Annotated in this window: 52 protein-coding genes, 1 tRNA gene and 3 pseudogenes (2 of these 56 running past the window's edge); 39 read left to right on the forward strand and 17 right to left on the reverse strand. The window is 67.0% G+C overall.

Annotated features, from left to right (window positions below; translation table 11 throughout):
• The 10 genes from GNX95_RS33190 to GNX95_RS33235 form a co-directional block, all read left to right on the forward strand.
• Positions 1-152, forward strand: partial view of a hypothetical protein gene (locus GNX95_RS33190; protein ID WP_163511599.1) — the 3' portion only. It extends 37 nt beyond the left edge of the window; only the last 152 of its 189 coding nucleotides appear in the window; the start codon falls outside the window, past its left edge; its stop codon occupies positions 150-152.
• A 237-nt stretch (positions 153-389) separates the two neighbouring features.
• On the forward strand, positions 390-653 hold the full coding sequence (locus GNX95_RS33195; protein ID WP_163511600.1) for a hypothetical protein: 264 nt from the start codon (positions 390-392) through the stop codon (positions 651-653).
• Positions 650-1,033, forward strand: coding sequence for a hypothetical protein (locus GNX95_RS33200; protein ID WP_163511601.1), 384 nt, complete (start codon positions 650-652; stop codon positions 1,031-1,033). Before GNX95_RS33195 ends, GNX95_RS33200 begins: the two co-directional genes overlap by 4 nt.
• Positions 1,026-1,361 (forward strand): hypothetical protein, encoded by a 336-nt coding sequence (locus tag GNX95_RS33205; protein WP_163511602.1) that lies wholly within the window; start codon positions 1,026-1,028, stop codon positions 1,359-1,361. Before GNX95_RS33200 ends, GNX95_RS33205 begins: the two co-directional genes overlap by 8 nt.
• Before the next feature lie 160 nt (positions 1,362-1,521).
• Positions 1,522-1,659 carry a hypothetical protein gene (locus tag GNX95_RS33210; protein ID WP_163511603.1) on the forward strand — a complete coding sequence of 46 codons (138 nt, stop codon included), beginning with the start codon at positions 1,522-1,524 and terminating at the stop codon, positions 1,657-1,659.
• Positions 1,637-2,104 (forward strand): hypothetical protein, encoded by a 468-nt coding sequence (locus GNX95_RS33215; protein ID WP_163511604.1) that lies wholly within the window; start codon positions 1,637-1,639, stop codon positions 2,102-2,104. The genes GNX95_RS33210 and GNX95_RS33215 overlap by 23 nt, the downstream gene beginning before the upstream one ends.
• Positions 2,097-2,504, forward strand: a complete 408-nt coding sequence (locus GNX95_RS33220; RefSeq protein WP_163511605.1) for a hypothetical protein — start codon at positions 2,097-2,099, stop codon at positions 2,502-2,504. The genes GNX95_RS33215 and GNX95_RS33220 overlap by 8 nt, the downstream gene beginning before the upstream one ends.
• A gap of 230 nt (positions 2,505-2,734) precedes the next feature.
• Entirely contained in the window at positions 2,735-3,844 is a 1,110-nt protein-coding gene (locus GNX95_RS33225) for a radical SAM protein (RefSeq protein ID WP_163511606.1), read from the forward strand.
• Entirely contained in the window at positions 3,834-4,451 is a 618-nt protein-coding gene (gene tmk, locus GNX95_RS33230) for a dTMP kinase (protein ID WP_163511607.1), read from the forward strand. The genes GNX95_RS33225 and tmk overlap by 11 nt, the downstream gene beginning before the upstream one ends.
• Before the next feature lie 18 nt (positions 4,452-4,469).
• Entirely contained in the window at positions 4,470-5,273 is an 804-nt protein-coding gene (locus GNX95_RS33235; protein ID WP_163511608.1) for an endonuclease/exonuclease/phosphatase family protein, read from the forward strand.
• On the opposite strand, the gene GNX95_RS33240 is transcribed toward GNX95_RS33235, so the two are convergent.
• Complete coding sequence (locus tag GNX95_RS33240; RefSeq protein ID WP_163511609.1) at positions 5,270-5,824, reverse strand: class IV adenylate cyclase; 555 nt, start codon at positions 5,822-5,824, stop codon at positions 5,270-5,272. The genes GNX95_RS33235 and GNX95_RS33240 overlap by 4 nt on opposite strands.
• 471 nt (positions 5,825-6,295) lie before the next feature.
• On the opposite strand from GNX95_RS33240, the gene GNX95_RS33245 reads away from it, so the two are divergent.
• Positions 6,296-7,795 carry a DUF6119 family protein gene (locus GNX95_RS33245; protein WP_163511610.1) on the forward strand — a complete coding sequence of 500 codons (1,500 nt, stop codon included), beginning with the start codon at positions 6,296-6,298 and terminating at the stop codon, positions 7,793-7,795.
• A 55-nt stretch (positions 7,796-7,850) separates the two neighbouring features.
• Here the strand turns inward: GNX95_RS33245 and GNX95_RS33250 are convergent, their stop codons facing one another.
• Both GNX95_RS33250 and GNX95_RS33255 read right to left on the reverse strand, forming a co-directional pair.
• Positions 7,851-8,129 (reverse strand): hypothetical protein, encoded by a 279-nt coding sequence (locus GNX95_RS33250; protein WP_163511611.1) that lies wholly within the window; start codon positions 8,127-8,129, stop codon positions 7,851-7,853.
• A gap of 361 nt (positions 8,130-8,490) precedes the next feature.
• Positions 8,491-8,904 carry a hypothetical protein gene (locus GNX95_RS33255; RefSeq protein WP_163511612.1) on the reverse strand — a complete coding sequence of 138 codons (414 nt, stop codon included), beginning with the start codon at positions 8,902-8,904 and terminating at the stop codon, positions 8,491-8,493.
• A 217-nt stretch (positions 8,905-9,121) separates the two neighbouring features.
• On the opposite strand from GNX95_RS33255, the gene GNX95_RS33260 reads away from it, so the two are divergent.
• Both GNX95_RS33260 and GNX95_RS33265 read left to right on the forward strand, forming a co-directional pair.
• Entirely contained in the window at positions 9,122-10,663 is a 1,542-nt protein-coding gene (locus GNX95_RS33260; protein ID WP_163511613.1) for a hypothetical protein, read from the forward strand.
• A gap of 239 nt (positions 10,664-10,902) precedes the next feature.
• Positions 10,903-11,394: a DUF3846 domain-containing protein gene (locus tag GNX95_RS33265; RefSeq protein ID WP_163511614.1), complete on the forward strand. Its 492-nt coding sequence runs from the start codon at positions 10,903-10,905 to the stop codon at positions 11,392-11,394.
• 728 nt (positions 11,395-12,122) lie between these two features.
• Here the strand turns inward: GNX95_RS33265 and GNX95_RS33270 are convergent.
• Positions 12,123-13,979, reverse strand: coding sequence for an AAA family ATPase (locus GNX95_RS33270; protein ID WP_163511615.1), 1,857 nt, complete (start codon positions 13,977-13,979; stop codon positions 12,123-12,125).
• Between the two features lie 321 nt (positions 13,980-14,300).
• Here GNX95_RS33270 and GNX95_RS33275 point away from each other — a divergent pair, with 321 nt between their 5' ends.
• The 11 genes and pseudogenes from GNX95_RS33275 to GNX95_RS44520 form a co-directional block, all read left to right on the forward strand.
• Entirely contained in the window at positions 14,301-14,588 is a 288-nt protein-coding gene (locus GNX95_RS33275) for a hypothetical protein (protein WP_163511616.1), read from the forward strand.
• Between the two features lie 3 nt (positions 14,589-14,591).
• Entirely contained in the window at positions 14,592-14,894 is a 303-nt protein-coding gene (locus tag GNX95_RS33280; protein WP_163511617.1) for a hypothetical protein, read from the forward strand.
• Positions 14,895-15,354: 460 nt separating this feature from the next.
• Positions 15,355-15,591 (forward strand): hypothetical protein, encoded by a 237-nt coding sequence (locus tag GNX95_RS33285; protein WP_163511618.1) that lies wholly within the window; start codon positions 15,355-15,357, stop codon positions 15,589-15,591.
• The gene (locus tag GNX95_RS33290) at positions 15,588-16,298 is read left to right on the forward strand and encodes a hypothetical protein (protein WP_222854102.1); all 711 of its coding nucleotides are present in this window, start codon (positions 15,588-15,590) and stop codon (positions 16,296-16,298) included. The genes GNX95_RS33285 and GNX95_RS33290 overlap by 4 nt, the downstream gene beginning before the upstream one ends.
• Before the next feature lie 79 nt (positions 16,299-16,377).
• Positions 16,378-16,623, forward strand: coding sequence for a hypothetical protein (locus tag GNX95_RS33295; protein WP_163511619.1), 246 nt, complete (start codon positions 16,378-16,380; stop codon positions 16,621-16,623).
• 2 nt (positions 16,624-16,625) lie between these two features.
• The gene (locus GNX95_RS33300; protein WP_163511620.1) at positions 16,626-16,814 is read left to right on the forward strand and encodes a hypothetical protein; all 189 of its coding nucleotides are present in this window, start codon (positions 16,626-16,628) and stop codon (positions 16,812-16,814) included.
• Complete coding sequence (locus tag GNX95_RS33305; protein ID WP_222854103.1) at positions 16,801-17,442, forward strand: hypothetical protein; 642 nt, start codon at positions 16,801-16,803, stop codon at positions 17,440-17,442. Before GNX95_RS33300 ends, GNX95_RS33305 begins: the two co-directional genes overlap by 14 nt.
• A 143-nt stretch (positions 17,443-17,585) precedes the next feature.
• Positions 17,586-17,747, forward strand: a complete 162-nt coding sequence (locus GNX95_RS33310) for a hypothetical protein (RefSeq protein WP_163511621.1) — start codon at positions 17,586-17,588, stop codon at positions 17,745-17,747.
• A complete protein-coding gene (locus tag GNX95_RS33315; RefSeq protein ID WP_163511622.1) occupies positions 17,744-20,041 on the forward strand; it encodes a type IV secretory system conjugative DNA transfer family protein in 2,298 nt (765 codons plus the stop codon). The genes GNX95_RS33310 and GNX95_RS33315 overlap by 4 nt, the downstream gene beginning before the upstream one ends.
• A 127-nt stretch (positions 20,042-20,168) precedes the next feature.
• The gene (locus tag GNX95_RS33320) at positions 20,169-20,996 is read left to right on the forward strand and encodes a replication-relaxation family protein (RefSeq protein WP_163511623.1); all 828 of its coding nucleotides are present in this window, start codon (positions 20,169-20,171) and stop codon (positions 20,994-20,996) included.
• Positions 20,997-21,183: 187 nt separating this feature from the next.
• Positions 21,184-21,903: pseudogene (locus tag GNX95_RS44520) on the forward strand (recombinase family protein); the annotation flags it as partial.
• 36 nt (positions 21,904-21,939) lie between these two features.
• On the opposite strand, the gene GNX95_RS33330 reads toward GNX95_RS44520, so the two are convergent.
• The 3 genes and pseudogenes from GNX95_RS33330 to GNX95_RS33340 form a co-directional block, all read right to left on the reverse strand.
• Positions 21,940-22,653, reverse strand: coding sequence for a hypothetical protein (locus GNX95_RS33330; protein WP_163511624.1), 714 nt, complete (start codon positions 22,651-22,653; stop codon positions 21,940-21,942).
• Positions 22,654-22,795: 142 nt separating this feature from the next.
• Positions 22,796-22,872, reverse strand: a tRNA-Ala gene (locus GNX95_RS33335).
• A 32-nt stretch (positions 22,873-22,904) separates the two neighbouring features.
• Positions 22,905-23,738 (reverse strand): annotated as a pseudogene (locus GNX95_RS33340) (helix-turn-helix transcriptional regulator).
• Between the two features lie 274 nt (positions 23,739-24,012).
• Here GNX95_RS33340 and GNX95_RS33345 point away from each other — a divergent pair.
• The 8 genes and pseudogenes from GNX95_RS33345 (at position 24,013) to GNX95_RS33380 (ending at position 36,074) form a co-directional block, all read left to right on the forward strand.
• On the forward strand, positions 24,013-25,035 hold the full coding sequence (locus GNX95_RS33345; protein WP_163512084.1) for a zinc-dependent alcohol dehydrogenase family protein: 1,023 nt from the start codon (positions 24,013-24,015) through the stop codon (positions 25,033-25,035).
• 133 nt (positions 25,036-25,168) lie between these two features.
• Complete coding sequence (locus GNX95_RS33350; RefSeq protein WP_163511625.1) at positions 25,169-25,726, forward strand: hypothetical protein; 558 nt, start codon at positions 25,169-25,171, stop codon at positions 25,724-25,726.
• Positions 25,723-26,613 (forward strand): copper resistance D family protein, encoded by an 891-nt coding sequence (locus GNX95_RS33355; protein WP_222854104.1) that lies wholly within the window; start codon positions 25,723-25,725, stop codon positions 26,611-26,613. Before GNX95_RS33350 ends, GNX95_RS33355 begins: the two co-directional genes overlap by 4 nt.
• Before the next feature lie 136 nt (positions 26,614-26,749).
• Entirely contained in the window at positions 26,750-27,643 is an 894-nt protein-coding gene (locus GNX95_RS33360; protein WP_163511626.1) for a cupredoxin domain-containing protein, read from the forward strand.
• Positions 27,644-27,723: 80 nt separating this feature from the next.
• On the forward strand, positions 27,724-28,323 hold the full coding sequence (locus GNX95_RS33365; protein ID WP_163511627.1) for a cupredoxin domain-containing protein: 600 nt from the start codon (positions 27,724-27,726) through the stop codon (positions 28,321-28,323).
• Positions 28,324-28,442: 119 nt separating this feature from the next.
• Positions 28,443-29,841 (forward strand): annotated as a pseudogene (locus GNX95_RS33370) (IS1380 family transposase).
• Positions 29,842-30,193: 352 nt separating this feature from the next.
• On the forward strand, positions 30,194-32,179 hold the full coding sequence (locus GNX95_RS33375) for a DUF8189 domain-containing protein (protein ID WP_163511628.1): 1,986 nt from the start codon (positions 30,194-30,196) through the stop codon (positions 32,177-32,179).
• A 106-nt stretch (positions 32,180-32,285) separates the two neighbouring features.
• Complete coding sequence (locus GNX95_RS33380) at positions 32,286-36,074, forward strand: trypsin-like peptidase domain-containing protein (protein ID WP_163511629.1); 3,789 nt, start codon at positions 32,286-32,288, stop codon at positions 36,072-36,074.
• Here the strand turns inward: GNX95_RS33380 and GNX95_RS33385 are convergent.
• From GNX95_RS33385 to GNX95_RS33420, 8 genes are all read right to left on the reverse strand, one after another.
• The gene (locus GNX95_RS33385) at positions 36,046-38,046 is read right to left on the reverse strand and encodes a serine/threonine-protein kinase (protein WP_163511630.1); all 2,001 of its coding nucleotides are present in this window, start codon (positions 38,044-38,046) and stop codon (positions 36,046-36,048) included. The two genes, GNX95_RS33380 and GNX95_RS33385, sit on opposite strands and share 29 nt — an antisense overlap.
• Complete coding sequence (locus GNX95_RS33390) at positions 38,046-40,106, reverse strand: serine/threonine-protein kinase (protein ID WP_281356981.1); 2,061 nt, start codon at positions 40,104-40,106, stop codon at positions 38,046-38,048. The genes GNX95_RS33385 and GNX95_RS33390 overlap by 1 nt, the downstream gene beginning before the upstream one ends.
• A 74-nt stretch (positions 40,107-40,180) precedes the next feature.
• Positions 40,181-41,257, reverse strand: a complete 1,077-nt coding sequence (locus GNX95_RS33395) for a hypothetical protein (RefSeq protein WP_163511632.1) — start codon at positions 41,255-41,257, stop codon at positions 40,181-40,183.
• A gap of 146 nt (positions 41,258-41,403) precedes the next feature.
• A complete protein-coding gene (locus tag GNX95_RS33400) occupies positions 41,404-43,131 on the reverse strand; it encodes an ABC transporter ATP-binding protein (RefSeq protein ID WP_163511633.1) in 1,728 nt (575 codons plus the stop codon).
• A gap of 503 nt (positions 43,132-43,634) precedes the next feature.
• The gene (locus GNX95_RS33405; protein ID WP_246281842.1) at positions 43,635-44,204 is read right to left on the reverse strand and encodes a GNAT family N-acetyltransferase; all 570 of its coding nucleotides are present in this window, start codon (positions 44,202-44,204) and stop codon (positions 43,635-43,637) included.
• Positions 44,205-44,255: 51 nt separating this feature from the next.
• On the reverse strand, positions 44,256-45,497 hold the full coding sequence (locus GNX95_RS33410) for a molybdopterin molybdotransferase MoeA (RefSeq protein ID WP_163511635.1): 1,242 nt from the start codon (positions 45,495-45,497) through the stop codon (positions 44,256-44,258).
• Between the two features lie 29 nt (positions 45,498-45,526).
• Positions 45,527-46,462, reverse strand: a complete 936-nt coding sequence (locus GNX95_RS33415; RefSeq protein ID WP_163511636.1) for a UTP--glucose-1-phosphate uridylyltransferase — start codon at positions 46,460-46,462, stop codon at positions 45,527-45,529.
• A 467-nt stretch (positions 46,463-46,929) separates the two neighbouring features.
• Positions 46,930-48,972 (reverse strand): diguanylate cyclase, encoded by a 2,043-nt coding sequence (locus tag GNX95_RS33420; RefSeq protein ID WP_246281882.1) that lies wholly within the window; start codon positions 48,970-48,972, stop codon positions 46,930-46,932.
• 84 nt (positions 48,973-49,056) lie between these two features.
• Between GNX95_RS33420 and GNX95_RS33425 the strand changes: the two genes are divergently transcribed.
• The 4 genes from GNX95_RS33425 (at position 49,057) to mscL (ending at position 51,046) form a co-directional block, all read left to right on the forward strand.
• Positions 49,057-49,659 carry a 5-formyltetrahydrofolate cyclo-ligase gene (locus tag GNX95_RS33425; RefSeq protein WP_163511638.1) on the forward strand — a complete coding sequence of 201 codons (603 nt, stop codon included), beginning with the start codon at positions 49,057-49,059 and terminating at the stop codon, positions 49,657-49,659.
• A gap of 89 nt (positions 49,660-49,748) precedes the next feature.
• Positions 49,749-50,066: an FmdB family zinc ribbon protein gene (locus GNX95_RS33430; protein ID WP_163511639.1), complete on the forward strand. Its 318-nt coding sequence runs from the start codon at positions 49,749-49,751 to the stop codon at positions 50,064-50,066.
• A gap of 114 nt (positions 50,067-50,180) precedes the next feature.
• Positions 50,181-50,621, forward strand: coding sequence for a hypothetical protein (locus GNX95_RS33435; protein WP_163511640.1), 441 nt, complete (start codon positions 50,181-50,183; stop codon positions 50,619-50,621).
• A 26-nt stretch (positions 50,622-50,647) separates the two neighbouring features.
• Positions 50,648-51,046 carry a large conductance mechanosensitive channel protein MscL gene (gene mscL / locus GNX95_RS33440; RefSeq protein ID WP_163511641.1) on the forward strand — a complete coding sequence of 133 codons (399 nt, stop codon included), beginning with the start codon at positions 50,648-50,650 and terminating at the stop codon, positions 51,044-51,046.
• A 71-nt stretch (positions 51,047-51,117) separates the two neighbouring features.
• On the opposite strand, the gene GNX95_RS33445 is transcribed toward mscL, so the two are convergent.
• A complete protein-coding gene (locus GNX95_RS33445; RefSeq protein ID WP_163511642.1) occupies positions 51,118-51,276 on the reverse strand; it encodes a hypothetical protein in 159 nt (52 codons plus the stop codon).
• 148 nt (positions 51,277-51,424) lie between these two features.
• Between GNX95_RS33445 and GNX95_RS33450 the strand changes: the two genes are divergently transcribed.
• Complete coding sequence (locus GNX95_RS33450; protein WP_163511643.1) at positions 51,425-51,625, forward strand: antitoxin; 201 nt, start codon at positions 51,425-51,427, stop codon at positions 51,623-51,625.
• Positions 51,626-51,667: 42 nt separating this feature from the next.
• Here GNX95_RS33450 and GNX95_RS33455 read toward each other — a convergent pair whose 3' ends face one another.
• On the reverse strand, positions 51,668-54,142 hold the full coding sequence (locus GNX95_RS33455) for a penicillin acylase family protein (RefSeq protein WP_163511644.1): 2,475 nt from the start codon (positions 54,140-54,142) through the stop codon (positions 51,668-51,670).
• A 258-nt stretch (positions 54,143-54,400) separates the two neighbouring features.
• On the opposite strand from GNX95_RS33455, the gene GNX95_RS33460 reads away from it, so the two are divergent.
• The gene (locus GNX95_RS33460; protein WP_163511645.1) at positions 54,401-56,122 is read left to right on the forward strand and encodes a prenyltransferase/squalene oxidase repeat-containing protein; all 1,722 of its coding nucleotides are present in this window, start codon (positions 54,401-54,403) and stop codon (positions 56,120-56,122) included.
• Positions 56,123-56,179: 57 nt separating this feature from the next.
• On the forward strand, positions 56,180-57,671 hold the 5' portion of the coding sequence (locus tag GNX95_RS33465) for a cation-translocating P-type ATPase (RefSeq protein WP_163511646.1). It continues 887 nt past the right edge of the window; only the first 1,492 of its 2,379 coding nucleotides appear in the window; its start codon is at positions 56,180-56,182; the stop codon falls past the right edge of the window.

Consider the following 57,671-nt stretch of genomic DNA (forward strand, 5'->3'; position numbering starts at 1 on the left):
GGGTCGGCGATGTGCATGTCGAACTCATCGGGGCCAGGTGCCAGTGCTGCGGCGCCAATTTGCTGGGCCTGGGCCAGCGCGAGGCGCCGGAACGCATCGGTGAATGGCAGGCCATGTCCAACGTGCTGCAGTGCGGCCGGACGGAGATCTGACTGCATGCGTTGCCGCCACGGCCACCACCAGCCGTACGACCGCTACGTCCCCGGCGTCGGTCTCCAGCTCTGGGTGCCGGCGGACACGAAGGTCTTTCTGGTGGCGGCTCGGTGCTGGTTCTGCCAGTGCTTGCTTGGCGGGCTGAGCGACCGCGCCGGGTCCGAGAACTTTGCACCACTCATTGAACTTTTCGGGCGGCCGGATGAGCCGCATTCCCATTCGTTGAACGTGAAGGGATGAGCCGCGTGCAGATTTGTGAGCGGCACGAGGTGGTGACGCCGAGCCGCATTGACGCGGTGCCGGTCGTCGAAGGCCATGTCGAGCTATTGGGTGGCTGCTGTGGTGATTGCGGCCAGACGGTTATGGCCTTGGACGTCGGCCACGGCGTACGCCAGTGGCACACCGTGTCATCGGTGGTGACGCGGCTACGGCGGTATGAGCGACAGCGCGTGGCGGAGCAGCTGCTCGGTACGTCGTTGCAGGCGGGGATGCCGGCGTGATCGCCCCTCGTCGCCGAACGGTCGTCCCGTTCTGGCACCGGCGTCGGTTCCGCGACCGCGTCGGGGCTGCTGAGCGCTACCTCGTGCATTCAGACGAGCTAGAAGCGGTCGTCGTGGCCAAGGCCGCGGTCATTAACCGCGTCGGACAGCGCGACGGCAACTGGCTGGCGTTATCTCGTGAACTGAGCGGGCTTCTGAAACGCGAAGCCAGAATTTGCCAACGCTTGAGCCGATTCCGGGCGGATGAAGGCGACCTGTGCGCGGCCTTTCTGGCAGACGCCTGGGCCGGCCACCTGCGAACAGTGAACGCGCAGCAATACGTCGAGCAGACCTGGCTGGACTTGGCAGAGGATTCGCTTGGTGGTGGCCAGCGTGACTGAGCGCAAGTCGTCCACCTTGGCGCGACGCGTCTACGCCGCACTGTCCAACCAGCTCCTGGATGTCCTTGACGACAAGGACGCCGTACGCGCTCGCGTCGGCGAAGGCATCAGCCTGCCGACCTTGGCCGCCCAACTGCACCAGCTGGTGCAGCGTGAAGCCAAGATCTGCCAACAACTCGGTGAACTACGGGCTCGCGACGACGATGTCCCGGCCGCGTACGTGCACTGGAGCTGGGCGGCACACCTGCGGCAGTTCGATGCCCAGCGGTACGTCGAGCAGCTGTGGCTGGCGCAGTACGAAACCGACGCTTTGGACGAACCGTCGTGAACGAACCACCAGCCGCTTCGCTGCCGGCCGTACCGCAACGGCGGCAGCTAGCCCCCAACGCCAGCACGGAGACGGCGAGCAGTGGCCTGCTTTGCCTAGCCGGCCACGGTATTCGTGCTGGCGTTGGTACCTCTCATTCCTCCAGTGTCAAGGACGACTCATGGATGCGTTCTTCTTTCTGCTGCTCGGCTTTATGGCTGGAATCTTCGTCACGAACAACGCCTCGATGCGGACGTGCCTTGGCTGCCGGAAGCTGCTGGATGGCGAGCTGCCCGATGGCGATGACGACCATGCCTAAATTCTTGGTGTCGGTTGGGCCGGTGGCACAGCGGCATTTGCACGCCAGGTTCGGCAGTCCGGTGGCCCGGTGGCGCTGGCAGGTGGCGGAATGGATTCGCGGCCGGCCGGATGTGCTGGTCGACGGGCACGGCTTTCTGCGCCGCCGCTGGTGTGAGCTGCTGGCAGTGCATGTCGAGCAGAACGAACTCCTGGCCAGCATTCGGGATGGCGGAGACCGCTCGACGACCGCCACCGACCAGCTGCACGCGATGATGCAGCGCGAGCGCGCCATCTACCTGGCCGTGGCTCGGCACTACGCCGCGTACGGCGAAGACCTGGCGGCGCACGCCTGCCAGAGCTGGGCCTCGTACCTCCTGCAGTTGGACACGGCGACATTCATTGCGTCGTACGGAAAAAACAACCTGGACGACGACGCCTCATTGGTGGATGGTTGCCGTGACTGACGAGCCGCCGGCCGAGGAACGGCCCCTGCTGACGGCGACGCCGCAGCTAGTCAAGACGGCGATTGAGCAGCTGCAACAGCACCAGCCGATTTCGCGCAAGGGCAAGAGCATTTGTCGGCGGTGCTGCCAGCCATGGACGTGTGAGATCCACCAGCACGCCGAAGAAGTCATCGTGGCGGCCGGCTTGCGGCTGGCCGACTTCGACTCGTGCGCAGCTGCCAAGCCGAAGTCCGACACGGGCTTGGTTGTGCTCGACACCAGCCAGCCGCGGCCGCGCAGCCACCGGCAGTCGCCCCAGCCGAAGCCACGGGTGCAGCTGCGCGACGACGGCTCGATGACGGTCACGGTGACGCCGGTCGGGACGGCCACCATGCGGTTGCCGCGCATCCGGCCGGATTAGCTGGCCGGCGAAAGTCTCATCTGCCGGCTGGGTGGGGATGTTCGCTGCTTTTGAACCCCACGGGCAGCGGATCTGGTCGGCGGATGAGCTGGGGAGGCCTCCGGTGCTGGTGCCGCTTTGTCGCGGGGTGGCATGAGCCCGGAGGTTCTTCCGCAAGCTCAGGCGCTGGCATTTCGAGCATCCATCTCGATTTGCGAGAACTCCTGTCGGAGTTCGGAAAGGTACGCACCATGAAGCGATCCCTGCTGATCGACACGCACGCCAGTTCCTGCTATTTCCGTACGTCGGTCGCCGGCGACGGCCGTAAGGCGCTGGTGCAGATCACCGAGCGCTGCAACCTGCACTGCGCGCATTGCTTTGTATCGTCAGGAAACTGGGGTGAGCACCTGGCGCTCGACGACTTTGCCGGCAAGGTGCTGCCTCGGTTGCAGGCGGCGCGCGTGGAGCGCATCACCTTGACCGGCGGCGAGCCCTTTGTCCATCCGCAGCTGCGCGAGATCTGCACGGCCGTGACGGATTCGGGGCTGCCGCTCGGCATCTGCACCAACGCCACACAGACCAGCGATGACGACATTTCGTTTTTGGAGCAATTAGGCAACGTGCATGTCAACGTCAGCTTCGACGGCTTCCGGCAGGAAAGCCATGGGAAGTTCCGCGGGAACCAGGCCTCGTTCGAGACGACCGTAGACACGACACGGAAATTCGCAGCAGCTGGATTGCTGCAAGGGTTGTTGTCGACGCCGAACGCCTTGACCGCCGTGGACGAGTTCGCCGCGCTGTGTGAGTTCGCGGTCGAGGTCGGCGCCGAGTACGTGCTCATGAATCCGCTGTCCTCATTTGGGCGAGGCGTCAAGAGTCAAGGCCGGCTGGCGGCCAACGCCGACAAGATGCGCGCCATCCGTACGGTGACGGAGCGCTTCGCCGAGCGCGGTCTCGACCTGGTGCATATCCGGTTTCCCAACGAGGACAAGCCACTGGCCGGCTGCGACGCCGGTAAGCTGATCTACGTCTTCGCCGACGGCGCCACCGCGATCTGTCCCTACTTGGTCTTTGCGGCACGGACACCGCAGTCGCCGTACGCCGACAGTGAGTTTCTGGTCGGCAACATTCTCAATGAAGAAGTCGCGCATGCGCTCGACCAATATGACTTGGCGAGCCGTCTGCGGATGGGAACGAACGCTACCTGCACCGCGTGTGGCCTGAATAGCGCATGTGGCAAGGGATGTCCAGCCGCACTCATCTCACGCGGGCTGCGTATCGGCGAAGTTGACACCGAGCAGTGTCCGCTGCCAAACAGACAACCGTTGCTGCAAATTGGGCGGAGACCAAGTGACCAGTAAGACCGATGTGCGCGGCTTGTTCGTGGCCATCGAGGGACCGAACGGCGTCGGCAAGACCACCGTCTGCGCCGAGCTGGCCGCGCAGCTCCGGGAGCGCGGCCTGTCCGTCCATCCGACGACGGAACCGTCCGCTACGCCGCTGGGGCGATTGCTGCGCTCGGGTGAAGCCACGCTGCAGGGCCGCGCGCTGGCGCTCGGTGTCGCCGCCGACCGGTACGCGCATCTGGAGGGAGAGGTTGGCCCCGCCGTTGACGCCGGCCAGTACGTGCTGTCAGACCGCTATGTGCAGTCGTCGCTGGTGCTGCAACGCCTCGATGGCATGTCCGTGGCCGAGATCTGGAGCTACAACCGCTACGTTCGGCGGCCGGACCTGTCGGTGTACCTCAGCGAGAGCCCCGAACGGATTGCCGTACGACTGGCTGAGCGGCGGCAGCGGTCGCGCCTGGAAACGGCCGGCTCGCCAGAACGAGAATTGCGGCTCTACCGCGAGGCGTACGAGTTCCTGCAGGCGCATGGCTGGACGCAAATCATCGTGAAGTGCCGGGGTCAAACGCCAGCGCGGATTGCGCACCGTATCGTCACACATCTTCACCTGCTCACGAAGTAGCTCGCCGGAGGAGCGACAATGCTGTCGATCTTGACCGTCAACATCGGGGCTGCCGCGCGACAGCGGGCCGAAGCGCTGCTGGGGTGGCTGGCGGCGCGGCCGGAGGATGTCTTCGTCCTGACTGAGACCAGCGGCGGGCCGGGAACGGCGTACCTGCTGGAGCAGTTTCGTGCTGCGGGCTTCGCGGTGGCGTACGCAGCCGACAGCAGCGGCGACCGCGGCACGGCGGTGGTCAGCCGGGTCAAGGTGGAACGGACACTGGATGAGCTGACCAGCGGCGTCAGCTTGCCGGGGCGGGTGGCCGGCGTCGAGCTGGCCACCACGCCGCGTACGGCGGTGCTCGGGGTGTACGTGCCGAGCCGGGACCGCAGCGTAGACAAGATCGAGAAGAAGGAGCGGTTCATTAGCTCGCTGCTGGCGGGGTTGGACAAACTGCCGGACGAGCTACGCGAGCGGTTGGTGGTCGGCGGGGACTACAACGTCATCGCGCGGGACCACCAACCGTTGCACGCGGGGTTTCTGCCGTTCGAGTTCGGACTGCTGGAGACGCTGGAGAGCCACGGGTTCGTCGACGCGTACGCGCGGTGCTCACCGGGTGAGCAGGCGTACAGCTGGATTGGTCGGACGAACGACGGCTACCGGTACGACTACTTCCACGTCGGTGCCAAGCTCGGCGGCAGCATCGCCGGCTGTGCGTACCTGCACGAGACCCGCGAACAGCGGCTGACAGACCACGCTGCGGTGACGCTCAGCTTGGAGATCGCCAAGGTGGAGCGACTGGAGACCAGCGACCCGACTGCCGCCGGCGACGGGCTGTTTTAGGCCGAGACCAACGCGGCACGGACCAGCGAGTCGTAGGTGTCGGTGGTGCGCTCCACGTCGAGGTTCAGCGAGCGTACGAAGCGGTCGAGCTCGGCTTGGACTTCGAGACCGGGCCGGCCCGGCGGTACGACGGTTTCGGCTTCCAGGAACGAGCCGGCGTGCTCGACTTCATCCAGGCACAGCGACAAGTCGCCGCGGGCCGCGGTGCGGCGCGACTTCACGATGCGGACGGTTGGCCGGAAGCCCATGGCCAGCAGCGCGGCGTGCATCTCATCGCGGTCAGCGACCTCAGTTTCGTGCTCCAGGCAGGCCATCTCGTTGTCTTGGGGCTTCTTCAGGGTGAAGAGGTGGCGGCCCAGCTGCGTACGAAGTCGCGCGAAGGCCACGCCGAGCTTGGGCTGGCCGTAGTCCCAGCCAGGCTCGGCGTACGCCTGGTCGTCCTGGTGAACCGGTGGCGAGAGGTGGAAGCCGTGGCCGGCAAGCTGGTCGACAGCGGCCGCGGTGTCGTGGAGGCGGTACTTGACCTCGATCTCACGCCGCTGGATGGGCATTGGCTCCCCACAAGATCGCCGGCACGTTTGCGTCAGGTTAGCCAAGCCGGAAGCGGGGGTGTGGGACGGGGAGCCGGACACGCTCCGGAAGGCTGAGTGTGGCAATGAGGCGGGATGGGCGCGGCGTCGATGGTGCCTACACATGTGGGCTAAGAGTCCGACCACGGCTCGACGGACTGAAGGCGTGTCACGTTTTTTTCGCGAAGTCCTCACGGCGCCCACCGGTTCTCCGTTGCTGGTGGGGAGGCGTCGCGCGCTCCGATAGGGCCGTTGCCGCTGGAGCCGGCTGTCAATTAGTGGCCAATGTTTAGCGATGAGTAAAAGATGTTGTCGAGCGGGCCAGCCTTCCGGCTACAAGATGCTTGAACATTCAGTCAACTGTCTGCAAGTGACCGTTGACGGAGCGCACACTTCGCTTACGACTTCGTTGGTCGATACGTCTTGACGCAAGACAGATGAAGGTGCACAGCTATGAAACTGAACCTTTTCAGAATTCCAGAGCCTGCCGTGAAGGCGCTTAGGAAGAAGTTCATGGACAGCGGCATGGTCGTCACCAAACGCGAGTCCCAGGCCGGCTGGCGCGGAGCCTTCTATTACTCGGCTGGCCCAGCGCGCAAGGTCAGCTGGGCCGAGACGTTTCGTGACTACCTTGAAGGCCAGCAGTTGCCCTTAAATCGCAACGCCTTCGCGGCGTTCATCTTCACCCGAAAAGAAGACTGCTTTGTACTGAGTTTCGGCAAGACGCACTTCTTTATCCGTCCGTACTGTGACTATGACTTCGGCATCGAGCTCGCGAAACGAATAGCGGACGAAAACGACAGTCGGCAAACAGCGTCGCGCCGATACCAGACGCGCCGTAAGAAGGACATCAAGAGTTATGCGACGGACACGCCGTTGGACGTGGAAAGCGGCGAGGCCGTCGAGTACCTCCAGATGGGCATCGTTACGTCCAAGCGTGAACGCTTTGGGGTGGCGGGCAAGTTCGGTACGTCGGCCCTGCTCCAACCCGACATTGAGACCAGCGAGATTGGTAAGCTCTTGACTGATCTCGTTGATGTGCTCGCCGAGCCAGAGCAGTTTCCGCTGCCGCGGACAACCACGATCAAGGACGAGGACGAGATCGCACACTTCGATGAGCTGCTGCTTGATGAGCTGACAAGTGACGCCGCGACATCCGAGCTTACCCACAACTCTTATGACCTCTACGGTGTGGACTTCATCTTCAACGAAGATGGCAAATTTGTCGTGAGCTGTCGCGGTGGCGGGCCACGAACCACCTACGACCATCTGACGATTCAGGATCTCCGCACCTACATCCAGGTCAACAAAATTAGCCGCGATTCCATCTTGAATATTCGGATTCATCACGAGCCCGACGACGCTACGCCGTACACCAAGCCACTCAAAGAGTCCATCGACTTCATTGCCGATGACGAGCAGGTCCTTCTAACTGGCGGCCAGTGGACGAAATTCAACCAGGATTACCTGAAGTTCCTCGACCAAAGCATCGCCGCCATCGACATGGAGCCCGTCGAAGCTGAGTTCGCCAAGATCGTTGGCGGTGAGCCGGCATTCAACATCTCCGCCGCAGTTAAGCGTGCCGGGTACGCCGTCGCCGACAAGGACTTCTCGATATTCAAGACCCGATCGAGCACGCCAGTGGAGGCGTGGGATCTCAGCCGCGATGGCTGCGTCTATGCGGTTAAGTTTGGCACCCCGCAGAAACTCGGTTATGTCTGCGACCAGGCGCTCAACGTCCTGGAACTGATTCGCAACCGCGCCAACGTCAACGACATCCCGGACTTTACAAGCTACTGCCTCTGGTTTGGTTACGAAGCGAAGAGACCACTGACGGACCTGCGCGCTAGCGGCTCGATCATCTTGAAGCAGAAGATTGACAACTGGGCGCGGAAGGCGCGCGACCTCGGTATTCGGCCGGTCATCAAGTTGAGCCATCGGCCCAAGAGCTAGGCTGAACGCCAGCGTCAGCGTCAGGCTCATGCAGCGTGCGCGAAACCAATGCTTGTCAATCCGGCAACGTCACAACGGTAACGGTGTGCGGCTGCGTATCGAAGTTCCATATCCACGCTACTAGGGTGTACTGCTGGCCTTTCGTGACGCGCTCGACGCTCGTACTGATGGCAGTTTTCGGCGTGTCGTCGCTGAGCCGGAACACCAGGTCTGGTGGGGTGACCGCTAAGCCGAAGGGGCCAACCGGGACCGTCGTGTGCTTGCCAGGTTCGACGGTAGCGTCGCCAATGATTGTTGCTTGGGTGTCTTCAGGGGTGTTGGGGGTGGTAGGCATTGCCTGTACCTCGTTTAGGGTTTGCTTGGCGGTAGGGTGTGCCTCCCCACGTCCCCGCACTTGCCTGCTAGGGCGTTGACCGTCCGACGTTTGCCAAGCAACAGAAAAGCCAGCGTCGAAGCGCAACCCTTCCGCAAATCTGCGGGGGGGGCGATGCCGGCTTGGTGGCCGCGGTGGCGGTCGAACAGTGCACCTGATTTATTGTTGCCCGGATCCCGGGCCCTACCAGGAAAAATTATGCGCCCTCTTGCTAGCAGGGTCAACAAAACAGCGGCGCGCCCGCTGATCCCCCAGCCACAGGACACGCCGCCGGCTCATTGCTGACGCCGATGTGCCACCGACGCCGCCCTCTGGCCTTGCGTCACTGACACTGCGATAACCCGATTGTCGGCCGTCCATTCACCGGTGCCGGCGTACTGAGCCAGTGGTCGGCTACCCAGAAACCGCGGTTGCCGTACGAGATGTTCCACCAGACGCGGTTACCGTTGGAGCCGACCGGGTCGCCGTACGGGTAGTAGCAGTACAACGTCAGCCAAGCGCCCTCGGGCGCGCCGTAGCCTTCGCCAGGTCCCCACGGGACGGAGCGGTACGCAACCCCGATGCCACCGGTACCCACGACTTGGTATTGCGGAAAGTTGTCGGCTTGGGCTGCCGTGGAGGCGCCGAAGGTGACGGCCATGAGCATGGCCAGGAATACCAGCGTCGAGCGCCAGAATGGCAGTCGCCTGGCCGACTCCTGGTCGAGGCCCAGCGATACACCGCGTTTGGTCAGCATGTTTCCTCCTTGCTGTAAGGAATGAGAGATTTTCACGGGTGACCTTGCTGTCGCCCGCCAAAAAGACGATATGAACCTGTAGCCGGCCGTGGTGTACTGCTTGCATTCGCCGCCGCTGCGTGCAAGAAGTCACGGGGATGACCGCCACATGGCACCAGCTAAGAAATCCTCGTCTCGCCAGGGACGACCAACTGAGATCGGCCGGGCGAGCCATGCCTTGGCCGCCGGTTCGGAGGATGCCTTAGCCGGCTGGCTGCTCCGCATCAACCGGATGGCTGGTGTGAATCCGTCATACCGGCAGGCGACGCGCTTTATCGCCGACTTTCCCGGTGGTTGCTGGCAAGCCGGCGCGGATAGCTACAAGGTCTCGCGCTGGGAAACAGGTGCTATTCGCGTACCGTACCTGGCCGTCCGCCGCTACGAAGAACTGCTGCGGTTGGAGTCCAATCAGCTGGTCAGCGTCATTGACGCCGTCAACCGCTACCTGGCTCCGTCGATCGTGGCCATGCCGCGGCTGGAGCGCCGCGTCGTGGTCGAGCAGCCGGCTGACCATGAACGCCTCGCGGTCATCGTCGACCGCGTGTACGGCGATGATCCTGTTTCCGGTGATAGCTGGGACAGCCTGTCAGCCTTTCTGGCCAGCAACCCCGGCACGGTGATACTGCGTAGTAACGGCGTCTGGAGCGCGATCGCGGAACGGCTCTTGGCCGAGCTCGTCATCGCTACGGGACGCGCCTGGACGCAGCGCTACGAGGCGTTCAGTCGACTGTTGGCCCACCCCATTGCTCAAGCCGCGGCCGTAGACGCCTGCGCACAGCTGGGACGAGATCCGACCAACCAGGTGTTCATCGACACGCTGTCCGTCCTGGACGCTAGTCCCCATCCGGCGGCCGGCCACGAGCTGGTCCGCCAGATTGCCAACGCCGTCAACGACCGCGCTCGCTATGGCGCCCTGCTCGGCAGCGAGCGCAAGCTGCGGCTTGGGCACTTCGCACCGGCCGACCGAGCGGTGCTGGAGCGTCTACTGCGCGACCTGGCCACCTCGACCACCTGCGGAGACGCACACGGCGACTTTGCTCGCCATTTGCTGCAGCAGGTCCAGCCGGATCGGACCAGCGCAGCGCACAATCTTGATCAGGCACCTGCGGCTGATGCGGTCGTAGCGAGGTTGGTGCTCAAGCTCGCTGGCGACGAACGGCTCGGCGAGGCCGCCACACGCGATGCACTCCTGCCGACGCTCCTGCATGAAGGTCTCTACAGCCCGAGCGCTGACACGCAGCTGTACGCCGCACTCCTGCTCAGGGCATCGCCCTACCGACACCCGCTGGCCAGGGCTGTCGGTAATGAACTTCGTGCATCGCGGCTCACCGCCACTGTCGGCACGGCGATCGCGCTGGTGAATCTGTTCTGCCTCGTCGGTGGGCCGGCGGATGGCTCTGTGCTAATCGAGCTTTTGACCCGACGCGATGTGCCGTTGTCCGTGAAGGAGGCGGCGGCCCTGCGTATCGGCCACGTCGTGCAAGGCGCCCCGGGGTCGGCTATCGGGACACTTCTCGACTTCTACCTTGCGCAGTGGCAGCGGCAGCGCGCGTCGAGTGTGGCGACCATCATTGGGGATCTTGGCTACAGCATTGGCGTGGCGGGCGATGAGCAGGCGCTGCATCGGCTGGCCGCTGCGGAGGCACCGGCTGAAAGTAGGCGTGCCGCGCGCTGGTACCGAGATATTCCGCGTGCCGTACGCATCAGCGCACAGACTTGAGGTCAGCGTACGGCGACGGAGCACCGATGGAACCACGGCAATGCCTGTAAATTGCGTCAGGCTTCCATGCTCGGATTCGCTATACTGAAGAGGCGGCTGTGTGCTCTCCGGCCGCTGTTTTCGTGTCTCTGCCCTGAATATTCATGATCAGGCCGTTGCGCGCTATGTGCGTGGCGGCCTGGTGGTGAAGGACCGCCCATCAGGCGACGTGAATAGCGGTCTCGTTAGGTGTGTGGTCGGTGATCACCGCAATCTACCTACCGGCGGACGACGAACAGCCTCTGCGCAAGCAACGGATTGTCTCCGGAGACGTTGAGACATACCGGGCTGCGGTCGAGGGCAATCTGCAAGTCGTGACGCTGGAACGGCCAAGCGCTTCGTTGTACGTCAATGAGGACGGCAAACGGAACTACCAACCGCTCAACCAGCGGGCAACTGTCCTGCTGTGGGTACACAACGGTGCGTTCTGCGGCCGGGACCCGATCTGTGGCGATGCGCTGCTGGTGGGGCCACCAGACCAGCACTGTGACGACACGAACGTGCCGGAGGAGTACGTCAGGCTGTTGTTCAACGGCGGCCGGTATCGGGTCGAGGTGCAAGTGCACGGCGAGGACGCCTGGTATCACAACCGGGTGGTCTTCGATGACTGGTTCAGTGCGTACGTACGCGCGGTTGATCTGGCGCAGTGGTGGACGCTGGTAGCTAATGTGCGGGTGGTTGCGGCACCCTAACGGCTTCGCCCCGGTCAACAGCAGCCAGCGTTGATCGGGGTCTTACTACAGTAGGTCGATGCTGTGGAATTAACCTGCGGCCTTGTAACTCAAGAATTTGATTTGTTACGCAATGTATGCTTTAATATTTCAGTTAACGGTATGTGCTAATGAACCACAATCTTGAATCAAAGTCTGATGAGCAATTCCAAGAATCTGGATCGCGGACCCTTCTATTTACTGGGGACAGTATCAATGCTCTGACTTCTAGTCAACTCGAGATGCTCGGGCAGGTAGCTCTTGCGTTCGGGGCGGAAATGCGCGTAGTTGAAGACTGTGAATTACCCGAGAGCTCACGAGTCAAAGAAGCAGGCGGTGAGTCTTGTACATGGATTGCAAAAGAAGACCTGCTGGAGTGGGGTCGATGTCAAGTAAATACCAGCGGAGGTCGCTTGGCGAGCGTCTGGACTGCCATCATGGAGACGGGATCTAATCCAAATCGTGAGCGCGACCCTAAGCCTGATTTACGGTACGACGAATCGACAGGAACGGTTGAACTAGAGAGTGTGTATGAGCGTTTGGCGCGTACTGGTATGTCGAGATACGCATGGATTGGTCGAGGCGGGACGGGAGTTGCAGCATCCGAAACGATATATTGCCTCGTTAGATACGTGAACGATCGATTGAATCGAGGCGGCCTCGACCCTCGCAGGATGCAGCATCATCCGTATCCGTGGCGAGCCCAATGACTAAGTTTTGACTATCTCAATGGTGGTTTCAAATACTGCAAAGCCATCGGCTCTTAAGGTTTCGATATCTTGACGGTACTTTTGTTCGGAAGGGTCTTCTTTGAGGGCATAGGTGGTCATTTTGTCGTCAAATGCCGCAACGATTTCGCCGTTGATCCACACCTCATTATTTGTCCGACCGTCCTCGTAGTTGAAGACGAGCACGAACCTTGAGCTGCCAGCGATCTCGGAGATGTGCGGTAAGAATGAACGGTATCGAGCCACGGCTGCAGTTATTGTGCCTCGCTCCATATCCTTATCCCAGAGTAGTCGGGACAGCTCCGTCCCTCCTTCTCTGGACCTTATGAGTGCTGCTTCGAGCTTGGGGTCAGGCTCTCTTAGCTTTATCGGTCGATTTCTGCGTTTCGAGGCGAACCTTTCGTAGCCCATCGCAAGCACCATGATGGCTTCTGCGTGAGAGCCCAGCGGACGCAGTTCTTCCGTCAGCAGCGCGCTGTACATCCGTTCAATCCCGTCGAGCACCAGTGCTGCGGCTGGGCTAAGTAGCTCGTAAAGCAATTCTCCTGTATAAGGATGCCCTTCATAGTTTGAGAAGTGATACCGAGTAAAGAAAGGATCGATAAGAGCATAAGAGTCCAATAACTCCATGGCCTGAGCGTATGAATGAGCACCGCGATATGCGGGATGCTCTCTCGCGTAGGCCTGAAGAATGGGCGGGGCCGTGGTTGGTGGTCCCTTAGAGGCTATGGTCAAGTATGCCAGCAATTCGTACGCCAGAGAGTCTCGACCGCGAACTTCATCGAGCACATAAGATAGAACGACGGTCAGCGTTCTACCTTCTGGTAACATTATTCGTTCAGCGAGTCCGACCGCGTCTGCTCGAATATCTCTACAGAATGACGCCATGTTTCTTGCCAAGTGCCGATACAGTCTGGCGGCGTGATGGATTAGGAGAGGATAGCCGCTGCAGCCTTCGGCCAGCAGCGCCGCGTCTCGCTCGCCAATCCCAGGAAGCTTCTGCTGCGCGAGCGCTTCAGCCTCATCTGGCTGCATATTTCCGACATTTATGAAATGGCAGTAATCTGGCGGTGAATTACCTCTGGTGCGGCACGTAGCTATAACAATGGGACATGGATTTTCGTGAAGAAGCAAGTTGTGTAGCTCTCCCGCACTCTCAAGGTTGTCTAGGATAATACACGGTGCGGTCGGCGAATCGCTGAGCAACCTGCCAAAGAGCGCCAGTTGGTTATCGTCGGCAGTTCCTTGGTAACTAAGCCATCGATTCAGCACGCGATACAAGTGGTTTGGTACTAAGGCGCCGCCACTGACCTTCAGTAAGACCTCGCTCGCATCGCCTGGAAGGACCTCGGCAGCAAGGGCCTTTGCGAGACTAGTCTTTCCCATCCCGGGCGGGCCAACCAATACGATCACCTTTGCGCCGGAATTGAGAACTTCTCGGAACTCGGCGTGATATTGGTCGCGCTTGATGTATGTCGTACGCCGTTGGTCGTGAGTTAATTCACGTATAGCGCGAGCCAACCTAGCCAATGCGGCGCGATTTCGTGTATATGTCGTCTTGGGGTCGAGATCGGTCTCACTGAACGTCTCGCGTATTTTGGTTCTTAAGTCGCGCGCAGTGTAGTGCTCAAGTCCGCGCTGAAGTCCGAACAGGATTTCAAGGCGTTTTCGCGTGTTTTCTTCCGTAATCGTTGCGCACGCCGCGACAATAAGCCGCTTGAGGCAATCTCCTCGCCTTATGTTCGGTGCGTCTGTGGTGTATCTGCGTCCGATGTCGAGTAAACCCTGAATCTTCGAGTTGTCCAGCGGCCGATAGCTTCCACGGTTTTCGTCGTACATGTCGAACCTTCGACCACTTGCATGAGTGAGCTGCTGAACGAGTGGATCGTTCTCGTTGGGACCTGCCAACTTGGGCCTCGCAGTCGCTCGTCCCTGTCTTCTTGCCACCCGGTTCGTACACGGTACACCCGGTTCGTATCCACAGAAGCCCGGTTCTTCTCCTTGCTCGTCAGATGACTGGCTCCCGAGTTCCTTTCTAGAGTCGCTGATGTCGGCGATCGACGCTGGTGACACAGCCCGCGCTGGCTCGTTCCTTGATCAACTCCACAGCGACACGAAGCCCGATGTACGACTTTGGGCTTCAGAAAGGAGCACACACCTGTGCCCGGAGAACTTAGCCGCTACCGGCGGATGTCCGCCGTGGAGCGGCGCCAAGAAGCTGAACTGCTCGGCATCGACCACGTCACGGAGCTGGCCGAAGCGCAGGTCGAAGGCATCGCCCGCGTCACCAGGCGCGCACTGTTCGAGACCCTGCAGACCAGCATGCTGCGTCAGAAGGCCGAGCAGCTCGCGCCGGACGGGGCCGAGCTGTACGCCATGCTCATGGTGGCCGGCACGATGGAGATGGGCAACGTCATCTCCGGCCTCAGCCGTAAACAGCGGCGGTAGGCCATGCAGCCCTATTGGTTCAACGTGTGCGTGTTCGGCGGAGGAATGTTGCTTGGCGCATTCTTCCTGCTCATCTTCAGTGAATACGTACCGGAGCGCTGGTCGGCTGCTCGCCGTCAGCAGCGGCTCGATCAGCGACGTCACGCCCGACAGGCCGAACGTCAGATCACCTTGCTTGGCCAGCAAATGCGTCTCCTCCTGATGGAAGCTGCCCTGCGACGAGGCACCACCAAGTCGTCGCGTCGCAGCCGCCGTCAAGCAGACGAAATTTGGGAGACGTTCGTAGAGCACGAGCGACCCGAGTAAATCGCCATTTGTCCGATGGTTGGAGCCACGGCTACCGGACAACCCCTCCCTTGTGAAAGGAGCCGAGGACCTATGAATGGGACGCCACGGTAGGAAACGACGGGTCGGTAAGGCCGCAGATCGCGCACAAGAGCGGCGAGCCGAAGAAACGCAAAACCTGGCCGATGAGTTGCACGAACAGTGGCGACGGGAGCCACGAGACGAATGAACCTGCTACTGGCACTCGGCCTCATCTTCCTCGCCTACTGGGTGGGAAGGCTGCATCAATGGATCTTGATCGCTAACGATGTGCTCGGCTCAAGCCGGCGCAACCGAGGTGGCCGCTGCCGCTAGACGGTGAGTCACGGCCACGAATGGAGAGTCAGGAATGGGGCGGCCAAGGTCGTTCCGTTCCTGACTCTTCTAAGAGAAGCCCCGACGACGGCGACAGCCGACCAGTCGGTGGTTCGAATCCCTTTTCATGGAAGGAGCCAAGGACCTCGGAGTGCCGAGGAAAGGCCGAAGCAAGCTTGGTAAGGCCGCGCGACGGGCACAAGCCGAGCGCGCCCGTGATCTGGAAGAACGGTTCGCCGCAGAACTGCGGCGCGATGCTCGGGCACATCGTATTGCGGAGGCGGACCAAGTCGCTGAGAACCCGCTGCTGGCGAGCGAAGCATCTGAAACTGCCGAGCAGGCGGAAGACGGCCGTACGCAGTGAGCGGCGTGGAGCGGGTGTCATTTCTCCACCGTGGTTGTCTCGTCTACCAGCAGGCCCATGACCTGCCTATCTACACCATTCCGTATGAACGAGTGGTCATCGACGACCGACTTGGCCACCGCATCGGAGCTGCCTATCTCGCCGCGCCGATGCGCGAAAAGTCGGCTGAGCAGGCCTACCAAGCGTTCCGCAATGAGACGCTCCGCCAGTTTGACTACCTGACCCGCCCTGTTTCTCGGGGCGGCCTCGGGGTGGATGTCAGTGTCAGCTCCGTTGATCCGTACGCCGATGTCGACGGTCTCGTTGACGACCTCCAATCGCATCGGCGCATCAGGGTCTTCGCTACTTGCGGCTCTGGCAACGAACACCCGTGGTTCAGCAATGCGGACAACGACCGGTTCCGGGCCGTCCATGATGCCTTCGGTCATGCCGGCACGGGCTGCGGGTTCGACCCAGCCGGCGAAGAAGCGGCCTGGGTCAAGCACAGTCAGATGTACACGCCACTCGCTCGACGAGCTTTGGCGAGTGAGACTCGCGGCCAAAGCTGCGCGATGGTGTACGGCTGCCAAGGCGCGTACTTCCCAAGGCAGAAGGCAATCCTGCTGCCGGCGGCCTTCGCTGACCTGAGCACGCTCCGGATCAAGGCGGGGCCGGCTGGCATCAGCGTTCCAGCGGCTGCGGGGTTGGACCAGCACGACAACAACTGAAGTCTGAATGCGTAGGCGGTACGCGCCGAACGGTCGTACTGCCTACGCACTCTCTATCTGGAAGGAGAAGGACAGTGCTGTGAAGGTAACCATCGGGCCGATTCTCGGCCGTAGTCTCGCCGCAGTCGGCGTGCTCTTGTTGGCCGGCCTGTTTATCAAGCTCATCGTCGCTATTTTGCAGCCAGTCTTGCCGGTCTGGTTCATGCTCGGCTTGACGGCGGGCTGGGGAATGCTGTGGGCCGCTATCAGCCCAGCGATTCCGGCCATTGCGGCGGCGGCCATCCTCGTCGCCATAGTCTGGATCATCCTCGGGCGGCGGTGGTAGTCATGAGCCGTCGACGTCGTCGTCCGAGCCTGCTCGGCTATCTGCTGTATTTGCTGTTTCTCGTCCTGGTGTTCGCGGTGACGGTACGCGTCGTCGTGGCGTTGCTGCCCTGGCTTATCGCCGGAGCGCTGTTGCTCATCATCGGACGCCTGGTGATCGGGTGGTTGTGGCGGCGCGGTGACGGTGACTGAGCCGCAGCCGGCCTTCACGGATACCGCGGCCGGCATCATCCGCTGGACCGTCACCGTCGTAGCGGCGGTTATCGCCACGCTGACGTTCTGCTTCGGGTTCGGGAATGTCTGGCATTTGGCGCTCCAGCTCGGCGTTCCCGGCTGGGTCGCGCCGCTGGTAGCGCCAGCGGTCGACCTCTCGGTAGCCGGGTTGCTGGTAGCCCTGCAGTATCTCCGCGCCAAAGGCGTACGGACCCGGTTGTTGGGACCACGTGGCCTGCTGCTGTTCTGCGGCGTGGCCACGCTGGCGCTGAATACCGCCGAACCGATGTTGGCCGGCGCCTACGGTCGCGCGATGTTTGACGCTATTTGCCCACTTTTGTTGCTGGGGTGGTCAGATGTCGGCCCCAGGCTCATCGCCGCCTTGCACAAGACCGTCCCGGACGGTCTGGCCGCTGAAAAGTCGGCACCCGACGAGACCGTGCCCTCGATCGCGCTCGTAGCAGCCGCGCGCGAGCTGGCGGCGATGCACCAGGCCGAGCATGGCCGGCGTATCACGAGGGACGAACTGCGCGCCGGCATGTCGGTCTCCAACGAGATGGCCGGCAAACTGCTGCGGTTGGTGCGGTCGCCGCCTCGTCAGCCGTAGCTGCGAAATGTACAGCACGCTTCACCGGTACGGCTGGCGCTGTGAATTTCACGGCTTGCCAGCCGTGCCGGGTTTTGGCTTAGTAACAGGCCGAAGTTGTCGCTTCGACCATCCACCAACGTAAGGAGCCAAGGAATGCGCTAATGCCATCCGAGTATCACCTACACGTCTATGGCGAACCCCGTCCCGATCGCGACTTGGCATTGCTGGCCCAGGCGCTGGTGTTGTTCAGCCAAGACGAAGCAGCAGCCGCTGCTGACGTAGACCTCCTGCAGTCCGTCCTCGACGAGGAGGACGCGGCATGAGCGTAATTTTCCTGCTGCTACTGGCGCTTGCAGGCCTTGGCGGCATCGTGTACGCCGTCCGGGCGCGTGACGCTGCTACCTGGCGACGGTCGCTTGTTGCGTATCGCCTCGACTGGCCGGCTTCCCTGTCGACCGAGGACGTGGCCCGCTGGTTGACCAGCATTGCCGCGCAGACGCAGCCGATGCGCCTCTCGCTGCTCCGGCCGCCACCGGTTGCTTTGGAAATCACCAGCAACGCGAGCGGCATTACCTACGTCGTCCTAGTCCCGAAGGACGGCCGGGACCGTTTGCTGGCCAGCCTCAAAGGCGCGCTGCCCGGCGTCCGCGCCACCGAGCTGCCGGACTATTTAACGAAGCAGTCGACCTACCGCTTAGCCGCTGAGCTGACCATGACGAGTCAGACACGGCCACTGGCCGCGGAACGGGCCGAAGCCGCTAGCGCCGCCTTCATCGCGGCGTTGCAACCGGCTGGCAGTGCGGAGATCCGCATGCAGTGGTTGCTCGTCAGTGCCGGTACGCCGCCGCCAGTGCCGACAACCCATGCCAGCCGTACGGAATCTCCGGCGTGGGGTTGGGAGAACGCCGTACCCAAGGACGCGGAAGCGGTCCAAGCTGCACGGAAGAAACAGGCACATCCGCTGTTGTGGGCTATCGGACGGCTCGGTGTTACGGCGCCGAACGACGACATCGCCGAGCAAATGCTCGGCAAGATCTGGCCGACATTCCACACCATGAACGCTCAGGGCGTGCGGCTGCGCCGGCGCATGTTGCCGAGTTCGTGGGTAGCCCGACAACTCGCCGCCCGGTCGTACTCCGGTTGGTCGCGGTGGCCGTTGCTTGTCAACAGCGCGGAAGGTGCGGGACTGCTTGGACTGCCCGTGATGGCTACGCCGTTGCCGGGACTATCGCTCGGTACCTCACGGCAGCTACCGCCAGCGCCGGACACGCCGCGGACGGGGTGTGTCATCGGGGAGACGACGTATCCGGGTACGCAACAGCTGCTGGCGATTCACCCAAAAGAGCGCGTTAAACACCTGTATTTGGTAGGTCCGACCGGGACTGGCAAGTCGACCCTGCTGGCGAACTTGGCGTTGCAGGATGCCGTTGCTGGCAAGGGAATGCTCGTCCTGGACCCGAAGGACGACTTGGTTGACGCCGTCCTTGCTCGCCTGCCCGAAAAGCGTCTTGGCGATGTCCGAGTCCTTGACGCTGTCAGTAGCCGACCGCTCGGCCTCAATCCGCTGCACCTGTCGGGCAGTGAGTACGCCCGCGAGCTGGCGGCTGAACAGACTGTGCACATTTTTAAGAGCATTTACAAGGATTTCTGGGGGCCAAGAACGGATGATCTACTCCGTGCCAGCCTGATTTCCTTGACGCAGGTACCCGCGCCGAACGGTCAACACTTCGCCCTGACCGAGGTCGCGGAACTCCTGACCTCGCCGGAACTGCGTACCTATGTCATGCGCTCCTCGCGCCTCGACGAACGCTGGCGTCGCTATTGGCAGGATTATCACGTACGTAGCGAGGCCGACCAGCTGGCGATTATTGGTCCAGTCCTAAATAAACTGCGTGCCGTCACCCATCGAGCCAGCTTGCGCGGCATTCTTGGTCAAAGCGACGGTTTGCAGCTGCGGGACATCTTCACCAAGCGAGCCATCGTGCTGGTGCCGTTGTCGTCTGGGCAAATAGGAACAGAAGCCGCAAATTTGCTCGGCTCTTTGGCTGTCGGCGCGCTCTGGGCTGCCACCTTGCAGCGTACGGCCGTGCCGACCGAACGGCGCAGCGCAGTCAATGCGTACCTGGACGAGTTCCAACAGGTGGTGCGCATCAGCGACGATCTGACGGACATGCTCGGCATGGCGCGTGGACTTGGACTCGGACTTACCCTGGCAAATCAGTACATAAAGCAGCTACCGGAGCCGGTTCGGGCCGCGGTGTTGGGTACGGCCCGGAGCCAGTTGTTTTATCAACTCGACTATGACGACGCCCAGACTGTGGCCAAGCGCTTCAGCCCGCTGTTGACGGCCGATGACTTCATGGGCTTGCCGGCCTACGAGTTTGTCGCCCGCTTAACGGTCAACGGCAGTACCCGACCACCGGTAACGGCCAAAGCCTTCCCACTCCCGCCGCCTAACCGCGACCCGCGCGAGCTGCGGCAGTGGCTAGCCGAACGCGACGGCACTGACCGTGCAGCCGTCGACGCTGACCTGCATGCCCGCAGTCGGCCTCGCCAGCGTCCCGGTGGCTCATCCGGCTTTGGTCGGGTGCCAAGCGGCGACGGCGGGACGTCATGAGCCTGCTTTCATCCTGGCGCCGTCTTGCCATCGACGTTGACTTCGCCGGCTTACTCGGTCGGTGCGTCACCTCGGCAAACGCGCCAATAACGACGCCGAAATACTCCGTCCTTCCAGGAGTCTCCGTATGACGGCCGGGGGCCAGCCGGCCCGCGTGCGTGACGCGCATGTCGCCTGGGTCCGCGCGCGTCTCAGCGACCGTGACTGGCAACTTGTAGAAACGGTAAATCGCCTCGGTCTGATATCTGGCTGGCAGCTTGACCGCTTGCACTTCACCAACTTGACGGGCCGCTCGCGTACGGTGACACGCTCCAGCACGTTGGCGCGGTTGGTGCGGTGGCGTGTCCTGTATCGGTTGCCGCGTCGCATTGGCGGTGCGGCTCGTGGTTCGACGGTTTCGGTGTATGCCGCGGATACGGCCGGTGCACGCCTGCTAGCTGAGCGCGCCAACCTCGGTCAGCTTGATGCCGTTGTCCGGCGGCCGGGCGTGCCCACCGAGCGGTTCGTCGCTCACACGCTCGCGATCTCGGAGTTATTCGTTGAACTGACCGAAGCCGTGCGTACGAGCAACGGCTTGTTGCTGCGGGAGTTCGAGGCGGAACCGGCGGCGTGGTGGCCGGACGGCCGGGGTGGGTGGCTTAAGCCGGATGCCTATCTGGTTGTCAGCGACGGCACAGATGACCACTTGCGGTGGATTGAGGCGGACAACGCCACCGAGAGCCTGCCGACGATTGAGCGCAAGCTGCGGGTCTACCTCGACTTTGTCCGGCGCGGCAACGTCGGGCCGCGCGGCACAATACCGCGCGTGCTGATCTCGGTGCCGAATGAACATCGGCGACAGGCGGTGCAGGCGCGTATTGCCCGGCTACCGGAGCCCGCCAACGAGCTGTTTGTGGTGACGGTAGCCCAAGAGGCTGTGGCGTTCGTGCTCGGCGAATTGCAAGGCGCTGGTTAGTAGCGGCTGTGTGACAATCGGCGCGCGGCTGTATTTTCTGCATATGTAAAAGAAATTGGATAGAATTAAGTGATTTTCCCGTCATTCCAACAAAAAGAAGGGGTGGCTAACCTTGGTATCGAAGGCGTTCCAACGCATCGCCGGCAACGACTACGTGTCCTACCTCCGCGTGTCGTCCAAGTCGCAGGTGGAAACCGACTACGATCCTCAGGGAATTTCTTTGCCGGCGCAGAGGCTGGCCGTCGACGAACGCGGTGCGGAGCTTGGTGCCCGACGGGTGGAAGAGTTCATCGACCCCGGCCGCAGCGGCAAGACGATCGACCAGGGGCCGGACTTCCAGAAGATGATTGCCTACCTCAAGGCGCATCCCAACGTGCGGTACGTCATCGTCTATGCGCTGTCGCGGTTCGCCCGCAACCGGCTTGACGACGCCATCATGATGGCCACCCTGGAAGGCCTTGGCGTACGGCTCATCTCGGCCACCGAGCGCAACATTGACGACAGCCCGGCCGGCCGCATGATGCACGGCATTCTCGCGGTCTTCAACGAATACCAGGTGCTGCAAAGCGGCGAAGACATCCGCTACAAGATGGGTCAGAAGGCAAAGCATGGCGGCACCGTTACGAAAGCGCCGTTCGGCTACCGTAACGTCCGCGTCGAGTACGAAGGCCGCGAAATCCGGACGGTCGTGATTGACGAGGACTACAGCCCCTACGTCAAGATGGCCTTCGAGCTGTACGCCACTGGCCAGTACAGCTTCCCGGATATCCGCGACGCGCTGACCGATGCTGGCCTGCTCATGCCGGGCAACCGCAGGCGCGGCAAGCGGCCGATCTCCATCCACAAGATTGGCGATATGTTGCGTGATAGGTACTACATCGGCTTTGTGCGCTTTGACGGCATCGAGTACGAGGGACGCCACGAGACGTTCATCGACCCGGAGCTATTCGAGCGGGTGCAGCGGGTGCTGTACGTCGAGCGCAATGCCGGGACGCGACAGCGGCATCATGACCACTATCTGAAGGGCTCGCTGTGGTGCCACCGCAGTCGGCACCGCGTCGTGCTGCGGCCGAGCACCGGCAAGTCGGGACGGCAGTACTTCTACTTCATCTGCCGAGGGCTGGTCGTACGGGAATGTGACTTGCCGTCCATACCGGTGGCTGAGGTCGAGCGGGCGGTGGAAGCGCACTACGCGACCATCGGCATCTCGGCGAGCGAGCGGGAAGCCATCGAACGGCTGGCGCTGGCGGCTGTACGAGGCAGTCAGGAGAGCGCGGCCGCGGTTCGTACGCAGTTGACCAAACGGCTGGTGGAGCTGGATGCCGAAGAAGACCGCTACCTGGACTGTCTCGGCGACCCGGCCTGGCCCCAAGCCAAGCTCAAAGCTCGGCTGCAACGCGTGCGGGAAGACATCGCCGGCATCCGTCGCCAACTCGAAGCCGCCAGTAGCGACCTGACCACTGGCCACGAAGTGCTGCTGGCGACCTTGGAGTTGCTGGAGCGGCCGCGCGAGTTGTATCGCCGCGCCAAGCCGCGTGTACGCAAGGTCCTCAACCGCGCGATCTTCGGCCGGCTGTACCTCGACTACACCGACGGGCAGGTCCGCGTACCGCGTGAGGAGCTGCGGCAGCCGTTTGAGGCGATCGTCACGGCGCACAAGCTCCACCTCGGCATACGAACCAGTGCGCCCCTCAAAACCGACAAACGAAACGGCGCCCCCACGAATGGGAGCGCCGATACCTGCCGTATCTCCACCCTGACTCCTGTTTCAGCAGGTCAGGGTGCGAATAACGGCCCTGTGGTGGAGCTGAGGGGATTCGAACCCCTGACCCCCTCGATGCGAACGAGGTGCGCTACCGGACTGCGCCACAGCCCCATGAACCGTGTGCAACGGTAGCACGGTGCCGCCTAGCGCCCACTCACCGGGTCGGCGGCGAGGGAGGCGAGGATTCGGAGGCGGTCGGCGGACGGGGAGCCGGGTTCGGCGGTGTAGATCATCAGGATGAGGCCCGGTTCTGCGGTGATGGCCAGTTCCTCGTACGCGAGGACCAGCTCACCGGCTTCAGGGTGGTGGAAGCGCTTGGTGCCGGCGCCGTGGGTGCGTACGTTATGCGAGCCCCAGAGCGTCCGGAAAGTCACGCTTTGCGTGGAGAGCTCCCCGACCAGGCTCTGCAAGCCGCGGTCGTGCGGGTCGCGGCCGGCTTCGGCGCGCATGATGGCGACGCACATTTCGGCGAAGAGCTCCCAGTCGGGATAGAACTCGCGCGAGGCGGGGTCGAGGAACTGGAAGCGCGCCAGGTTGGGCGTACGGCCGCTGTCGCCGATCAGCGGTGAGTAGAAGACCCGGCCGAGCGCGTTGCTAGCGAGCAGGTCCTGTTGCGGGTTGCGTACGAACGCGACGCCGTCGGTGATCGCCGCCAGGCCCAGTGCAGGCTCGGCCGCGCGGCGCTCTGTCTGGTGGCTCGCCGCCGCGGCCGGCCGGAGGTGGGGATGCCGTCGGCGGCGCGGGCGAGGTCGAAGAGGTGTGCGCGTTCGGTGTCGTCGAGGCGCAGGGCGCGCGCGATCGCGTCGAGTACGGACGCGGAGGCGCCGGCGATCGCGCCGCGTTCGAGTTTGGCGTAGTGCTCGACGCTGACGCCGGCGAGCAGCGCGACCTCGGCTCGTCGCAGGCCGAGTACGCGCTGGTTCGCACCGGCCGGCAGACCGGCCTCGGCCGGTGTGACCTTTGGCCCGGCGCGTCATCAGGAACTCGCGGACCTCGGAGCGGTGTCCATGTCGTGAGGGTAAGCCGGTTCCAGCCGTGTGGGGTTCCCTGCTGGTACACCTCTCGACAGTGACTTCCACGCCAGCGGCGGCCGGCATCTACTCGAGCACGTGCGCAGTACGCTGCTCCTCCTGCTGACGGTGCTCGCCGGTCTTGCGGCGATCGTCGGACCGCTGCTTGGTGGCCAGCTCACGGTGGTAACCGACTGGCGTGGCCTCTCTCTTCCCGGCGGCGATCGGCGTCGAGAAAATCGTGCGCGGTGTCATCATGTACGCACCAGGCGACATCCGTGTCGAGGAACGCGACGATCCGGTGATCGTCGAGCCGACCGACGCGGTGATCCGCATCGCCGCGTCCTGTGTCTGCGGCTCGGACCTGTGGCCCTATCGAGGCGTCGACGAGCTGTCCGGTCCGACGCCGATGGGTCACGAGTACGTCGGCGTCGTCGAGGAAATCGGCGCGGACGTGCGGAAAATCAAGGTTGGCGACTTCGTCGTCGGATCGTTTTTCGCCTCTGACAACACCTGTGAGATCTGCCAGGCCGGCTACCAGAGCCGCTGCGTGCACAACGTGCCGATGGGATCGATTGGTACGCAGGCAGAACGCGCGCGCGTCCCGCTCGCCGACGGCACTCTGGTCGCCACGCCGGCGCCGCCTCCGGCCGACCGGATTCCGAGCCTGCTCGCGGCCTCCGACGTGCTTGGCACCGGTTGGTTCGCGGCCGTCGCCGCCGCGGCCGGTCCCGGCAGGACCGTCGCGGTGGTCGGCGACGGCGCGGTCGGCCTGCTCGCTGTGCTGGCCGCCAGGCGGCTCGGCGCCGAGCGGATCATCGCGATGAGCCGGCACGCGGATCGTCAAGCGCTGGCACGAAAATTCGGCGCCACCGACATCGTCGAGGAGCGTGGCGGCGACGGCGTCGCGGCGGTCAAACGGCTTACCGGAGGGCTCGGCGCGCACAGCGTCGTCGAGGCGGTCGGCACGTACGAGTCGATGACACAGGCCATCCACTCGACCCGTCCCGGTGGTCACGTCGGCTATGTCGGCGTCACGCACGGCGTGCGGTTGGACGGCATGGACCTGTTCTTCTCCGGCGTCCACCTGCACGGCGGTCCCGCTCCGGTCCGGCGGTTCCTGCCGGAGCTGGTCGAGCTGGTCATGGTCAGCGAGATCGATCCCGGTGCGGTGTTCGACCTGACGCTTCCGCTCGACGACGCGGCCGCGGCCTACCAGGCGATGGACGAGCGCCGTGCCAGCAAGGTGTTGTTGACCGTGTAGTTCTCACGGTGTCGAGCGCCATGGCGTGAAGCGATCGACACCGGAGATTTACCCATGCGTGACGAACCGAACCTTTCCCGCGTCCACCATTCTTTCGCAGCAGGCCAAGGCGAAAACGGGAGGACGATCACGGATGGGGTTTCTCGGCGTACGGCTGGCGGATCGCCGCGACGAGGCGGTGGCCGCGGTGCTCGCCGGTGCCGTCGTGGTGATCCTCGGTTTCGCGTCCGGTCTCGGCATTCCGGTGGCCGGCACCGACCAGCCGGCGGCCGCGGGTCCGGCCGCGCCACCGCCAGCCCACCCCGATCCTGGTACGCAGGCGCCGCCCGCCGGTGCCGGCTCGGTCGGCGGCGGAGGCGGTGGTACGCCGTCAGGCGGCGGCGTCGTCACCGGGCCAAAGCCGAGCCCGACGCCATCGACCGGCCCGACCACGCCGGACCAACCGACGCCGAGTCCGAGTCCGCCGGTTTCCTGTCCCCCGGGCCTGATCGGCGGCCTGCCAGTGGTCGGCCCGCTGGTGGCCACCTCGCCGACGCCAGGCCCCGTCCCGTCGTTGCTCGGCGACCTGCCGATCGTCGGTCCCCTTGTCACGCCGGGAAAACCGGGAGTCCTGAGCTGTCCGGTCGGCGTCCTGGTCGGCCCGAGTTGCTGCGCCACCGCGACCACCACCGGAAAGCAGCTCGTCCCGTGACGCGCGACGACACGCTGCACGCGTTTGCGGTGCTGTTGCACGTGACCGGCTATCTCGCGCTGGCCATTCTCGCCGGCGGTCTGTTGTTTGTCTCGGCATTGTGGCCCGCGGGCGCGCGCGATCCGCGTACCCGGCTGATCCTGACGTCGTCGGTCGCGGTCGGCGTCGCGTCCGCGATCGGTACGGTCCTGCTGGCGGCTCAGTACGCGACCAGCGGTCCGGCGATCGAGGACGTACTCACCGCGCCTTTTGGCCGGGTCGCAGCGGCTTCCGGCCTGCTGTGGCTGCTCGCGGCGGTCGTCGTGGTGGCGGTCCTGCAGCGCGGCGAGCGAGCCGTACGGTCACTGCCGTGGCGCGCCGGCGCGCTGGCGGTCGCCTTCGGACTGCTGCGCGCCACCGGAATGTCCGGCCATTCCAACGAAACCGCCGAGGCCGGTCTGAGCATCGTCGCGGATTTCCTGCATCTGGCCGGAGTCAGCGCCTGGCTCGGCGGCCTGACGGTCCTGTCGGTCGGCCTGCTGCCGCGCCGGAGAGCCGACGAGATCGGTGACGTCGCGCCGAAATTCTCCAGGTTCGCGATGGTCTCGGTGCTGGCGATCGTCGCCTCCGGCCTGATCATGGCCTGGCAGATCGTCGGCTCAGTCGGCGCGCTCGTCGGCACCGCATACGGCCACCTGCTGCTGACGAAGCTGGCCGTCTTCGCGCTCGTCCTGCTCGCCGCGATGATGAGCAAGCACTGGGTCGAAAATCGGCTTTCCGCCGTCATCTCGCGACATGCGTCCGCCGCTGTCCGGCCGTTCGTGCTGTCGGTCGGCGCGGAGACCGTGCTGGCCGTCGCCGTGCTGGTGGCGGCGAGTGTCCTCGTCACGGCCAGTCCCGGCCACTGACCCACGTCCAGCGAAAGGAAAAAACTCACCAGTCCCGTTGTTGGTTCCGCGCAAACCAGGTGATCCGGCCGAAAGTCGCAGTCGTCCGGCGCAGCCGCGGTTTGTCAGGGACATCCGGAAAGGAGAAGGCTCACAGATGAGCCGACACGAGAAAATCGCGACGGCCAGGCGGAAACTGCCGGCGGTCGTGGCGGCAGCCGGAGTGCTCGTCGCGGTGCTGTCGCTGCTTGGCCTGCAGGCCGAGGCGGCGCGTACGGACCACTCGCGGCTGTCCGCGAACGGCAGCACCTTGGCCGCGCCCGCAACAAACCCAGCCGCGAACACGGCCGCGCGGCCGAAGGTCAGCCACTCGGTGGAGATCAAGAACTACGCGTTTTCGCCGACGTCGTTGACAGTCGCCGAGGGCGACACGGTGACCTGGACCAACCTGGACACCGCGCCGCACACGGTGACAGTGACCAGCGGACCGGTCACGTTCGACTCGGGCAACCTGCAGAAGGGACAGTCTTTCAGCTATACGTTCGGCAAAGCCGGCACGTACGCGTACTACTGTGCCGTCCATCCGGACATGAAGGCGAGCGTGACGGTCACCGGCGCGACCACTCCGCCGTCATCTCCCCCGCCGACGACCGGTCCGCCAGCCTCAGCGTCGCCGACGCCGAGCATGTCGATGCCGCCGCCGAGCAGCGGTTGCGCCGGCCTCGACGCGGCGGCACACGCCTTTCTGCAGCATTTCTACGCGGCGCATCTGGAGCCGTCGTTGGGCCAGCAGATCGGCGACATCCTCAACGTCGACCAATACGTCAAAACACACACGGTGTTGATCGAAAACATGATCAAACCGTTGGTCGGTGGCTCCGACCAGGCGTTGGCGGTGTTCCTGCAACACGTGTACGCCGCGCATCTGGAGGCCTCGCCAAACCAGCAGGTCAGCGACATCGCCAACCTCGACCAGTATGTCAAGACGCACACGGTGTTGATCGAGAACATGATCAAACCCCTGGTCGGCAGCGATCTGAGCTCCTGCTGATCCCACCTACGCGGGGTCCGGCCGGGTCGCAGCCGGTCGGACCCGGCGACCTCTCGAATGCTTCCGGAGCGCCAAAAAACATGCGAAAGCTGCTCATTCTCGCCGCGGTCTGCTGGCTGGCATTTCCGGTCACTCCGGCGGCCGCCGCGACGCATTCCGTTTCGATGCGGCAATACGCGTACGCGCCGGCCGCGCTGACCATCACGGCCGGCGACACGATCCGGTGGACGAACTACGACACGGCTCAGCATGACGTGACGATCACCAATGGGCCGGTGTCGTTTCACGGTCCGCTCATCGGCAAAGGCCAGTCGTGGACCTACACGTTCGGCACGGCCGGCACCTACTCCTACGTCTGCAGCATCCATCCAGACATGAAGGCGCGGATCGTCGTGCGTCCGAAAGCAGTCGTCAGCAGTGCCACGCCAGCACCGGCGCCAGCGCGGCCGCGGCCGTCCGCCTCAGCGTCACCGGCAGTCGTGGCGCCGAGCGCGTCGATGCCGATGGTGGCCACCCCGGCGCCGGACTCCGCGAGCTTGAGCCCGCTGCTGATCGTGGCCGGCATCTCGGTCGCGGTGGTGGTCTTCTGCCTGCTGCTGATGAGCTCTCGACCGACGCCGTCGTTCACCAGCCATCGCGAGCTGGACGACACCGCCGTGCTGCCGAAGGATGAGCGCTAGCCGCGGGATTTCATCTGATGGCTGGCGACACGGTTTGGAATGCACGGAAGTGCCTGTCCAGCGCGGGAAACTTGGGATTGCGAAGTCACAAGTAGCGTCGCGTGGAAGGCACTCCGTGGGTGAAGGGTAACAGGGTTGTCGGGTTGGTTTTGGATCCGACTCGCGAGTCGTTGGTGTCTTGGGCGGGTGGGTTGTTGCTGCGGCAGACGATCCGGGTGTCGGGCATCGAGCGGGTGTTGTCGATGGCGTTGGCGCCGTGGCGTGGGAGGCGTGCTGTCCATGATCCGGGAAAGATCATCGGCGACTTGGCGGTTGCGATCGCGCTGGGTGGGGACTGTCTGGCCGATCTTGCCGTGGTCCGTGCGCAGCCGGGGCTGTTCGGGCCGGTGGCCAGTGATCCCACGGCATCTCGCCTGGTGAGCGCGCTGGCTGCCGATATCGATGCCGTGTTGCCGGCGATTCGGTCTGCTCGCGCCCGGGCGCGGGCGGCGGTGTGGGCGGCGGCGGCCGTTGGCTGGCCGGGTGGGCAGCCGCGCGGGCGGGCAGGTGATCGTGGATATCGACGCGACGTTGGTGAGCGCGCATTCGGACAAGGAACACGCGTCAGGCACTGATAAACGCACGTTCGGGTTCGCGCCGATGTGTGTGTTCGTCGACCACGGCGAATACGGCACCGGTGAGACGTTGGTGACCCAGTTGCGCCCGGGCAACGCCTCGCCGCAGAACACGCCCGATCATATCCAGGCGCTGGATCTGGCGCTGCCCCAGCTGCCCGAAGGCGAGCGCGCGCAGGTGCTCGTCCGCGCCGATTCCGGCGCGTGTTCCAAGGCGTTCCTGCATCACATCACCGATCTGGGGTTGGAGTATTCGATCGGATTCCCGGCCCATGAAACGGTCAAAGCCGCGATGGAGGCTATCCCGCCGCAGGCCTGGAGACCGGCTGTTGACGGTGACGGCCAGCCGCGCGAGGGCGCGCAGGTCGCCGAGCTCACGCGATGGATGCCCGACCCGACCCCGGCAACCCGACCCGGTCCTCAACAATGGCCAGCCGGGATGCGGGTGATCGCCCGCCGGGAACGACCACACCCCGGCGCGCAACTACGCCTCACCGACCAGGACGGGTGGCGCATCACCTGCTTCGCCACCAACACCCACGGCCCCGGCTGGACACTGGACACACTGGAAGTACGCCACCGGCAACGAGCCCGTTGCGAGGACCGTATCCGCGCGCAGAAAGACACCGGCATGCGCAACCTGCCCTTCCACGGATACGCCCACAACCAGATCTGGCTGGAAATCGCCGCACTAGCGGCGGACTTGCTGGCCTGGACCCAAACCCTGGCCTGGGACACACACCAACCCGCCAGACGCTGGGAACCCAAACGCCTACGGCTACGCATCCTGGCCGTCGCCGGCCGCATCATCCACAGCGGCCGACGACGACGCCTACGACTACCCCGCAACTGGCCCTTCAACCACCTCATCGACAACGCCTGGAAATCCCTACAACCCAGCTAAAAACGACGAACCAACCCCACAACCAGGACCGGAGAACCGGCGACACAGCGCCGGAAACCAGCCCTGCCACAAACAAACACACAGACCCCACAACCAGCCAAACAGTCACTCAACTCCCACGCGAAAGATCGAGGCTAGGGCCTGTCTCCATATTCCGCGGGGCGATAGCCGAGCCGCTGTCACATCTTTCTCGGGCCGCCTGACGTTTGGATCTCGACTCTCGTCCCCCCGGAATATGGAGACAGGCCCTAAAACAATTTCCGGCCGGATCGCCGGCGAATGTTGACGCGACCGCGACCGGCGCGTACATTCACGCGGGCAATCGATTTCTCGGGTGAACCGGAGTGGTCGCATGGCGCCGATCGACCGTCGCAGTTTTCTCCGGGCCGGCATCGGGGTCGCCGCCGTCGCGATTTCCCGGCCGTTCGCCGCCGCCACACCGGCGTACGTCGGCGCCGGCGCTTTCACCAGGGTCTACGATCCGACGCCGACCGGCAGCGTGAAGCAATACATCAACGACCACACGTTCGTACGCGCGTCGACCGGCGAGTGGCACCTGTTCGGCATCACCGGCCAGATGGGGGCGATCGGCAACGAGGTCAACTTCGCGCACGCCACCGCGCCGGCACTCTATGGTCCGTGGACGCGGCAACCGTACGCGCTGACCGCGGATCGGTCCTATTACGGCGAAACGCAGATCTGGGCTCCGCACGTCATCCTGGTCGACGGCACGTATCACATGTTTTACTGCAGCGTCCGCGACAACGGCTTCGGCATCAGCCTGGCGACCTCGACGGATCTGGTCAACTGGACCAAACGCCCTGCCGGTCCGCTGTTCTACGGCAACGCCAACCGTGACCCGTACGTGACGCGGATCGGCAACCAGTGGGTCATGTACTACTGCGAGGTCGGCGGCGGTGACCACCACATCGTCGGTTACCGCACCAGCACGGATCTGGTCAACTGGAGCGCACAGCAGGTCGCGTACACGGATCCGTCGACCACCGCCAATACGCCGTCGACCACCGAGTCGCCGACCGTCATCCAGCGCGACGGTTACTCGTATCTGTTCATCGGCCCGAAAAACGGCTACGAAGGCACCGACGTGCTGCGCAGCACCAACCCGTTTTCCTTCAGCTACGCCGACCTCGCCGGGCACATCCCCGGCCATGCCGCCGAGGTGATCGACGACGGTGGCACCGTGTCGGTCAGCGCCTGCGGCTGGTTCGAGCACGGTGTTTCGTTGGCACCGCTGGAATGGCGATCGGCCGCCGCGCCATGGCAGACGCGCGACAATCCGGTGGCGCAGCTCGGCGCCGGTGGACTGCTGCACGTTTTCGCGCTGGAGCCCGGCACATCTCGCATCCTGCACCGAGCCCAGACGGCGAATGCCTGGTCCGACTGGGAAGTCTTCAGCGATCCGGTCGGCGCCGTGCCGACCGCCTGCCGCAGCCAGGACGGCCGGCTGGAGGTTTTCGCCGTAGGCCCCAACGGAAACAGCCTGCTGCATCGCGTCCAGAACGCCGACGGCAGCTGGCGTGACTGGTCGGCCTTCGGCGGGCCGGCCGGCGCCGCGCCGGCGGTGGCCCGCCGGATGGACGGCGCGCTGGAGGCCTTCGCGCTCGGACCGGGCGGCGCCTATATCGCTCGCCGCGCGCAAAACCGCGCCAACGCCACCGAAACCGACTGGACGGCCTGGGAGACTTTCGGTACGGCCGCGGGATCACCGCCGGTTGTCGGCACCAATGCCGACGGACGACTGGAGGTCTTCGCACTCGGACCGGCCGGAGCGTACGTGGCGCATCGCTGGCAGGACGGCGACGGCGTCTGGCGGCAACCGTGGGACGCGAGTTTCGGTGGCCCGGCGGCAACCGCGGTGACGGTGACGCGCGACGGCCGCGGCCTGCTGAACGTCTTCGCCCTCGACGCCTACGGCGGCGGCTCGCACTGCCGCACGCAGTCGGTGCCGAGCGGCGGCTGGAACGGTTGGACGAGCGTCGTGTCCGGCTGGGTCGACCTGCCACCGACCGCCATCCCGAGCCAGGACGGCCGGCTGGAGATGTTCTGGACGCCGGTCGGCCGCGAAGGCGTGCTGCACCGCTATCAGACGAGTACGACCACCGGCGCGTGGTCGGCGCCGGAGACGTTCAGCACCGACACCGTCGCGGCGACGCCGAGCGCCGTCATGGACTCCGCCGGCCGCATCCATGTTTTCGCCGTACGTCCGGACGGCACGCTGTTGGAACGCGTCCAGACCGCACCGAGCTCCGGCTGGGCTGGCTGGACGACGTTCGGCGACCGCAAGATCGCCGTCGTACCAGCCGGATCGGTGACCTGATCGCAGGTCCGTCTTCGAGGGCCACCCCGTCCCGGCCGCGCACGCGAGTCGCTCCAGTGTGATCGAAACGCGTACGCGGCGTGGCCGGCGCTGGGACGATGGCCGGGTGGACGACCTCCGACCGCCGCCGCGCGACCGCGTGGCGCAGCTGGTCGTGTGGCATCCGGACGGCCAGCGCCGCGGTTCCGGATATCGGGTCAGCGACACCGAAGTGCTGACCGCCGCGCACGTGCTCGCCGGCGCCGAGGCCGTCGAGGTGCGGTTCGAGCCCGACCTGCCGACCGGCCGGCAGCTGCCGGCGCGGTCATGGCGCACGCATCCGTCCGCCGACTTCGCGGTCGTGACCATCGAGCCGGACGGCCGGCCGACGCCGGCCGCGGCGTACGGCCGGGTCACCGAGCGGCTGGCCGTGCTGACCGCGCAGGCGGTCGGTTTTCCGCGCTGGAAACTGCGTTTCGACGACCAGCCATATCGCGACGCGCACCATGTCGTCGGCACCATCGCGGTGCTGTCCAACTTTCGCGAAGGCACCCTGGAAGTGCGCGTACCGACGCCGCCGGCCGATCCGGACGACGGCGGCTCGCCGTGGGAAGGCATGTCCGGCGCGCCGGTGTGGGTCGGCGGCCGGATCGTCGGCGTGATCACCAAACACCATCTCAGCGACGGGCCTGGCCGGCTCGCGGCGGCGCGACTGGACCGGGCGGCCGGCGACTGGGACCTGTTTGCGCTGCCCGCCGAGTTGCCCGACGCGAGCCCGTTGTCGGCGGCCGAGGCCGTCGTCGCCGCACACCGCGCGGTGATCGCCGACATCGCGCCGGCCGAGCTGGTCGGCCGCGAGACCGAGCTGGCCGAGCTGGCCGCCTTCGCCGCCGGCGACCGGCCGTACGCCTGGTGGCAGGCCGGTCCGTGGGCCGGCAAGTCGGCGCTGCTGTCCTGGTTCGCGCTGCATCCGCCGGCCGGCGTCGACGTGGTGTCGTTCTTCGTCAGCGGCCGGCTGGCCGAGCAGTCCGACTCCGACGCGTTTTTGGCCGCGATGATCGAACAACTGGCCGCACTGGCCGGCGAGGATCCGCAGGCCGCGCTGGGCGTACGGCAGCGCCAGGGCCAGTTTCTGCGGCTGCTCGCGGCCGCCGGCGAGCGGTGCACGGCGGTCGGCCGCCGGCTGCTGGTCGTCGTCGACGGCCTGGACGAGGACGCCTCGGCCGACCGCGACCGCATCGTCTCGCTGCTGCCACGCCATCCGCCGCCGGCCGTACGCCTGCTGATCGCCAGCCGGCCGGCGCCGATGCCGGCCGACCATCCGCTGCCCGCGGTCGCGGTCCGGCAGCTCACGCCGTCCGCGTACGGCCGCGGCGAGCAGGTCGCCGCCCAACACGAGCTGACCGACCGGCTGCACGGCGAGCCGGCCGAGCGCGAGCTGCTCGGCCTGATCACCGCGTGCGGCGGCGGCCTGACCCAGCCCGACCTGGTCGAGCTCACCGGCCAGCCGGCCGACGCGGTGGACAGCCTGCTGACCGGCCACTTCCAGCGGACCATCGGCTCGGCGGTGGTGACCGGTGAGCGCGCGTACGCCTTCGCGCACGACACGCTGCGCGAGATTTCGCAGCAGCAGCAAGGCGAAACCGTCGAGGCCTACCGCGAGCGGCTGCACGCGTGGGCCGCCGGCTATCGCGGCCGCGGCTGGCCGGCGGACACGCCGACGTACCTGCTGCGCGGCTATCCGCGGCTGCTCGCCGCGACCGGTGACCTCGCGCGGCAGATCGCGCTGGCCACCGACCACGCTCGCCACGAGCGGCTGCTCGCGGTGACCGGCGGCGACTTCGAGGCGTTGAGCGAGGTGTCGGCAGCGGTCGAGGCGGTGTCGAGCTCGGCCGATCCGGACCTCACGGCGTTGTTGCGCCTGGCATACGCGCGCTATCGCCTCGAACAACGCAATCGCGATGTGCCGGCCGGCCTGCCGGTGCTGCACGCCGCGCTCGGCGCACCCGATCGAGCGGTCGCGCTGGCCAGCAGCATCGCCGCGGCCGACCGCCGCACCGACGCGTTGTGTCAGCTCGCGATGCATCACGACGACAAGGCCATGGTCGGCCGATTGCTTGACATGGCGGCGAAATCCGCCGAGGAATGCACCGAGCCGGCGGCGCGCGCCACCGCGTACGCGACGATGGCGTCGGCGTACGTCTGGTGCGGCCAGCCGGATCGCGCGGACCAGCTGATCGACCTGGCCGAGCAGCTGATCGCGACCGGGTCGCAGACGTTGGAGGCACGGCTCCGGCTGCTGATGGCGCTGGTGGCGGCCGGTCACCGTACGCGCGCCGCCGATCTGGCCGGCGACATCGCCAGGAAGGACGGCGATCCGACCCGGACGCGGCTGCTGCCTGACTCCGCCATCCGGTCGATGCGCTCGGCGGCGGCCGGCCTGGCCGAGGCCGGATTCGCCGACCTCGCCTCGGCGATCGCCGGCCGGCTGCGCGACGAGGCACGGCACGTGCGCCGGTTTCGCACCGAGGCCGAGCTGGACGCGTCGTACGCGCACTCGCCGATCGGCAGCAGGCACACGCTGGTCTTCGTCAGCAATGGCTCGCTGCCGGGCTATGCCGAGGTCGTCGACCTGGTCGCCGACACCGTGGAGGCCAGGGTCGAGCGCGTCGAGGCCATCCACTCGGCGCGGCAAGGCCTGCGTGCCGAGATCGCCGCCGCGGCGGTGACGGCGTTGGTGGCGCGCGGCGCGTACGACGACGCCGAGCGGCTGGCACGGTCGATCGACGCGGACGAACCCGCCGCCCGAGCGCTGGTGGCGGTGGCGGCCGGCCGGCTCGGCGCCGGCCAGACGGAGGCGGCCGGTGGACTGGTCCATGCGGCCGAGCAGGTGGCGCGGCGGTCGGGCGGATCCGTCAGAGCCGCGACCGTACGCGCGGTCGGCGCCGAACTCGCCGCCGCCGGCGATCTCGACCGCGCCAGCCTGCTCACGCGGCAGCTCGGCGAGTCCCCCGCACTGCCGCCGGTCACCCCGTTCCTGCCGCCTCGGCGCAAAGTCGACCTGCCAGGGCAGCTGGCGCCGGAGGAGCAGGCCGTCCAACTGGTCGAGGCCGGCGCGTACCGGCGCGCGGAGCGGCTGGTCGCCGGCCGCGACGAGATGCTGCCGCCGGCCGGTCCGATCGCTCCGGTCGTCGCCGCGTTGGTGCGCGCCGGCCAACTCCGCCGCGCGATGAAGCTGTACGAGCGGGCGTCTTTCGGCCTCGACCGCGCCGAGCCGATGGCCATCATCGTGCGTGCACTGGCTTGCGCCGGCCATGTACGCGAGGTCGAGCGCATCGTGAAGGACGCGTTTTTCGACGAGGCAACGGTTTCCGTACTCATCGCCGCCGCCGAAGGTTTCGCCGAAGCCGGTGACCAGCGCTCCGCGCACCGGTTTGCCGACCGTGCCGAGGCGATGCTGAGCAAGCCTCAGCTGCCCGGCAAGACCTTCGCGATCCCGGTCGCGTTGATGTGGGCCGCGCTCGGCGACGCCGACCGCGCCGACCAGGTGCTCGCCACCACCAGCGACCCGGTGGCCAGGATCACCGCGTTGTCCGGCATCGCCGTACGGTCGGCCAGGGCCGGTGACCCGGGCGCGGCAGCGCGGAGCCTTCGGACGGCCCTCCGTACGCTCACCGACCAGCCGCCGTCCGAGTCGCGCACCAAGGCCGTCGCCGAGGTGGTGGTCGCGCTCGCCGACAACCACGACGCCGGCTGGGACGCCACCACGCTGCCACCGGTCCGCCGGCTGCTTGTCGACGCGCTCACCGGTCCTGGCTGGCTCGCCGCGATTCCGGCGGTCCGCCGCTGCTCGCTCACCAGCCTGCGGGAATTCGCCGACATCGAGTTCAGTGATTCAGGCTCAGCCGCAGGTTGAATGCCGGCGCGTGCCGCCACGGGTTGGTTTTTGTCTTGTCCAGCCGCGATTTTCCGAGGTCGAAGGTGACCGTGCCGCCGGTGACGGTGGCCGGCACCGTGAAAACGACCGCGCTGTCGTTCTTGTCCAACGACACGATGGTGCTGAAGGCACGATCGTGACGATCCGCCGTGATCGCGGCGCCGCCGGTCGGACGGAAGGTGAAGGCCTGCGCGTCGTTCACCAGATAGAGGCCGACACTCGAATAGAAAGCGTCGGTGGTCGTCACGTTTGGCATCGGGACGGACAGAAAAGCCTGGCCGGCCGGAGCCCAGCCTCGCTCCGGGCGATAGTTGCTTATCGACGCGACCTCCGCCTTGAGGCCGGACAACGGCGTCGTGACCGACACACTCACCGGCAGCGTCCTGCCGTCGAAGACACCGGTCGCCTGCGCGTCACCGCTCCAGTCCACATCGGACTGATGCTGCGCGTACGGATCGGCGATCACTTTTCCGGTACGCAGGTCGATTTCCGCCGTACGTCCGGCGTCGGCGAGCTGCAGCCGCACCGGTGTGGCCGGCGCGGCGCCGACCACGATGACCTGCGTCGTCGACGACCGGTCCGGCAGCGGAAGGCCGGTCAGCACGGTCGGTTGGTCGCCGACCAGCAGCCGCGCGACGACCGGATTCTTCTGGTCCGGCGAAAAAGCCGCGTAGGTCACCATCGGGTCGATGGCCGCGACGAGCAGCTTCTGGCCCTGTTTCGCGCGTACGGCCGGCACGTGCAGGTCTCTGGCCTCGTACGTGTCCAGCTCGTCGCCGGTCGCCGACCAGGCCACCCCGACGCTGGCGTGCGGCATCGAGATCCGCGCCGGCCGCGTGTAACCCCAACCGCCCGGATTCGGCGGATAGAGCGGTGTGGTGCTGATGCGTACGCCGGACCACTCCGGCGCCGGCGGCGGTTGGTTCTGCCGGAAAAGCAACACGCCGAGCAGGCTCAGCACCCCGACCACCGCGACCGCGCCGAGCGAGGTGCCGATGGCGCGGCGGATGCCGGCGCGCCTCGACGTGCGACGCCGCTCGGCCGCGATCTTTTCCGCCGCCTGACGGACAATCTCACCCTGTTGCGTTTTCTGCGCGATGGCACCGACCAGCGCCGGCGGCAGCCAGTTGCCCGGCGATGCCGCAGGCGCGGCTGCGAGCATGTCCAGCAGCTGTGCGGCGGTCGGCCGCCGAGCGGCCTCTTTTTCCAAGCACGCCTGGACAATCGGGGCGATCCAGCTGCCGGCCAGGTCATCGAGCCGCGGGTCTGTCACCACGGTCCGGTAAAGCTGGGCGTCCACACCGCCGTCGCCGCCGAACGGCTCGCGGCCGGTGCTCGCGTATGCCAGCACGCCACCGTAGGAAAATACGTCCGACGCGGCATCGACCGGCTGGCCGACCGCCTGTTCCGGTGACATGAATCCGGGCGAGCCAACGACAAATCCGGTCTGCGTGAGCTTGCTGGCATCCATCGCCCGCGAAATGCCGAAGTCGATCACCCGCGGACCGTCCATCGTCAGCAACACGTTGGACGGTTTGAGATCCCGGTGTACGAGACCGGTCGCGTGGATCGACCGCAGCGCCTCGGCCAAACCGCCGGCGAGCGTACGCAGGCTGTCCGGCGGCAGCGGCCCGGCGACCGCGATCGCTTCGTCCAGCGGCATTCCCGGCACGTACTCGGTGACCAGCCACGGCCGCTCAGCGTCCGGATCGGCGTCGATGACTGCCGCGGTGAAAGCGCCGCTGACCGCGCGAGCGGCGGCGACCTCGCGGCGGAACCGCTCGCGAAATTCCGGATCCTGCGCGAATCGGCTGCGGACCACCTTGATCGCCACCAGCCGGCCGCCCGGCAGCCGGCCGAGATAGACGACCCCCATGCCGCCGGCACCGAGCCGGCCGAGCAACTCATATCCACCGAGCTCGGCCGGATCGCCTTTGTCCAACGGAAACATCAGCGTATGGTCCTTACAGCGGTGACGTTTGACGCTGTCTGCACGTAAATAAGTCCGTCGCCGGCGATGGTGGCCTCGCCGTAGTCGGCCAGGCCACGCGTCGCGATTTCCTTGCCGGTGCGCGCTTCCACCGCGGTCAGTGCGTCGGAGCCGATCAGATAGACGACACCATTGCGTACGGCCGGAGATCCACCGGGCACGTTCGGACTGTCCGCCATGCGTTCCCACACCTTCTTCCCAGTGGCCGCATCCGCGGCGAAGGCTCGCTGTGCGCTGCCATAGAAAAAGACCATGTCACCGGCCACCGACGGATGCGTGCCGTGACCGAACTCGTCGTCGTCGGCGCCAACCGGAAAAGCCCATTTCTGCCGGCCGCTGGCCGCGTCGTACGCGTGCAGCGTGCCGCCTTGCGCTCCAATGTAGACAGTGTCGCCGATGAGCACCGGTGGCACCGCCGGACCGGTCACCTTCCAGCTCGGCTCGCCGGTGAGCGCGTCGAGCGCGACGAAGTTTCCGCCAGAGCCGAAATAGAAACGGCTCCTGTCGGCCACGAGCCGCGCCTCGAAGCCGACTCGGCGGCCGGTCGCGTACGTCCAGATTTCGGCGCCGGTGCGTGCGTTCAGGCCGTGGACCAGGCCGGTCGAGTGCTCGACCGCGGCGACCACGTCACCGCACAACGTCGGCGGGTCGAGGCCGGACAGGTTGGGATGGTGCCAGCGTTGTGCGCCTGACCGGATGTCGACGGCGTCGAATCCGTCGTCGGCCTGATAGAAGATCGTGTCGCCGGCGGCCGCGGCGGCTCCGTCGACGCCGAAAATGGAGTCACCGGTGTTCACGTCGTAGACCGACATCCGGCTGCCATCGGAGACGCAGGCATTCGATTTCACCACGGTGAGAGTGAAATCGACCGTCGCCTCACGCACGGGACGGTGCCATGTCACCTCGCCGCTGCGCGCGTCCAGGACGTACAGGTCATCGGAGGCGACGGCGATCCACACCTTGCCGGCGGCCAGCCGGGTGTCGCCGTGTTTCGCGAACGTCCATGGATAACGATAGGAATTCACCGCGGAAGCGGTGAGCGCGGCACCGGCACCGACCGCGGCCAGGCCGGCGACACCGAGCGAGGCGGCCAGAATCGTCCGCCGGCTGACCCGCCGGCCGTAGGCGGTGGCGTCGGCCGAGACGTACGGCCGGAAACGGGCCGGCAGTGCGGCGTTTTCGGCCGCACGACCCCGTTCCACGATGTCGACGAGCACCGCCGGCGGCAGCCAGTCGGCTTGTGCCCTCATCTGCCGCAGCTGCCGCTGCGCCGGGTCTTTTCGCAGGCAGAGCAACAGAAACTCACGCAGCTGCGGGTCGGCCACCGCGGTCAGGTCGGGTTCGTCGCGGACGATCCGATAGAGCTGCGTGTGCACCGGCACGTCGCCGAAAGGCGGCTTGCCGGTCGCCGCGTACGTGAGCACACCGCCAAGGGAAAACACGTCGCTGGCCGGACCGACGCGGTCACCTCGTATCTGCTCCGGCGACGCGTACGCCGGCGATCCGGCGACGCCGAGGCGGGTCACCGCACTGTCCCCCGGCGCCGCCGCGATGCCGAAGTCGATCAACCGCGGCCCGTCGGCCAGCAGCATCACGTTGGCCGGCGTCAGATCGCGATGTACGACGCCGGCACGGTGGATCACCGCCAGAGCGTCGGCCAGTCCGGCGGCCAGGGCCCACACGGTCGGCACCGGCAGAGGCCCGTGGCCCGCGACCGCCTCCTGCAGCGAAATGCCGGCCAGATAGGTGGTTGCGAGCCACGGCACGGCCTCCTCGCCCACGTCCACCACCGCCGCGCCGAACGCACCGGCGACTCGCGTCGCCTCCGCCTCCCGGCGGAACCGCTCGCGGATCGCCGGCTCGGCGACCAGCTCGTGGTGCGGCGTTTTCAACGCCACCAACCGGCCGCCGCCCGAGCGCGCCAGATAGACCGTACTCATGCCGCCGGAACCCAACCGTGCCAACAAAAGGTAGCCGCCAACGGCCCGAGGGTCGGTCGCCGTCAAGGCCCGCAACCGCACCGCCTCCTGTCTCGACGGCTAAATCATGACGCGGTCAGGCAACACGCGGACCCTTGGTTGTTTCTTTGCGTTCTCTAGAGGTTGACGACCTTCGGCGTGTCCTCGGCCGGCGGCTCGGCGGCTGGCGGCGGGGTCGTACGCACCGGCGCACGGCGCGGCGGCTCCGGCGGTTTCGGCGCACGCCGCAGGCCCATCCGGCCGTCGGCGGTCTGCACCACCTGATAGCCGCCGCGCGCGAGCAGGGCGATGGTCGAGTCGTCCGGCGGCCGCCGGCGCTGCGCCGCCGGGGTGGCGATCCAGGTGACCAGCGCGCGCTCGGCCTCCGTGCCGATCAGCTCCGCCGCACCGGCGACGGTCATCACCACCGCCGCGAAGTCGCGAGCCCGCCGGCGCCGGCGCAGCAACGCGAGCGCACGCCGGCGTCGCGCGACCGCGCGGTTGCGCAGGTGCATCAGGTAGGCGACCAGGAGGATCGCCGAGACGCTCAGCCCGACCCAGAAGCCGGGACCGATCGCCAGCAGGCCGGCGAGCTGGCCGAGCACCAGCAACGCGAGCACGGTGACCACCCGGCGACGGCGACGCCGCCACCAGACCGACAGCTCCGGCCCGCCGGCCGGTTTCCGGTCCGTACGCGGCGCCGCGGACCGGCGCGGCGGCGACAATGAGAATGGGAGCGAGACCAGCCACATCGCCACACGGCGCAGCTTCAGCCAGATCGCGACCGGCAGCGACACGGTCTCCAGGGTGAGGTCGATCGGACCGGTCTGCCGGAAGCTCTCGTCGACGTCCTTGAGTGCCTCGTAGACGGCCGCGTCGTCCTCGCCGTCCCCCGGCGTGAGCGCGCCGGGCACGCTGGCCCGGCCGGCGGCCGCGGGGCCGTACGTGTCGCTGAGGTCCGGCAACGCCTGGGTCACCGGCTCGTCGGCCGGCTCCTCGAGTACGGCCGTCGGTGGCGCCACCGGCACCGGCCCGGGGACCGTACGGTTGCGGCGCTTGCGGCGCAGCACCCGCATCATCGACGTGCGCAGCTCGAAGTCGGCGCGCAGCTTGCGGTCATAGCGACGCACCAGCGACGGCACCAGAGCCGCGAGGGCTCCGACTGCGGCGATCAGCAGGAGGATCGACGAGGGCAGCATCGACACCTCCGTCACGTCTGCCTCACCTGTCACACGAGGCTACGGGCTGGAAGGTTCCCTTGTCTCGCATCCCGTCACGGCGTGTCACCGCTATATGTGCCACAACGCCTCGTTGCTGTCCGGTGGTGACAGCAACGAGGCGTTGTGGCAAACGGGTCGGGCTAGGAGGCGACGGACAGCAACTGGCGGCGGGCCTGGCGTGCCTCGCGGGCGGCGTCCGGGTCGAGCAGCGGCACCGCGGCCAGCAGCGACTTGGTGTAGGGGTGCTGCGGGTTGCTGTAGAGGTCCTCGGTGTCGGCGTACTCGACCAGCTTGCCGTGCTGCATCACCGCGACCCGGTCGCACACCTGGCGTACGACGGCCAGGTCGTGGGACACGAACATCAGCGTCAGGTGAAACTCTTCCTGCAGGTCGTTGAGCAGCCGCAGCACCTGCGCCTGGGTCGTCACGTCCAGCGCGGACACCGGCTCGTCGCAGATCAGCAGCTTGGGCCGCAGCATCAGCGAGCGCGCGATGCCGATGCGCTGGCGCTGGCCGCCGGAGAACTCGTGCGGATAAGCGTTGAAACGCTGCGGGTCCAGGCCCACCCGCTCCAGCATGTCCTGCACTTCCTGGCGGATCGCGCGGCTGTCCTTGCCACCCATGATCCGCAGCGGCAGCGCGATGCTCTCGCCGATCGGGATGCGCGGGTTGAGCGAGGAGACCGGGTCCTGGAACACCATCTGGATGTCCCTGCGTACCGGCTTGAGCTGCGAGTTGGGCAGCCGGGAGATGTCCTTGCCCTCGAACAGGATCTTGCCCGAGGTCGGCTGCAGCAGCCGGATGATGCAGCGCGCCAGCGTCGACTTGCCGCTGCCGGACTCGCCGACGACGCCGAGCGTACGGCCGCGCGGGACCTCCAGCGAGACGCCGTCCACAGCGCGTACCTCGACCTTGCTGCTGCCCAGGAAGCCGCGGCCGGACCGGAAGGTCTGGTGCAGGTCGACGACCTCGACCAGCGCGTCGTCCTTGGACTCCAGCTTGCCGGACTTGATCAGCTCGATCCGGGCCTGCACGCGGGCCGACGGCTCGTCCAGGCGCGGCACCGAGGAGAGCAGGGCCTGCGTGTACGGATGCACCGGCCGGCGCATCACGTCACCCACCGGGCCGCGCTCGACCTCCTTGCCTTTCTGCATGACCAGGATCTCGTCGGTGTTGCCGGCCGCGACGCCGAGGTCGTGGGTGATCAGGATGAGCCCCATGCCGGTCTCCCGGCGCAGCTCCTCCAGCAGGTCCAGGATCTGCGCCTGGACGGTCACGTCCAGCGCGGTGGTCGGCTCGTCGGCGACCAGTACGCGCGGCTGGCAGACGATGCCCATGGCGATCACCGAGCGCTGCCGCATGCCGCCGGAGAACTGGTGCGGATATGCCTTGGCACGCCGCGCCGCGTCCGGGATGTGCACGTGGTCCAGCGCCTCGACCGCCTTCGCCCAGGCCTCCTTCTTGCTGCACTGCGTGTGCGAGCGGTAGGCCTCGGCGATCTGGTCGCCGACCGTGTAGTACGGGTTGAGCGCGGACAGCGCGTCCTGGAACACCATCGCGATCTGGCTGCCGCGCATCTGGCGCACGGTCTCGTCGCTGGCGGACTGCATGTCCGTACCGGTCACCCTGATCTCGCCGGTGATCTGCGCGCGGCTGCGCCGGTGCAGACCGAGCAGCGCGAGCGAGGTGGCGCTCTTGCCGGACCCGGACTCGCCGACGATGCCCAGCGACCTGCCGGCATCCAGCTCGAACGACAGGCCGTCTACGGCCTTCAGCGGACCTTCCTGGGTCGGGAAGGTGATCCGCAGGTCCCTGACCTCCAGCACCGGTCCGGCTGGAGCGTCGGACGGCTTGCTCAGATTCGACATCCTCACCTCACTCTGGGAACGGCGGCAGCATAGAACACCGCCGCATGGCCCCGTGACCGGAACGCGGATTAAGTCGCCGGACCGTTACCAAACCTACGACCCCACCCAGCCCGCCCGACCACCCCAACTACCCGCTACAGCCCGAAACTGTCACACCCCCCTGCCAAATTTGGCCCCCACCCAGATCGGGTGGGGGGTGGGTTCGCGTTGGAAACTTGCATACATAGAAGTTGATCTTGACGTACGCCCCAGTAGCACTATCGGTCACTCTGGTCACACAGGTCACATGGTCGATGCACGCATGGCCCCCTTGCGTGCGCCCAGTGCACGTAAGGGGGCCATGCGTGCATGCCAGAGATTCATAAAGGCGACATTTAGCGCTATAGACCTGCGTTTCAATTTCGAACTTATCTAAGTAACCACGCGAACCCACCCCCCGCCCGTTTTGGGTGGGGGCCAAATTTGGCAGGGGGGTACGACAGTTTCGCGTTGTAGCGGGTAGTTCAGGGGGTGCGGGAGGCGCGCCAGCGGGAGACCAGGCCGGTTGGGGCCACGTCCTCGACGGTGAGGGCGTAGCCGATGTGGTCGCGCCACGCGCCGTCGATGTGCAGGAAGCGTTTGTGCAGCGCCTCCTCGCGGAAGCCGAGCTTTTCGACGACGCGGCGGCTGGCGGCGTTTTCCGGGCGGATGTTGACCTCGATGCGGTGCAGGCCGGCGGCGGTGAAGCCGTGGTCGACGACGAGCGCGAGCGCGGTCGGCATGATGCCGCGGCCGGCCAGCCGGCCGTCGACCCAGTAGCCGACCGAAGCCGAGCAGAACGCGCCGCGTACGACGTTGGAAAGGGTGATCTGGCCGGCGAAGGCGCCCTCGTACGCGATGACCCACGGCAGCGTGTCGCCGGATCGTGCGCCGCGGCGCAGCGAGCGCAGCAGGTTGGGATACTGGCTCACGTCGTTGGCGACCCGCCACGGCTGCGGCCGGGTCGGCTCCCAGGGTGCCAGCCATCGCTCGTTGGCCAGCCGCACCTCGCTCCACGCACGCGCGTCACGGCCGCGATGCGGTCGCAGCGTCACTGGGCCTTCGGTGAGGGTCGCGGGCCATCCCGGGTGTCGGTACACAGCCGGCTATCGTCGCCGATCGAACAACAGGACGTCCACCGAGGTCCCCGCCGGCGCGGTGGCGATACGTTCGCCGAGCACCATCAGCGCGTTCGCGGCGGCCAGTCCGGACAGCAGATGTGGCCCTCCGGCCAGCGGCGTCGCCGTGTAGCCGCCGCCGCGCCGCTCGGTCACGTACGCCGGCCGAAACTCGCGATAGCCGCGCGGCGAGGACACCGTCTCGGTCAGGTGCGCCTTCACCGACGGCCGGAACACCGGCTCGGCGCCGGACAGGCGCTGCAGCACCGGGCGTACGAGCACCTCGAAACCGACCAGCGCCGAGCCGGGGTCGCCCGGCAGGCAGATCACCGGCGTACGCTCCTCGCCGATCCGGCCGAAGCCGAAGATCTGCGACGGATAGACGGACACGTCGGTGAACACCACGCCTTCGCGCGAGAGGGTGCGGCGGACCATGTCGCCGGGACCGCTGCCGGTGCCGCCGGTGAGGACGACCAGGTCGGCGCGGATCGTCTGGTCGTCCAGCAGCGAGCGCAGCTTCTCCGGGTCGTCCGGGCTGATGCCGACCCGGAAGGCCTGCGCGCCGGCCTCCACGGCCGCGGCCGCCAGCGCGTGCGAGTTGGCGTCGACCACCTGGCCCGGCGAGCCGACCCGGCCGGTGGCGACCAGCTCGTCGCCGGTCGCGACCGCGACCATCCGCGGCCGCGGCCGTACGGCGACGTGGTCGATGCCGGAACCAGCCAGCAGGCCGACGACGGCCGCCGAGACGTACGTGCCGGCCGGCAGCATCACCGAGCCCGCCGGCACGTCCTCGCCGGTCCGGCGGACGAACGAGCCGCGCCGCGGTGGCTCGGCGATCTCGATGGTGACCAGGCCGCCGTCGGTCCACGCGGTCGGCACGACGGTGTCGGCGCCGGCCGGCAACGGTGCACCGGCGGCCACCGAGAAGCAGCTGCCGCCGGTCAGCCGGGTCGGCTTCCAGGAGGTGGCGCTCACGTCACCGATGACCGACAGGCGCGCGGGCAGCCGCTCGCTGGCGCCGGAGACGTCGTCGGCCCGCAGCGCGTACCCGTCCACCGCGGCCATGTCGAACGGAGGCAGCGGCCCCGGTGCCTGAACGTCGGTCGCCAACACGCCGGCGTGCGCGTCGTGCAGCGCCAGGTCGAACGGCCGGAGCGGGACGATCTCGCTCAGCACGCCGGTCAGGTAGTCGGCCAGGCCGACCCCTGCCGTCCCTTCCTCCGCGTTCATAAGCCCCCCAAATCGGTCAAACCATCAACCTACCCCGCGCTGCCGGCCCCCGAGTCGAACGTCGAGTTGAAACCACTATCCACATAGGACTTCAGCCAGTCACGGAAGTCGGGGCCCAAGTCGTCGCGATCCGCCGCGAGTTTCACCACAGCACGCAGGTACGACTGGCGGTCGCCGGTGTCGTAGCGGCGGCCGGAGAACAACACTCCGTGCACCGGCGTGCCTTCGTTGGCCATGGTCGCCATCGCGTCGGTCAGCTGGATCTCGCCGCCGCGACCCGGCTGCGTACGCGCGATCACGTCGAAGATCTCGCCGGGAAGGACGTACCGGCCGATCACCGCGAGGTTGCTCGGCGCGTCGGCCGGGTCGGGTTTCTCTACCAGCTCGGAGATCGCGACCACGTCCTCCTGCTCGGTCGGCTTGGCGGTGGCGATGCCGTACAGCTTGGTCTGCTCGCGCGGCACCTCGATGAGGCCGACGACGATGCCGCCGGTGTCGGCCTGCAGGTCGAGCATCCGCGGCAGCAGCGGGTCGCGCTCGTCGATCAGGTCGTCGCCGAGCATCACCGCGAACGGCTGGTTGCCGACATGCGCGGCCGCGCAGAGCACAGCGTGGCCGAGGCCGAGTGGCTCCGGCTGGCGGGAGGTGTGGATGGCCGCGAGGTCGCACGGCCGGCGGATCGCGTCCAGCAGGTCGTCCTTGCCGGATTCGGCGAGAGTCTGTTCCAGGTCGAGCTTACGGTCGAAGTGGTCCACCATCGACGACTTGCCGCGGCCGGTCACCAGCAGCACGTCGGTGAGCCCGGAGGCGGCCGCCTCCTCGACGATGTACTGCAACGCCGGCTTGTCGACGACGGGAAGAAGCTCTTTCGGCACCGCCTTGGTGGCGGGGAGGAATCGGGTCCCGAGCCCGGCGGCCGGGATGACAGCCTTTCGGGCGCGGGTACGCGTACGTGTCTCAGGCATGCGAGCAGGCTATGGCATGTGCCGCCGACGCCGGTGGACGCGGTACGTGGCGACCACCTGACTCCCCCGCACGTCGCAAACTACCCGCTACAGCGCGAAACTGTCGTACCCCTCGTGTTATCTGGCCCCCACCCACATCGGGTGGGGGGTGGGTTGAGAGGTTCCAAACTGACAGAAATTGATCTTGGTCGCGTCGTCATTGAGCGCTAAATGCCACCTTTGTCCGGTTGGCTGATGCACGCAAGGCCACCTTGCGTGCACTGGACGCACGCAAGGGGGCCATGCGTGCATGGCGACTTGTGACTGGTGTGACTAAAGATGGCCAAGTGGCTGGCGAGTCGCGTGCGGCGAAGTCCAAGATCAATTTCGAACTCATCCAAGTTTCCACGCGAACCCACCCCCCACCCGATCTGGGTGGGGGCCAAATTTGGCAGGGGGGTACGACAGTTTCGCGCTGTAGCGGGTAACTAGCGTTGGACTCGGCGGGGTGCGCCGGCGACGCGCCAGGTGTCGCGGCCGTCGGCTTTGGCGGTGACCAGGGCGCCCTCGGCGGCTTCCAGCAGGTCTTCGGGTGCGGTGCCGTGTTGCGGATAGAGGGCCACGCCGACCGACACGGTCACGCGTACGGACAGCTCCGTCGGCCGGCGCGTCGGGTCGGAGGCCGGCAGGGTGATCGGGGTCGAGCGCAGCGACATGCAGATGCGCCGCGCCGCGGTCTGCGCGCCGGCGCTGTCGGCCTCGGGCAGCAGCAGGACGAAGGCCTCGCCGCCCTGCCGGAAAGCCATGTCGACCTCGCGTACGGCCGCGCGCAGGCGATGCGCGAGCTCGGCCAGTACGGCGTCGCCGACGGTGTGGCCATACTGCTCGTTCACCGCCGCGAACCGGTCGACGTCGACGGCCAGCACGGCCAGCGAGCGCTCGAACCGCGACGCGCGCTCGATCTCGCGCTTCAGCGACACCCGCAGATAACGGTAGTTCCACAGGTCCGTCAGCGGGTCGGCCAACGCCAGCCGCTCCGCCTCCGAGTGCAGCAGCACGTTCTCCACCGCGACCGCCGCCTGGCCGGCGAACGTACGCAGCGTCACCAGGTCGCCGTCGTCGAAGTCGTCGGCGCCGAGGCGGTCATAGAGCGCCAGTACGCCGAGCAACCGGCCGCCACCCGCGCGACTGCCGCCGGCGCCGCGGCCGCTGCCGGAGAACGGTACGGCGATGTAGGTCTGGCAGCGCGGCTCCACCGGCGCGAGGTCGGTCGCCGGGTTACGTACCCGTCCGTGCCGTGGCTCGCCGCTCTCGGCGACCCCGCCGAGCACGCCTTCGCCGATCGCCAGCCGCAGGTCGCGCGGGTTGACACCGCGGCCGGACAGGTTCTGGCCGGACTGGCCGACCAGCGTCCCCGGCCAGCTGCCGTCGCTGCGGTCGACCAGCAGCACCACGCCCGCCTGCGCGCCAGTGGCCGCCATCGCGGTCTCCAGGATCACCTCGAGAATCCGGTCGAGGTCGTGCGTCGACGACAGCGTGTCGCCGAGCAGCGCCAGGTTGCCACGCAGCTGGTCACGGCTGACGGTCAGCGCGGTCACGTACGACTGCATCTCGCGGGTCATCCGGTTGAACGTGCTGGCCAGCTGGCCGACCTCGTCGCGGCCACGGACCGGTACGCGCGCGTCCAGGTCACCGGCCGCCACCCGCTCGGCCGCGCCGGCGACCTCGATGATCGGCGCCGTGGTCGTACGCGCCAGCCGCCAGGCGACCAGCACGGCGATCACGATCACCAGCAGCACGATCAGGATCAGCAGGCCGTACAGGCCCTCCTGCGGCTGCCTCGGCGTGCTCAGCGCCAGCAGCAGCGGCTGTCCGCGCTGCGGCTTCACCGCACGCACCATCAGGCCACCGTCGGCCTGCGTGGCCGGCAACGCCGGCATGGCCAGCAGGTCGCCGACCGCCGCGGCGACCGCCATGCCGTCGCCGGGCAGCGTGGACAGGCCCGGCGCGCCCTTGTCGGCGAGCGCCGTCACGTCGACCGACGCCGTACGGGACAGCTGCGTGAGCAGTGCCTCGTTGAGGATGAAGGCCGCCTCGACGGTGCCGGCCACCGCGCCGGTGGACGTACGCAGCTGCACCGATGCCGCGATGCCCGGCTGGGTCGTCCGCGAGGGCCGCGCCGGCGGGTCGACCGCGCAGTTGGCCGGGAACGACAGGGCCGTGCCGCCGCTGGCCACCTGGCCGCCGTTGGCGTCCCGTACGACCACGGCGTCGGCGAGCGCCTGCCGCAGGACGGTGTTGATGGCCGCCGGCCGCTCGGACTCACCGGCCGTCGCCACGATCGTCGCGGCGGCCAGCGCACTGCGGCAGAGCTGCGAAACCGTGGTGGACACGGTGCTGCCGGCCAGCTGCAACCGGTCGGCGGTGCGCTGGTCGGTGACCCGTCCGACGCTGATGCCGACGAACACCGCACCGAGCACGAGCGGTCCGAGCACGATCGCCAGGAAAGCGGCGGTGAGCCGGGCGCGCATCGTCACCACATGCCTCCTTAGCAACCGGACCAGCACCACCTGCGATGATCGGAGCGTACGCGGGTGGGAGGGCAGACTACGCACATGACCCACTTCGCCAGGAAGCACACGCTGCGCCAGGAGCTCTCGGCCAGCCGGCGAGGCAGGCCGGCCGCGGCGCGCGAGGCCGACTCGGCGCGGATCGTCGCGACGTTGTGCACCGAACTCGCCGACATCGGCACCACGGTGGCCGCGTACGTGCCGGTCGGCGCCGAGCCTGGTGGCGACCTGCCCGGCACGTTGCTCGAGCGCGGATTCGCGGTGCTGCTTCCGGTGTTGTTGGCCGACGGCGACCTCGACTGGGCCACCTGCCGGTCGACCACCGACCTGGCGCCGGCCGGTCGTGGCCTTCGCGAGCCGCTCGGGCCACGGCTGGGCACCGACGCCATCCGTACGGCCGACGCGGTCGTCGTGCCGGCGGTCGCCGTCGGCCTGGACGGCTCGCGGCTCGGTCGCGGCGGCGGCTCGTACGACCGCGCGCTCACCCGCGTGTCGGCCGACACGCCGGTCGTCGCGCTGGTGTACGACGACGAGCTGGTGGACAGCCTGCCGACCGAGGCGCACGACGTGCAGGTCAACGCGGTGGTCACGCCGTCACGCGGCTGGCTGGACCTCCCGGCCGCCTTCGGCCTGACCGGATCAGGTTGAATGCCACACCGTGATCCGCTGGACGAACGCCGTCCTTTGACGCACCATTAGCACTCGGAGAGTTCGAGTGCCAGTTCCGGAGGAACCCCGTGCCGACATACCAGTACGCCTGCACCGAGTGCGGTCACCGTTTCGAGGCGGTGCAGGCATTCACCGACGACGCGCTGACGACCTGCCCCAACTGCTCGGGCAAGTTGCGCAAGGTGTTCTCCGCGGTCGGCGTGGTGTTCAAGGGCTCCGGCTTCTATCGCACCGACTCGCGCTCGTCCAGCACCGCCTCGACGCCGGCCAGCAGCTCGAATGGCTCCAAGGACAGCGGCAGCACGTCCACCTCGTCGACGAGCACGTCGTCCGACACCAAGTCCAGCACCAGCAAGCCGGCCGCCACCAGCGCCTCCGCGAGCTGACCGCTCCTTAGCACGGAACGCCACCACAAACGGGTTGTCCACAGCGGGATCGGCTGTCCACAGATTCCGGTCGCCGCGGCCAAACCGGCCGATACGCGGCATACGGTGACCGGCATGCGACTGTTCACCCGCGACGACGAGCGGCTCGACACGGCACCCTGGCGGTTTCGCCTGCCGCGGCCCAGCCGGGCGCTGCGACCGCTCGCGGCGGCCGCGCTGGTCTGCCTGGCCGCGCTCGTCCTGCTCTCCGCCAACGACACCGCCGGCCAGCCGACCGCTGCCGCTCCGAAGCCGAAAGACAGCCGCGCGGCCGTCCCGAGCGGCCTTGTCGGCGTGACAGTGGAGGTCTCGTCCGCGGCCGCGGCCACGCTGCGGCCAGGCGACCACATCGACCTGCTGGCGACCGCGGCCGACACGACCACCGTCGCCGAGTCGGCGTTGGTGCTGGCCACCGGCGCCAGTCAGGTTTTCGTTGCGGTGCCGCGAGAAGCCGCCACCCGGATTGCCGCAATCCCGGCAGATGCCCGAATAACCGTCACCGTACGCTCCCCTTAGCAATCGCCTAAGGGAGGAAAGCGAAGATGCTGAGGGGTTTCAAGGAGTTCATCCTGCGCGGCAACGTCGTCGAGCTGGCCGTCGCGGTCGTGATCGGTTCCGCCTTCAACGCGGTGGTGACCTCGGTGGTCGACAACCTGATCAAGCCGCTGATCCAGCTGGTGCCCAGCGTCGGGCCGCAGGGTGGCCTGGTGCTGCGGCACAACCCCGGCGGTGCGGACGTGGTGCTCGGCTATGGCAACGTGATCAACGCGCTGATCACCTTCGTCCTCATCGCCGCGGTCGTCTACTTCGCCTTCGTGCTGCCGATGAACAAGCTCGCCGAGATGCGCGCCAAGGGAAGGGAGCCGGAGCCGGAGAAGGTCAGCGAGGAGGTGGCGCTGCTGCGCGAGATCCGCGACTCACTCGCCCGCCGGCAGGACTGACGGTCGCATGGCCACCATGCGTGCGCCGGACGCACGCATGGTGGCCATGCGGACATCCCGTCGGCCGGGCGTCACCAGTGTGGCGGACGCTCCTCCAGCAGCCGGTCGTCGCGGCTGTCCCGGCCGTAGCGCTCACCCCAGCCCTCGTCGCGGTCGTCGCTGGTCTGGTCGGGGAGGATGTCGATGTCGTCGTCCAGCTGCACTTCGCGGTCCCCGTCTGGCGCGCTCATGCGGGCTCCTCAGCAGTTCAAGTGGTGGACACGGGACGGTTCTGTGACACTACGACTGTCCGTTATTGATCACGTGCCGGCGACGTCCAGGCTACTGACACGGATGTCGGGCCACTGTGACTGCCGGCACCAAGAGGGGGTCCTTTCCATGAGCATGTTCGACGATGCGAAGAAGTTCATCGACGAGCACGACGAGCAGGTAGACCAGGTCCTGGACAAGGCCGGCGAGTTCGCCAACGAGAAAACCGGCGGCCAGTACGGCGACCAGATCCAGCAGGGGGTCGACTTCGCGCAGCAGCACACCGGCGACGGAGACACGACGCAGGGACAGCAGGACCAGCAGCAGTAGGACCACCGCGGAAGGGACCCGAGCGCGCTCGGGTCCCTTTTGCTATGGCGTCAGCTCCAGCGTGTCCACCGCCGACGCGCGTACGGCGCCGGCACTGAACGGCATCGGCCGCAGCTCACCGCGTTGCCACAGCGGCGTCTGGTCGCCGTAATGGTCGGCGTAGGCGTGACCGGACACGCCGGTCAGGTCGATCCACCTCGACCGGTCCAGATCGGCGGTGTCCACGATCATCCGCATCGACGGCACGCTGGCCACCGCGTAGCCCTTGGCGGCGATCCAGCCGGTCGCGTCGACCAGGCCGCCACCACCGCCGACCGCGTACGGACCGCGGTTGAACAACGCCTCGATCGGCGCGATCCCGGAGTTGCCCAGGCTCGCGTTGCGCAGCGTCAGCTGGTGCATCCGTCCCCACTGCCAGCCCTTCGGGTCGGCGCCCTGGCTGTCGGCCAGCTCGGTCGCGGCCTCGGTCATCGCGCGCGCCAGGATGTCGTCACGGCTCTCGACCCGCTTCGTGCCGCGTACGTCCCACCACGGCGACCGCGGATCCGCCAGCAGCGCTTTCACGACCGCGAACCACCGCTCGTTGCCGACGACACTTTCGCGGTCGTACGCCGGGATGTCGTCGTAGAACGTGTCGGCGAGCAGGTGCCGCCAGGTGGCGTTGAAGAAAGCACCGGCCGCCGAGCCGGCCGGCTGCTGGAAATCCCAGCCACGCAACAGGTCCTGCGCCCGCGCGGCGAAACCGGTCAGCCGGATCCTCAGCAGCGCCGGCACGACGTCGACGGCGTTGCCGTTGCGCGTGTCCATCTGCATGCGCTGCACATCGGCGACACTCACCTTCGCGCGTGAGGTGATCAGGTCGCGGATCCGCTGCGACCGATAGCCGTATTCCCAGTCGGTGGTCAGCAAATACGGATAGCCGGGGCCGACGACCGCCTGGTTGGCGGTCACCACGAAACCCTCCTGCGGGTTCAGCACGCTCGGCAGCGCGTCGTACGGAATGCGGCTTTTCCAGTCATAGCGCGGATCCCAGCCCGGCGCCGGCCACCGGCCGTCCCCCAGGCCACGGACCGGGATGTCACCAGGCGCCTGATAGCCGATGTTGCCGTCCACGTCCGCGTACACGAGATTCTGTGCCGGTACGGCGAAAAGCCGCGCCGCCTCGCGGAACTGCGGCCAGTTTTGCGCCAGCGCCATCGAAAAGACGGCGTCCATGGTGCGGCCGGCGTCCAATGCCGTCCAGCGCAACGACACCGCGGTCGTCTTCGACGCGCGCCGTACGCCCGGATCGACGTCGGACATCAGCGGGCCGTGACCCGTGCTGCGGACTGTGACGACCCGCGAGGAGCCGCCGGCGATCCGGATCGTCTCCTTACGTGTCTGCAGCGGCCGCCATTCGTCGCCGACCTGATACCGCGTGCCGTTCAGCTTCTCCAGGTAGAGATCAGCGACGTCCGGACCGAGATTGGTGAATCCCCAGGCGATCCGCTCGTTGTGTCCGATGACGATCCCGGGTACGCCGGAAAAACTGTAGCCGAGCACGGAAAACGGGCAGCCGGCCGAGACCGTCCGGCAGTGCAGGCCCATCTGGTACCAGATCGACGGCATGCCGGGACCGAGGTGCGGATCGTTGGCCAGGATCGGTTTTCCGGTGGTCGTGCGCGAGCCGGCGATCACCCAGGAATTCGACCCGATGTCGGCGGAGGTCCCGGGGCCGAGCAGGTCCAGCGCGCGAAAAGCCTTCGAAACTCCGGAAAAAGCAACAGCCGGCTGTACGGTCGCCGAGCGGAACGTGCCGTTCCGCACGCCGCCGCCACCGACGATCGGCGCGTGTTCCGCAAACGGATATGCCGGCCACAGCTGCTCGATGCGGTCCCTCGACAGGCCGGCGGTGAGCAGTTGTGCGCGGTCCAGCTCGGCGATCAGGTTGGACCGCAGATCCCACGCCATCGCCTTCAGCCAGGCGACCGAGTCGACCGGTGTCCACGGCTCGATCCGGTAGTCCGGTGCGGTGATTTTCAACACACCGTATTCGAGGCTGGCCGCCAGGCCCTGGTGCGTCCGGAGATACGCGTTGACGCCGGCCGCGTATGCCTGCAGGTAAATCTTTGTCCGCGCGGACAACAGGCCAAATTCGCGCTCCGCGACCCGCCGCCATCCCATCGTCCGCACGGCCGCGTCGGTGTCCACCTGGCTCGCGCCGAACATCTCCGACAGCCGGCCAGCGGTGACATGCCGGCGGAAGTCCATTTCCCAGAACCGGTCCTGCGCGTGCACATATCCCTGGGCACGGAAAAGATCCGTCGCGGTCGACGCGTACAGCTGGGGCACGCCACCGGCGTCGCGGCTGACCGTGACCGGCGCGGACAGGCCCGGCACGGAGACACTGCCGGACGTCTGCGGAAAAGACGCGCGTACGGCGATCGTCCCCCCGCCGACGGCGAAGGCGCCGACCAGCAACAACACCGCGAGAATGCCGCACATCAGCCGGACGGCGACCCGTCCCCACCGTTTCATGACGCCAACATAAGGCCCGGCACCGACAGGCCGTACGAATGGGACAGATCGCTTCACTCCGCAGTCATGGGATCACTGCGCGCCGAGAAGTTGTCAGACCCGCGTGTTAACGTCACGGCCACCGCGGACGATGTTTTCGGTGTCCGCGGCGTCAAAAAACGCGTGCTGAGCAGGTGCGCTGGCAGTGACCGTCGGGGGCCAGGACCATGCGGCGCCGGAAGGCCGGCACCGCGCGTCACGAGTGCCCGAGGAGTGCTCATGAGCGGCCGTCGGCGCCGCCGGACCCTGCGTGGTGCGGCCGTGCTCCTGGCGCTGTGCGCGTTCCTCGGCACGAGCGCCGGTCCGGCGGTGGCCGATCCGAGCGCGGAGCCGTCGGTGGCCGCGTGGTCGTCCGGTCCGTGTGCCGGCGACACCGGCGTGACGGTGGTCGCCGACTTCACGCCGTTCCGGTCCGGCCGGCGGTTCGGTGACACGCCGGTGGTGCGCCGCTGCGACCACGGCACGCCGGCCACCGCGATGCGGGCGCTCGCTGACGTTGGTCTCGACGTGACGCGCGGCACGGACGGCTATCTGTGCCGGATCACCGGCCTGCCGAAGGTGGCCGACGACGCCTGCACGGGCGCGAGCGGCGGCCGGCCCGGCTGGGCCCTGTCGGTGCCCAACGCCGACCGTACGGTGTGGACCTATCCGGCGGAGACCGCCGATCGCTATCACCCGGCGGCCGGTGGCGTGGTGGCCTTCTCGTACGGCACCGGCACGACCAACCAGCCGTCGGTCAGCGTCGCCGGCGCGGCACAGCCGGCGTCCGCGCCGGCCGCGATGGACCCGCCGACGCCGTCCGGCACTCCCGGCGGACCGAGCTCGCAGAGCGCGCCAGCGCCGGCATCCGCCGCGCGCGCCGCCACCTTCCTGGCCGACGACCTGCGCCGCGGCGGCCACACGTTCCCGGCGGCACCGGCCGGGCTGGTCGCCGACGCGATCCTTGCCCTGCACGCGGCCGGCGTCGCGCCGGACGAGGCGAAGGCCGCGACGGCACGGCTGCGTACGCAGACCGCCGCCGATCCGCAGCTGACCGCGAAGCTTCTGCTGATCGCCGTCGCCCAGGGCATCGACCCGCGACACTGGTCGGCGAGCGGCCGGCTCGCCGACCTGGTCAGGGCGGTGGCCGCCGGCGTCGACCGCACCGGCCGATACGGACCCGACACCGCGTCGCAGGCGTACGGCGTCGTCGCGCTGAGCAGGGCCGGAGCGGCTGCCCTGGCGGTCGCGTACCTGCTGCGTCAGCAGTGTCCCGACGGCGGCTTCCGCGCCACCGCTCAAGGCAGCTGCGCGTCGAGCGTCGACGGCACGGCGATCGCCACGTGGTCGTTGGCGGTGGTCGGCGGCCAGGACGCGGCCGTGCAACGCGCGGCGAGCTGGCTGACCAGCCACCGCGACTCCACCGGCGGCTTCGGCGTCGCCGGCAGCACCGGCCTGGCGGCGCGTGCGCTGGCGGCGGCCGGCGCGACACCACCGGGCGCGTACGCCGGCTGGCTGGGATCGCTGCAGGTGCCGGCCGCCCTGCCGACCGTCCTGCGGGGCGCCATCGCCGCCTCGCCGGCCGACTTCGCCGCTGTGAAGACCGGTCTCGACGCGTACGCGAAGTCGCCGGCCGGCCTGGCGCGGCTGCGCCAGACCACCGCGCTGGCGGTGCTCGGCCTGGCCGCTCCGTCAGCGCGACACGCTGGCGGCGCGGCGGCACCGGCCGCCGGTTCTGGAGGGCGCGCGGGCGCCAGCCGGCCACACGACGCGGCCGGCCCGCCGGCACGGCCGATGACCTCGTTGCCGGAGACCGGTCCGGCGGTCGTACCGATGCTGGCCATCGGCGTGCTGCTCGTGCTGCTCGGCGTGGCCTGCACGCTCAGTCCTGGTCCGGATCCATCCAGCGAGCTGGTCGCCTGGATCCAACGGCGAGCCCAGCGCTCGGCCAACACTTCCTGATCAACGGCATACTCCAGGTGGAGGCGGCCGGCCCTGACCGGCCGCTACCGTGACCAAGTGCTCAAAGAGGATCTACATCGGGGGCTCAGCTCCGCCGAGGTCGCGCAACGGATAGCCGACGGCCGCACGAACGACGTGCCGACCAGAGCCAGCCGCAGCGTCTGGGACATCGTACGCGGCAACGTCTTCACCAGGATCAACGCGATCTTCGGCGTACTTTTCCTGCTGATCGCCTCCACCGGCTTTTTCATCGACGGCGTCTTCGGCCTGCTGATCATCGCCAACAGCGTGATCGGCATGATCCAGGAGCTGCGCGCCAAGCGGACGCTCGACCGGCTCACCATCGTGGGCCAGGCCAAGCCACGCGTACGCCGCGAGGGCGTCAGCACGGAGGTGGCGCCCAACCAGGTGGTCGCCGACGACGTGATCGAGATGGCGGCCGGCGACCAGATCGTGGTGGACGGCGAGGTGCTCGGCGCCGAGGCCCTGGAGGTCGACGAGTCGCTGCTGACCGGTGAGTCCGACCCGGTCGTGAAGCGCGCCGGCGACCAGGTGATGTCCGGCAGCTTCGTGGTCGCCGGCGGCGGCACCTACCGGGCCACCAAGGTCGGCAAGGAGGCGTACGCGGCCAGGCTCGCCGAGGAGGCCAGCAAGTTCACCCTGGTCAACTCCGAGCTGCGCAACGGCATCAACCGGATCCTGCGCTTCATCACGTATCTGCTGATCCCGGCCGGTGCGCTGTCGATCTACAACCAGCTCTTCTCCGGTCAGCAGCAGTGGCGCGAGGCCGTACGCGGCATGGTCGCGGCGCTCGTGCCGATGGTGCCCGAAGGCCTGATCCTGATGACCGCCATCGCCTTCGCGGTCGGCGTGATCCGGCTCGGCCAGCGGCAGTGCCTGGTCAACGAGCTGCCGGCGATCGAGGGGCTGGCCAGGGTCGACACGGTGTGCGCGGACAAGACCGGCACGCTGACCGAGAACGCGTTGCGGCTGACCGAGGTGCTACCGGTCGGCAACGGCGAGCCGGCCGAGCGGGCACTGGCCGCGCTGGCCGCCGCCGACTCCCGGCCCAACGCGAGCCTGGCCGCGATCGCGCAGGCCTACCCGGAGGCGCCTGGCTGGCCGGTCGAGGCGGTGGCGGCCTTTTCGTCGGCGCGGAAGTGGAGCGGCGCGAGCTTCGGCGAGCACGGCAACTGGGTCCTCGGCGCCCCGGACGTGTTGCTGCCGGCGGACAGCGGCGAACGTGCCGAGGCCGAGCGGATCGGCTCGCGGGGTTTGCGCGTACTGCTGCTGGCGAAGGCCGCACAGAAGGTGGACGTCGCCGGCGCTCCCGGGGTCGTCACGCCGGTCGCGCTGGTGGTGCTGGAGCAGAAGGTGCGGCCGGACGCCAAGGACACGCTCGACTACTTCGGCGAGCAGAACGTCACGGTCAAGGTGATCTCCGGCGACAACGCGCTGTCGGTCGGCGCCGTGGCCACCGCGCTGGACCTGCCACACGCGGACCGGCCGGTCGACGCGCGTACGCTCCCCGAGGAGCCGGAGCAGCTGG

Source organism: Fodinicola acaciae (assembly GCF_010993745.1).
Taxonomy (GTDB): Bacteria; Actinomycetota; Actinomycetes; order Mycobacteriales; family HKI-0501; genus Fodinicola; species Fodinicola acaciae.

Coding starts and splice junctions, on each gene's coding strand:
- GNX95_RS33195 (WP_163511600.1), top strand. CDS start 390: ATGAGCCGCGTGCAGATTTGTGAGCGGCACGAGGTGGTGACGCCGAGC.
- GNX95_RS33210 (WP_163511603.1), top strand. CDS start 1,522: ATGGATGCGTTCTTCTTTCTGCTGCTCGGCTTTATGGCTGGAATCTTC.
- GNX95_RS33215 (WP_163511604.1), top strand. CDS start 1,637: ATGGCGATGACGACCATGCCTAAATTCTTGGTGTCGGTTGGGCCGGTG.
- GNX95_RS33225 (WP_163511606.1), top strand. CDS start 2,735: ATGAAGCGATCCCTGCTGATCGACACGCACGCCAGTTCCTGCTATTTC.
- GNX95_RS33235 (WP_163511608.1), top strand. CDS start 4,470: ATGCTGTCGATCTTGACCGTCAACATCGGGGCTGCCGCGCGACAGCGG.
- GNX95_RS33240 (WP_163511609.1), bottom strand. CDS start 5,824: ATGCCCATCCAGCGGCGTGAGATCGAGGTCAAGTACCGCCTCCACGAC.
- GNX95_RS33245 (WP_163511610.1), top strand. CDS start 6,296: ATGAAACTGAACCTTTTCAGAATTCCAGAGCCTGCCGTGAAGGCGCTT.
- GNX95_RS33250 (WP_163511611.1), bottom strand. CDS start 8,129: ATGCCTACCACCCCCAACACCCCTGAAGACACCCAAGCAACAATCATT.
- GNX95_RS33255 (WP_163511612.1), bottom strand. CDS start 8,904: ATGCTGACCAAACGCGGTGTATCGCTGGGCCTCGACCAGGAGTCGGCC.
- GNX95_RS33270 (WP_163511615.1), bottom strand. CDS start 13,979: ATGTACGACGAAAACCGTGGAAGCTATCGGCCGCTGGACAACTCGAAG.
- GNX95_RS33280 (WP_163511617.1), top strand. CDS start 14,592: ATGCAGCCCTATTGGTTCAACGTGTGCGTGTTCGGCGGAGGAATGTTG.
- GNX95_RS33285 (WP_163511618.1), top strand. CDS start 15,355: ATGGAAGGAGCCAAGGACCTCGGAGTGCCGAGGAAAGGCCGAAGCAAG.
- GNX95_RS33300 (WP_163511620.1), top strand. CDS start 16,626: ATGAGCCGTCGACGTCGTCGTCCGAGCCTGCTCGGCTATCTGCTGTAT.
- GNX95_RS33310 (WP_163511621.1), top strand. CDS start 17,586: ATGCCATCCGAGTATCACCTACACGTCTATGGCGAACCCCGTCCCGAT.
- GNX95_RS33315 (WP_163511622.1), top strand. CDS start 17,744: ATGAGCGTAATTTTCCTGCTGCTACTGGCGCTTGCAGGCCTTGGCGGC.
- GNX95_RS33320 (WP_163511623.1), top strand. CDS start 20,169: ATGACGGCCGGGGGCCAGCCGGCCCGCGTGCGTGACGCGCATGTCGCC.
- GNX95_RS33350 (WP_163511625.1), top strand. CDS start 25,169: ATGGGGTTTCTCGGCGTACGGCTGGCGGATCGCCGCGACGAGGCGGTG.
- GNX95_RS33360 (WP_163511626.1), top strand. CDS start 26,750: ATGAGCCGACACGAGAAAATCGCGACGGCCAGGCGGAAACTGCCGGCG.
- GNX95_RS33365 (WP_163511627.1), top strand. CDS start 27,724: ATGCGAAAGCTGCTCATTCTCGCCGCGGTCTGCTGGCTGGCATTTCCG.
- GNX95_RS33375 (WP_163511628.1), top strand. CDS start 30,194: ATGGCGCCGATCGACCGTCGCAGTTTTCTCCGGGCCGGCATCGGGGTC.
- GNX95_RS33385 (WP_163511630.1), bottom strand. CDS start 38,046: ATGTTTCCGTTGGACAAAGGCGATCCGGCCGAGCTCGGTGGATATGAG.
- GNX95_RS33400 (WP_163511633.1), bottom strand. CDS start 43,131: ATGTCGAATCTGAGCAAGCCGTCCGACGCTCCAGCCGGACCGGTGCTG.
- GNX95_RS33410 (WP_163511635.1), bottom strand. CDS start 45,497: ATGAACGCGGAGGAAGGGACGGCAGGGGTCGGCCTGGCCGACTACCTG.
- GNX95_RS33415 (WP_163511636.1), bottom strand. CDS start 46,462: ATGCCTGAGACACGTACGCGTACCCGCGCCCGAAAGGCTGTCATCCCG.
- GNX95_RS33420 (WP_246281882.1), bottom strand. CDS start 48,972: ATGCGCGCCCGGCTCACCGCCGCTTTCCTGGCGATCGTGCTCGGACCG.
- GNX95_RS33425 (WP_163511638.1), top strand. CDS start 49,057: ATGACCCACTTCGCCAGGAAGCACACGCTGCGCCAGGAGCTCTCGGCC.
- GNX95_RS33435 (WP_163511640.1), top strand. CDS start 50,181: ATGCGACTGTTCACCCGCGACGACGAGCGGCTCGACACGGCACCCTGG.
- mscL (WP_163511641.1), top strand. CDS start 50,648: ATGCTGAGGGGTTTCAAGGAGTTCATCCTGCGCGGCAACGTCGTCGAG.
- GNX95_RS33445 (WP_163511642.1), bottom strand. CDS start 51,276: ATGAGCGCGCCAGACGGGGACCGCGAAGTGCAGCTGGACGACGACATC.
- GNX95_RS33450 (WP_163511643.1), top strand. CDS start 51,425: ATGAGCATGTTCGACGATGCGAAGAAGTTCATCGACGAGCACGACGAG.
- GNX95_RS33455 (WP_163511644.1), bottom strand. CDS start 54,142: ATGAAACGGTGGGGACGGGTCGCCGTCCGGCTGATGTGCGGCATTCTC.
- GNX95_RS33460 (WP_163511645.1), top strand. CDS start 54,401: ATGAGCGGCCGTCGGCGCCGCCGGACCCTGCGTGGTGCGGCCGTGCTC.